Source organism: Serratia marcescens subsp. marcescens ATCC 13880, from assembly GCF_017299535.1.
Lineage (GTDB): Bacteria > Pseudomonadota > Gammaproteobacteria > Enterobacterales > Enterobacteriaceae > Serratia > Serratia marcescens.
Window position 1 is genome coordinate 4,027,965 of sequence record NZ_CP071238.1, and the last position, 57,671, is coordinate 4,085,635.

At 60.4% G+C, this 57,671-nt stretch carries 43 protein-coding genes and 3 tRNA genes (1 of these 46 only partly in view); 14 read left to right on the top strand and 32 right to left on the bottom strand.

Annotation, left to right across the window (positions count from 1 at the left end; all coding sequences use genetic code 11):
* From dnaE to rpsB, 16 genes are all read right to left on the bottom strand, one after another.
* A protein-coding gene (dnaE, locus tag J0F90_RS19305; protein ID WP_016929879.1) for a DNA polymerase III subunit alpha crosses the window boundary here: on the bottom strand, window positions 1–2,257 show its 5' portion. Its footprint begins 1,232 nt before the window's first position; only the first 2,257 of its 3,489 coding nucleotides appear in the window; it begins with the start codon at window positions 2,255–2,257; its stop codon lies beyond the left edge, outside the window.
* Window positions 2,258–2,335: 78 nt separating this feature from the next.
* Window positions 2,336–2,929, bottom strand: coding sequence for a ribonuclease HII (rnhB, locus tag J0F90_RS19310; RefSeq protein WP_016929880.1), 594 nt, complete (start codon window positions 2,927–2,929; stop codon window positions 2,336–2,338).
* Window positions 2,926–4,074, bottom strand: a complete 1,149-nt coding sequence (gene lpxB / locus J0F90_RS19315; RefSeq protein WP_028128317.1) for a lipid-A-disaccharide synthase — start codon at window positions 4,072–4,074, stop codon at window positions 2,926–2,928. Before lpxB ends, rnhB begins: the two co-directional genes overlap by 4 nt.
* Before the next feature lie 3 nt (window positions 4,075–4,077).
* On the bottom strand, window positions 4,078–4,866 hold the full coding sequence (gene lpxA, locus J0F90_RS19320) for an acyl-ACP--UDP-N-acetylglucosamine O-acyltransferase (RefSeq protein WP_033639523.1): 789 nt from the start codon (window positions 4,864–4,866) through the stop codon (window positions 4,078–4,080).
* A gap of 3 nt (window positions 4,867–4,869) precedes the next feature.
* A complete protein-coding gene (fabZ, locus tag J0F90_RS19325; protein ID WP_004931962.1) occupies window positions 4,870–5,325 on the bottom strand; it encodes a 3-hydroxyacyl-ACP dehydratase FabZ in 456 nt (151 codons plus the stop codon).
* Window positions 5,326–5,485: 160 nt separating this feature from the next.
* A complete protein-coding gene (lpxD, locus tag J0F90_RS19330; RefSeq protein WP_004931959.1) occupies window positions 5,486–6,508 on the bottom strand; it encodes a UDP-3-O-(3-hydroxymyristoyl)glucosamine N-acyltransferase in 1,023 nt (340 codons plus the stop codon).
* Between the two features lie 3 nt (window positions 6,509–6,511).
* Window positions 6,512–7,009, bottom strand: a complete 498-nt coding sequence (gene skp, locus J0F90_RS19335) for a molecular chaperone Skp (protein WP_004931958.1) — start codon at window positions 7,007–7,009, stop codon at window positions 6,512–6,514.
* A 156-nt stretch (window positions 7,010–7,165) separates the two neighbouring features.
* Window positions 7,166–9,592 carry an outer membrane protein assembly factor BamA gene (gene bamA, locus J0F90_RS19340; RefSeq protein ID WP_033639522.1) on the bottom strand — a complete coding sequence of 809 codons (2,427 nt, stop codon included), beginning with the start codon at window positions 9,590–9,592 and terminating at the stop codon, window positions 7,166–7,168.
* A 35-nt stretch (window positions 9,593–9,627) separates the two neighbouring features.
* A complete protein-coding gene (rseP, locus tag J0F90_RS19345; RefSeq protein ID WP_004931952.1) occupies window positions 9,628–10,983 on the bottom strand; it encodes a sigma E protease regulator RseP in 1,356 nt (451 codons plus the stop codon).
* Window positions 10,984–11,010: 27 nt separating this feature from the next.
* A complete protein-coding gene (gene cdsA, locus J0F90_RS19350; protein ID WP_004931949.1) occupies window positions 11,011–11,853 on the bottom strand; it encodes a phosphatidate cytidylyltransferase in 843 nt (280 codons plus the stop codon).
* Between the two features lie 9 nt (window positions 11,854–11,862).
* Window positions 11,863–12,621, bottom strand: a complete 759-nt coding sequence (gene ispU / locus J0F90_RS19355; RefSeq protein WP_004931947.1) for a (2E,6E)-farnesyl-diphosphate-specific ditrans,polycis-undecaprenyl-diphosphate synthase — start codon at window positions 12,619–12,621, stop codon at window positions 11,863–11,865.
* A gap of 277 nt (window positions 12,622–12,898) precedes the next feature.
* Window positions 12,899–14,095: a 1-deoxy-D-xylulose-5-phosphate reductoisomerase gene (gene ispC / locus J0F90_RS19360; protein ID WP_016929889.1), complete on the bottom strand. Its 1,197-nt coding sequence runs from the start codon at window positions 14,093–14,095 to the stop codon at window positions 12,899–12,901.
* A gap of 157 nt (window positions 14,096–14,252) precedes the next feature.
* Window positions 14,253–14,810: a ribosome recycling factor gene (gene frr / locus J0F90_RS19365; protein WP_004931943.1), complete on the bottom strand. Its 558-nt coding sequence runs from the start codon at window positions 14,808–14,810 to the stop codon at window positions 14,253–14,255.
* A gap of 119 nt (window positions 14,811–14,929) precedes the next feature.
* On the bottom strand, window positions 14,930–15,655 hold the full coding sequence (gene pyrH / locus J0F90_RS19370; RefSeq protein ID WP_004931940.1) for a UMP kinase: 726 nt from the start codon (window positions 15,653–15,655) through the stop codon (window positions 14,930–14,932).
* Between the two features lie 148 nt (window positions 15,656–15,803).
* A complete protein-coding gene (gene tsf / locus J0F90_RS19375) occupies window positions 15,804–16,655 on the bottom strand; it encodes a translation elongation factor Ts (protein ID WP_016929890.1) in 852 nt (283 codons plus the stop codon).
* Between the two features lie 129 nt (window positions 16,656–16,784).
* A complete protein-coding gene (gene rpsB / locus J0F90_RS19380; RefSeq protein WP_016929891.1) occupies window positions 16,785–17,510 on the bottom strand; it encodes a 30S ribosomal protein S2 in 726 nt (241 codons plus the stop codon).
* A gap of 345 nt (window positions 17,511–17,855) precedes the next feature.
* On the opposite strand from rpsB, the gene map reads away from it, so the two are divergent.
* From map to J0F90_RS19400, 4 genes are all read left to right on the top strand, one after another.
* Window positions 17,856–18,650: a type I methionyl aminopeptidase gene (gene map, locus J0F90_RS19385; RefSeq protein ID WP_028127527.1), complete on the top strand. Its 795-nt coding sequence runs from the start codon at window positions 17,856–17,858 to the stop codon at window positions 18,648–18,650.
* Between the two features lie 73 nt (window positions 18,651–18,723).
* Entirely contained in the window at window positions 18,724–21,378 is a 2,655-nt protein-coding gene (glnD, locus tag J0F90_RS19390) for a bifunctional uridylyltransferase/uridylyl-removing protein GlnD (protein ID WP_028128316.1), read from the top strand.
* A 42-nt stretch (window positions 21,379–21,420) separates the two neighbouring features.
* The gene (gene dapD, locus J0F90_RS19395) at window positions 21,421–22,245 is read left to right on the top strand and encodes a 2,3,4,5-tetrahydropyridine-2,6-dicarboxylate N-succinyltransferase (protein WP_004931932.1); all 825 of its coding nucleotides are present in this window, start codon (window positions 21,421–21,423) and stop codon (window positions 22,243–22,245) included.
* Window positions 22,246–22,374: 129 nt separating this feature from the next.
* Window positions 22,375–22,764, top strand: coding sequence for a DUF3461 family protein (locus tag J0F90_RS19400; RefSeq protein WP_004931929.1), 390 nt, complete (start codon window positions 22,375–22,377; stop codon window positions 22,762–22,764).
* Between the two features lie 57 nt (window positions 22,765–22,821).
* Here the strand turns inward: J0F90_RS19400 and J0F90_RS19405 are convergent, their stop codons facing one another.
* The 5 genes from J0F90_RS19405 to J0F90_RS19425 form a co-directional block, all read right to left on the bottom strand.
* Window positions 22,822–23,274 carry a flavodoxin gene (locus J0F90_RS19405; protein WP_016929894.1) on the bottom strand — a complete coding sequence of 151 codons (453 nt, stop codon included), beginning with the start codon at window positions 23,272–23,274 and terminating at the stop codon, window positions 22,822–22,824.
* A 33-nt stretch (window positions 23,275–23,307) separates the two neighbouring features.
* Window positions 23,308–24,078: a tRNA pseudouridine(65) synthase TruC gene (truC, locus tag J0F90_RS19410; protein ID WP_028127528.1), complete on the bottom strand. Its 771-nt coding sequence runs from the start codon at window positions 24,076–24,078 to the stop codon at window positions 23,308–23,310.
* Window positions 24,079–24,138: 60 nt separating this feature from the next.
* Window positions 24,139–26,487 (bottom strand): penicillin-binding protein 1C, encoded by a 2,349-nt coding sequence (gene pbpC / locus J0F90_RS19415; protein WP_033639521.1) that lies wholly within the window; start codon window positions 26,485–26,487, stop codon window positions 24,139–24,141.
* Window positions 26,488–26,536: 49 nt separating this feature from the next.
* Window positions 26,537–32,512 carry an alpha-2-macroglobulin gene (locus tag J0F90_RS19420; protein ID WP_033639520.1) on the bottom strand — a complete coding sequence of 1,992 codons (5,976 nt, stop codon included), beginning with the start codon at window positions 32,510–32,512 and terminating at the stop codon, window positions 26,537–26,539.
* A 146-nt stretch (window positions 32,513–32,658) separates the two neighbouring features.
* Window positions 32,659–32,985: a YqcC family protein gene (locus J0F90_RS19425; protein WP_028127529.1), complete on the bottom strand. Its 327-nt coding sequence runs from the start codon at window positions 32,983–32,985 to the stop codon at window positions 32,659–32,661.
* 178 nt (window positions 32,986–33,163) lie between these two features.
* Between J0F90_RS19425 and J0F90_RS19430 the strand changes: the two genes are divergently transcribed.
* A complete protein-coding gene (locus tag J0F90_RS19430; protein ID WP_033639519.1) occupies window positions 33,164–34,402 on the top strand; it encodes an MFS transporter in 1,239 nt (412 codons plus the stop codon).
* 612 nt (window positions 34,403–35,014) lie between these two features.
* Here the strand turns inward: J0F90_RS19430 and syd are convergent.
* Window positions 35,015–35,563, bottom strand: a complete 549-nt coding sequence (syd, locus tag J0F90_RS19435; protein ID WP_016929899.1) for a SecY-interacting protein — start codon at window positions 35,561–35,563, stop codon at window positions 35,015–35,017.
* A 63-nt stretch (window positions 35,564–35,626) separates the two neighbouring features.
* Here syd and queF point away from each other — a divergent pair, with 63 nt between their 5' ends.
* The 3 genes from queF (at window position 35,627) to xni (ending at window position 38,842) form a co-directional block, all read left to right on the top strand.
* On the top strand, window positions 35,627–36,472 hold the full coding sequence (gene queF, locus J0F90_RS19440; RefSeq protein ID WP_033639518.1) for an NADPH-dependent 7-cyano-7-deazaguanine reductase QueF: 846 nt from the start codon (window positions 35,627–35,629) through the stop codon (window positions 36,470–36,472).
* A gap of 192 nt (window positions 36,473–36,664) precedes the next feature.
* Window positions 36,665–38,029, top strand: coding sequence for a nucleotide 5'-monophosphate nucleosidase PpnN (gene ppnN / locus J0F90_RS19445; RefSeq protein ID WP_021505658.1), 1,365 nt, complete (start codon window positions 36,665–36,667; stop codon window positions 38,027–38,029).
* Window positions 38,030–38,083: 54 nt separating this feature from the next.
* Window positions 38,084–38,842, top strand: a complete 759-nt coding sequence (gene xni / locus J0F90_RS19450; RefSeq protein ID WP_033639517.1) for a flap endonuclease Xni — start codon at window positions 38,084–38,086, stop codon at window positions 38,840–38,842.
* Between the two features lie 39 nt (window positions 38,843–38,881).
* On the opposite strand, the gene rlmM is transcribed toward xni, so the two are convergent.
* The 4 genes from rlmM to J0F90_RS19470 all read right to left on the bottom strand — a co-directional run bounded on the left by rlmM (window position 38,882) and on the right by J0F90_RS19470 (window position 41,952).
* The gene (rlmM, locus tag J0F90_RS19455; protein WP_004931897.1) at window positions 38,882–39,985 is read right to left on the bottom strand and encodes a 23S rRNA (cytidine(2498)-2'-O)-methyltransferase RlmM; all 1,104 of its coding nucleotides are present in this window, start codon (window positions 39,983–39,985) and stop codon (window positions 38,882–38,884) included.
* Window positions 39,978–40,373 carry a DUF423 domain-containing protein gene (locus J0F90_RS19460; protein ID WP_004931896.1) on the bottom strand — a complete coding sequence of 132 codons (396 nt, stop codon included), beginning with the start codon at window positions 40,371–40,373 and terminating at the stop codon, window positions 39,978–39,980. Before J0F90_RS19460 ends, rlmM begins: the two co-directional genes overlap by 8 nt.
* A gap of 51 nt (window positions 40,374–40,424) precedes the next feature.
* Entirely contained in the window at window positions 40,425–41,342 is a 918-nt protein-coding gene (locus J0F90_RS19465; RefSeq protein WP_004931894.1) for a transcriptional regulator GcvA, read from the bottom strand.
* A 385-nt stretch (window positions 41,343–41,727) separates the two neighbouring features.
* Complete coding sequence (locus tag J0F90_RS19470; RefSeq protein ID WP_028127531.1) at window positions 41,728–41,952, bottom strand: YgdI/YgdR family lipoprotein; 225 nt, start codon at window positions 41,950–41,952, stop codon at window positions 41,728–41,730.
* Between the two features lie 196 nt (window positions 41,953–42,148).
* On the opposite strand from J0F90_RS19470, the gene csdA reads away from it, so the two are divergent.
* Together csdA and csdE are read left to right on the top strand one after the other, a co-directional pair.
* The gene (gene csdA / locus J0F90_RS19475) at window positions 42,149–43,354 is read left to right on the top strand and encodes a cysteine desulfurase CsdA (RefSeq protein WP_033639516.1); all 1,206 of its coding nucleotides are present in this window, start codon (window positions 42,149–42,151) and stop codon (window positions 43,352–43,354) included.
* Between the two features lie 19 nt (window positions 43,355–43,373).
* Entirely contained in the window at window positions 43,374–43,808 is a 435-nt protein-coding gene (gene csdE, locus J0F90_RS19480; protein WP_016929906.1) for a cysteine desulfurase sulfur acceptor subunit CsdE, read from the top strand.
* On the opposite strand, the gene tcdA is transcribed toward csdE, so the two are convergent.
* On the bottom strand, window positions 43,799–44,605 hold the full coding sequence (gene tcdA / locus J0F90_RS19485; RefSeq protein WP_033639514.1) for a tRNA cyclic N6-threonylcarbamoyladenosine(37) synthase TcdA: 807 nt from the start codon (window positions 44,603–44,605) through the stop codon (window positions 43,799–43,801). The genes csdE and tcdA overlap by 10 nt on opposite strands.
* Before the next feature lie 84 nt (window positions 44,606–44,689).
* Window positions 44,690–45,826 (bottom strand): murein transglycosylase A, encoded by a 1,137-nt coding sequence (gene mltA, locus J0F90_RS19490; protein WP_016929908.1) that lies wholly within the window; start codon window positions 45,824–45,826, stop codon window positions 44,690–44,692.
* Between the two features lie 216 nt (window positions 45,827–46,042).
* Here mltA and J0F90_RS19495 point away from each other — a divergent pair.
* The 3 genes from J0F90_RS19495 (at window position 46,043) to J0F90_RS19505 (ending at window position 46,395) form a co-directional block, all read left to right on the top strand.
* Window positions 46,043–46,119: transfer RNA gene (locus tag J0F90_RS19495), tRNA-Met, on the top strand.
* Between the two features lie 57 nt (window positions 46,120–46,176).
* Window positions 46,177–46,253: transfer RNA gene (locus tag J0F90_RS19500), tRNA-Met, on the top strand.
* 65 nt (window positions 46,254–46,318) lie between these two features.
* Window positions 46,319–46,395: transfer RNA gene (locus J0F90_RS19505), tRNA-Met, on the top strand.
* 90 nt (window positions 46,396–46,485) lie between these two features.
* On the opposite strand, the gene amiC is transcribed toward J0F90_RS19505, so the two are convergent.
* A complete protein-coding gene (gene amiC / locus J0F90_RS19510; RefSeq protein WP_033639513.1) occupies window positions 46,486–47,739 on the bottom strand; it encodes an N-acetylmuramoyl-L-alanine amidase AmiC in 1,254 nt (417 codons plus the stop codon).
* Between the two features lie 239 nt (window positions 47,740–47,978).
* On the opposite strand from amiC, the gene argA reads away from it, so the two are divergent.
* Entirely contained in the window at window positions 47,979–49,304 is a 1,326-nt protein-coding gene (gene argA, locus J0F90_RS19515; protein ID WP_033641363.1) for an amino-acid N-acetyltransferase, read from the top strand.
* Between the two features lie 38 nt (window positions 49,305–49,342).
* On the opposite strand, the gene recD is transcribed toward argA, so the two are convergent.
* Genes recD through ptrA form a run of 3 tightly spaced genes read right to left on the bottom strand, consistent with a single transcriptional unit; the run spans window position 49,343 to window position 57,626 of the window.
* Window positions 49,343–51,193 carry an exodeoxyribonuclease V subunit alpha gene (gene recD, locus J0F90_RS19520; protein ID WP_033639510.1) on the bottom strand — a complete coding sequence of 617 codons (1,851 nt, stop codon included), beginning with the start codon at window positions 51,191–51,193 and terminating at the stop codon, window positions 49,343–49,345.
* The gene (gene recB / locus J0F90_RS19525) at window positions 51,190–54,741 is read right to left on the bottom strand and encodes an exodeoxyribonuclease V subunit beta (protein ID WP_033639509.1); all 3,552 of its coding nucleotides are present in this window, start codon (window positions 54,739–54,741) and stop codon (window positions 51,190–51,192) included. The genes recD and recB overlap by 4 nt, the downstream gene beginning before the upstream one ends.
* On the bottom strand, window positions 54,738–57,626 hold the full coding sequence (ptrA, locus tag J0F90_RS19530; protein ID WP_033641361.1) for a pitrilysin: 2,889 nt from the start codon (window positions 57,624–57,626) through the stop codon (window positions 54,738–54,740). The genes recB and ptrA overlap by 4 nt, the downstream gene beginning before the upstream one ends.
* Window positions 57,627–57,671: the final 45 nt, after the last annotated feature.

Here is a 57,671-nt window from a genome sequence, read left to right on the forward strand (position 1 = left end):
CGGCGAATTTTTCCACCAGGTCGAAGATTTTCACCGACAGTTCGCCGTCGATGCCGCGCGCTTTGGCGCCGTCTTCAAAGCCGCCGCGCTGCTTGGCCATTTCGACCGGGTTCTTTTTACCCATCGCACGACGCAGCATGTCCGCGCCGCCCAGCGTATAGCCGGCCAGCACCTGGGCAATCTGCATCACCTGTTCCTGATACAGGATGATGCCGTAGGTCGGCTCCAGCACCGGCTTGAGCGACTCGTGCTGCCACTGAATGTCCGGGTAGGAGATCTCTTCACGGCCGTGTTTGCGGTCGATGAAGTTATCCACCATGCCCGACTGCAGCGGCCCCGGACGGAACAGCGCCACCAGTGCGATCATGTCTTCGAAGCAGTCGGGCTTCAGACGTTTGATCAAATCTTTCATGCCGCGCGATTCAAGCTGGAACACCGCCGTGGTTTCCGAGCGCTGCAGCATGTCGAAGCTTTTCTTGTCGTCGAGCGGGATGGCGGCGATGTCGATCGGTTCCAGCCCGGTCTTGGCGCGCCGGGCGTTGATCATCTCCAGCGCCCAATCGATGATGGTCAGGGTGCGCAGACCGAGGAAGTCGAACTTCACCAGCCCGGCGTATTCCACGTCGTTCTTGTCGAACTGGGTCACCGGGTGGTTCCCTTCGGCATCGCAGTACAGCGGCGCGAAGTCGGTGATCTTGGTCGGCGCGATCACCACGCCCCCGGCGTGTTTACCGGCGTTGCGCGTCACCCCTTCCAGCTTGCGCGCCATGTCGATCAGCGCCTTGACCTCTTCGTCGGCCTCGTAAATCTCCGGCAGCTGCGGTTCGGCGGCGAAGGCTTTCTCCAGCGTCATGCCCGGATCCGGCGGCACCAGCTTGGAAATGCGATCGACGAAACCGTACGGGTGCCCCAGCACGCGGCCCACGTCGCGGATAACCGCTTTCGCCGCCATGGTGCCGAAGGTGATGATCTGTGATACCGCTTCGCGGCCGTACATCTCCGCCACGTGCTCGATCACCTGGTCACGCTTCTCCATGCAGAAGTCGACGTCGAAGTCGGGCATTGAGACACGTTCCGGGTTCAGGAAGCGTTCGAACAGCAGATCGAACTCCAGCGGATCGAGATCGGTGATTTTCAACGCATAGGCCACCAGCGAACCGGCGCCGGAGCCGCGCCCCGGGCCCACCGGCACGTTGTTGTCCTTCGACCACTGGATAAACTCCATCACGATCAGGAAGTAGCCGGGGAAGCCCATCTGGTTGATCACCTTCAGCTCGACGTCCAGACGCTCATCGTATTCCGGGCGGCGCTGCGCGCGCACGTCAGGATCGGGGAACAGGAACTCCAGACGCTCTTCCAGCCCCTCTTTCGATTTGAGCACCAGGAAGTCCTCGGTGCTCATATCGCCGGTCGGGAACTGCGGCAGGAAGTATTCGCCGAGGCGAATGGTGACGTTACAGCGCTTGGCGATTTCGACGCTGTTCAGCAGCGCTTCCGGGATGTCGGCGAACAGCTCGCACATCTCGTCTTCGCTGCGCATGTACTGTTGCGGGCTGTAGTTGCGCGGCCGCTTGGGGTCGTCCAGCGTAAAGCCGTCGTGGATGGCGACGCGGATCTCATGAGCGTCGAAGTCATCTTCCACCAGGAAGCGCACGTCGTTGGTGGCCACCACCGGCAAGCCGCGCTCGGTGGCCAGCGCCACCGCCGCATGCAGGTAGTTCTCTTCGTCCTGGCGGCCGGTGCGGATCAGTTCCAGATAGTAACAGTCTGGGAAATACTGCTGATAGAAGTCCAGACACTGATCCACCTGCGTCTGGTTGCCGCGCAGCAGGAACTTGCCGACGTCGCCCTGACGCGCGCCGGAAAGCAGGATCAGCCCTTCGCGATGTTCAATCAGCCAGTCGCGATCGATAGTCGGGCCGGCGGCGCCGTAGCCGCGCTGATAGGCGCGGGAAATCAGCAGCGTCAGGTTCTGGTAGCCTTCGTTGTTGCTGGCCAGCACCGTCAACTGAGCCAGTTCATCGCCCAGCTCTTCACTTTGCACATGGAAATCCGCGCCGATGATCGGTTTGATCCCGGCACCGTGCGCGCTGCCATAGAATTTCACCAGCCCGCACAGGTTGGTGAAATCGGTGATTGCCAGTGCAGGCATGGCTAACGCGGCGGCTCTTTTCACCAGCGGCGCCGTCTTGGCCAATCCATCAATCATGGAGTAGTCACTGTGGACGCGCAGGTGAATAAAACGAGGTTCGGCCATCTCCAGATACCTGATTGAAGGGGCTCAGCAGGCTGAGCCCGGGTTAATGCTATCGTCGAGCCCGGTCAGGCCCGCAGACTACAGCGCCAGCGCTCTTTTCACCGGCGCGAAGCTGCGGCGATGATGCTCGGTGGCGCCCAGCGCGGCCAGCCGCTCCAGGTGGAAGGCGGTCGGGTAGCCTTTATGCTGCGCGAAACCGTAGTCCGGGTACTCGCTGTCCAGCTCGGCCATTTCGCGATCGCGCGTGACCTTCGCCAGAATGGACGCCGCGCTGATCTCCGCCACGCGGCTGTCGCCCTTCACCACCGCCTGCGAACGCATCGGCAGGTTCGGGCAACGGTTACCGTCGATTAAAACCATGTCCGGCGCGATATGCAACCCGGCCACCGCACGCTGCATCGCCAACATGGTGGCGTGCAAAATGTTCAATTGGTCGATTTCCGCCGGTTCGGCGCGCCCCAGGCTCCAGGAGAGCGCCTTGGCGACAATTTCGTCATAGAGCGCCAGGCGGCGTTTTTCACTGAGTTTCTTGGAATCCGCCAGACCGACGATCGGCTGCGCCGGATCGAGGATCACGGCGGCGGTGACCACCGCGCCGACCAACGGGCCGCGGCCCACTTCGTCCACACCGGCAATCAGCGTGGCAGCGGGATAGATAAAGGGTTCAATCATGCTTTCGCCAGCTCCAACACAGCCTGAGCGGCCTGTTCGTCCGCACCGCAACGGATGCTTTGGTGCAAGGTAAGGAAAGTGTGTTTCAACGCGTCGGTTTCCGGGCTCTCTTCCAGCAGCGGCATCACGGCGGCGGCCAGTTTGTCCGGCACGCAGTCATGCTGCAGCAGCTCGGTGACGATCTCGCGCCCCGCCAGCAGATTCGGCAGCGAAACGTAAGGCGTTTTCACCAGCTTCTGCGCCAGCCAGAAAGTGAACGGCTTCATGCGATAGCCCACCACCATCGGGCACTTGGCCAGCATGCACTCCAGCGCCGCCGTGCCGGAGGCCAGCAGCGCCGCGTCGCTGGCGATCATCGCTTCGCGCCCCTGCCCATTCAGCAGGTGTACGGTCAAATCCGGCGCAACCTCGGCCTTGATGCGCTCAAACTGCTCGCGCCGTTTGGCGTTGACCAGCGGCACCACCACTTCCAGCTCAGGATAACGGGTGCGCAGCAGCTGCGCGGTTTTGAGGAAATCGGCGCTCAGCATCTCGACTTCGGCGCCGCGGCTGCCCGGCAGCAAGGCCAAACAGCGCGCCTGCGGAGCGATGCCAAGCTGAGCACGCGCCGCCAGCCGGTCGGGCTGCAACGGCATGGCGTCCGCCATGGTGTGGCCAATAAACCGGCAAGGCACGTTGAAACGATCGTAAAACGCTTTTTCGAAAGGGAGAAAGGCCAGCACCAGATCGGTGGCTTTGCCTATTTTGAAAACGCGCTTTTGCCGCCAGGCCCATACGGAAGGGCTGACGTAGTGGATGGTGCGAATGCCGCGCTGTTTGAGGCGGCCTTCCAGCGTGATGTTGAAGTCCGGCGCGTCGATGCCGACAAACACGTCCGGCCGCAGCTCACCGAAGCGGCGGGTGAGATCCTTGCGGATCTTCAACAGGCGTGGCAAGCGCTCAAGCACTTCCACCACGCCCATGACCGCCAGCTCTTCCATTTCGTACCAGGCTTCGCAGCCTTCGGCCTGCATCAGCGGGCCGGCGACGCCAACAAAACGCGCGTCGGGGATCTGCGCCTTGAGCGCACGGATCAAGCCGGCGCCGAGAATGTCACCGGAGGTTTCTCCGGCGACCAGTCCGATAGTCAATGGACGATTCGACATAACTCAGCGAATGATGCCACGGGTGGAACGGGTGAAGAAATCGAGGTATTGCTGCACCACCGGCTGTTCTTTGGCCAGGGCTTCGATTTCCGCTTTCGCTTCATCCAGCGTTTTCTCGCTGCGATACAGGATTTTGTAGGCGTTGCGGATTGCCTGCATTTCATCCTTGTCAAAACCGCGGCGCTTCAGGCCGACCGCGTTGACGCCGAACGGCGTAGCGTGGTTGCCCTGAGCGATGACGAAAGGAGGCACGTCCTGAGCGACACCGGAACAACCGCCTACCATCACATGCGCGCCGATAATGCAGAACTGGTGGATCGCCGTCATGCCGCCGATGATGGCGTGATCGCCGATTTCCACATGCCCCGCCAGCGTGGCGTTGTTGGCCAGCACGCAAGCATTGCCGACCACGCAATCGTGGGCGATGTGCACGTTGACCATCAGCAGGTTGTCGTTGCCCACTTTGGTCAGGCCGGTGCCCTGCGCGGTGCCGCGATGAATGGTCACGCTTTCGCGGATGCGGTTGCGATCGCCCACTTCAACGCGCGTCGGTTCGCCCGCGTATTTCAGATCCTGATTCACTTCGCCGATAGAGGCGAATTGATAAATCTGATTATCGCAGCCAATCTTGGTAATGCCGTTCACCACCACGTGGGATTTCAGCACCGTGCCGGCGCCGATTTCCACCTGGGAGCCGACGTAGCAGAAAGGGCCGATATGCACGTTGGCGCCGATCACGGCGCCTTCTTCGACTATCGCGCTAGGATGGATAAAGGCGGTTTGGTCAATCACGGATTAAGCCTCCCGGCTGCGGGCACACATCATGGTTGCTTCGCAGACAATTTTACCGTCAACGGTCGCCACGCCTTTGAAGCGAGTCAGACCGCGGCGAGTTTTCTCGAAGGTGACTTCCATGACCATCTGATCGCCTGGCACCACAGGGCGCTTGAAGCGTGCTTCGTCGATACCGGCGAAGTAATACAGCTCGCCCGGCTCCAGTTTGCCGACGCTTTTAAACGCCAGGATACCGGTGGCCTGCGCCATGGCTTCCAGGATCAATACGCCTGGGAAAATCGGTTTGCCAGGGAAATGGCCCTGGAAAAACGGTTCATTCACCGATACGTTCTTCACCGCACGCAGATATTTGTGCTCTTCAAACTCGAGGACGCGGTCGACCAGCAAGAACGGGTAACGGTGAGGAAGCAGATCCAAAATTTCTGCAATATCCAGAGTATGAGTGTCAGTAGTCAAAATACTCTTCCTGTCTCTAAAAACTGATGGCATCAACAACACGGCCTGCGCTGACCCCAAAAGGAGATCATCATGCAGGCCGCAAATTAACATCTCTTTGCGCTTTTGGTCTCACGACCAACGCGTTTCGTTTTGTACCCGCCAGGGCGGGCGGCAATGATTAGTCTTTTCCGACTTTACGTTCGACAGCTTTCAAGCGTTTGCTGATCTCATCGATATTCATCACCAACGCAGCGGTTTTACGCCAAACCTTGTTAGGCTGCAACGGAATGCCCGAAGAGTATACCCCAGGTTCGGTGATTGGTCGCATAACCATTCCCATTCCGGTAACAACAACCTTGTCGGCAATCTCCATGTGACCGTTGATCACGCTGGCGCCGCCGATCTGGCAGTAGCGGCCGATTTTCAGGCTGCCGGCCATGATCACACCGCCGGCGACGGCGGTATTGTCGCCAATCACGACGTTATGTGCAATCTGGCATTGGTTGTCGATGATAACACCATTCCCGATTTGGGTGTTATCCAAAGCGCCGCGGTCAATGGTGGTGCAAGCGCCGATTTCGACGCGATCGCCGATAATCACCGTGCCCAACTGAGGGATCTTGATCCACTCGCCGCGCTCATTCGCATAGCCGAAACCGTCCGCGCCGATCACGGTGCCCGACTGAATCAGGCAGCGCTGGCCGATTTCGACCGCATGATAAATCGTTACGTTCGCCCACAGACGCGTACCCGCGCCGATGCGTGCGTGTTTGCCGATGAAGCAGCCCGGGCCGATAACCACGTTATCGCCAAGCACCGCACCTGACTCGATCACCGCGTTCGCCCCAATGGCGACGTTCTGCCCCAGCTGCGCTTCAGGCGAGATCACCGCGCTTGGCGCGATATCCTGCGCCGGCGCCGGCGTAGTGTCCATCAGTTGCGCCATGCGCGCGTAGGTCAGATAAGGGTTTTTAACCACCAGCGCCGCAGCACGGCAGTGTGGTAAATCCGCTTCGGTAAGCACCACGGCGCTTGCCTGGCAGGAAGACAGCTGCTCTTGATAGCGGCTGTTTGACAAAAACGTGATTTGGCCAGGCTGTGCCGAATGCATAGAAGCAATGCCGGTGATGACGAGATCGCCATCACCGTGCAATTGTGCATCCAACTGCTGCGCTAAATCAGCCAGTCGAATTGAAAGCATGTGTTATTTAACCTGTTTCAGCACGTCAGCAGTGATATCTTTGGAAGAGTCTGCATAGGCAACGGCGTTGGCGTCGATCACCACGTCATAACCGCCTTTGCTGGCGACAGATTTCACCGCGTCCTGAATGCGGCTCAGGATCTTGTTACGTTCTTCCATCTGGCGACGGCGGTTGTCCTGCTCGAAAGCCTGGGCTTTCTGAGAGAACTGCTCGCGTTGCGCCATCACGTCTTTTTCCAACTTGCTGCGGTCGCTGGCTTTCATGGTAGCGCCGTCACGCTGCAGACGTTGCATTTTGGTCTGCAGGCTACGTTCCATGTTCTGGAGTTCGCTTGCACGGCCTTTAAACTCGTTTTCCAGCTGTTTAGCGACCGCTTCGCGGGCCGGCAGCTGTTGGAAAATGCTGGAGACGTTAACGACAGCGATCTTATCTGCTGCCTGAACGCCAGCTGAAGCAGCCATTGCTAAACCGAGGCCTGCGGCACACAACCACTTTTTCACTATAAACTCCTTACCATCACCCATTTGTGTCATATGACACTGAAGTACACAATTTGCCAGACTTGTCCCACCAAACAATGAGAATCATCTCCCTCTGCCGGCGGGCGCCTGGCCATTGCGATTCTTAATAACTGTTATGCCCAGAGGCGAGACCCGTTACCAGGTCTTACCGATGTTAAACTGGAACTGTTCGGACTTGTCGCCTTCGTATTTCTTGATCGGGTTGGCGTAAGAGAACACCAACGGCCCCAGTGGCGACATCCACTGCAGCGCGATACCGGCGGAAGAACGAATATTGCTGGCTTTGCTGTAGTCCGGCACGCCGTACATCAGCGTTTCGTTGGTATTCTTCCACTTGGTGTCCCACACGGTACCGGCATCGATGAACAGCGACGTCCGCACCGAGTTGGCGTATTTCTCGCTGATGAACGGCGTCGGGGTGATCAGCTCCAGGCTGGCGACCGCCATGGCGTTACCGCCCACCGCGTCATCCGAGCTACAGATGCTCTGACGATCGGTCGTGCTGCCGGCGTTGAACTGACACTGGTACGAGTTGGAGTTGTAGTACACCGCCTTCGGACCAATGGTGTTGGACTGGAAGCCGCGCACGGTGCTCGAACCACCGGCGTAGAAGTTCTCGTAGAACGGCATTTCCTTGCCGCCCAGCCCATCCGCGTAACCCAGACGGCCACGGCCCAACAGCACCCAGGTGCGATCGTCGTTGATCGGCACGTACTGTACGCTGTCCAGCGTCACCTTGTAGTATTCGTTGTCCGAGCCCGGAATGGTGACCTTGCCGTTCAACGTGGTGCGGTTACCCGAGGTCGGGAAGTAGCCGCGGTCCAGGTTGTTGTAGGTCCAGCCCAGGTTCAGCGTAAAGTCGTCGGTCGAGTAGCTGGCGCGGTCGGTCTTGTTCGCATCCACGCCCATCGAGTCGAGGTAACGCCACATGGCGATCTGCGGCTGCATGTTCGACAGGCCGTTGTGGACGTAGCCCAGGCCGGTACGCAACGAGTTGTTTTCGTTGATCGGGAAGCCCAGCGTACCGTCGATACCGTAACTCTTGTTGGTATAGTCCGACAGATCCGCGTCATCCGCCTTAAAGTCGTTGTAGAAGATGCGGCCGCCCAGGCTCACACCGTCAACGGTGAAGTACGGGTTGGTGACCGACAGTTCGGTATAGGTCTGGTAGTCGTTCTTGGTGCCGCTGATGCCGACCGAGTAGCCGGTACCCAACCAGTTATCCTGCTGCACGCCGGCCTGGAAGCTGACGCCGCTCTCGGTGCCGTAACCGACGCCGAAGTTGAAGGTACCGGTGTTGCGTTCTTTCACCTTGTAGGTCACATCGACCTGATCGGCGGTGCCCGGCACGCGCTGGGTTTCCACGTCAACCGTTTCGAAGTAGCCCAGACGGTTCAGACGCTCTTTGCCCTGCTCGACCTGCTCGTTGCCGAGCCAGGCGCCTTCCATCTGGCGCATTTCGCGACGCAGTACGGAATCCTTGCTGGTGTCGTTGCCTTCGAACTTGATGCGACGCACGTAGAAGCGGTTGCCCGCGTCAACGTTGACGTGCAGTTTGACGGTTTTATCCGCGTCGTTGATCTCAGGCTGAGTGCCGACGCGCGGGTAGGCGTAACCATAACGGCCCAACATCGTTTTGATGTTGTCTTCCATTTTGGTCACCTTGCTGCCGTTGTACAGCTCGCCTGGCTCAATTTTGGTGATCTGAGCGACTTCCGCCGAGTGGCCGGCCAGATTGCCGTTCACGACAACATCGGAAAGTTTGTACTGCTCGCCTTCGGTGATGTTGATGGTGATGTAGATGCCTTTTTTATCCGGCGTCAGGCTCACCTGGGTAGAATCGATGTTAAAGCGGGCATAGCCGCGATCCAGATAGAAGCTGCGCAGGGTTTCGAGATCGCCCGCCAGTTTTTGCTTCTGGTATTTGCGATCGCCGACCAGGTTCCACCACGGCACTTCATCACGCAGTTGGAAGCGTGAGATCAGTTCGTCGTTGGTGAAGGCATGGTTGCCGACGATGTTGATTTGTTGAATCTTGGCGGAGACCCCTTCCGTGAACACCAGTTTCAGGTCGACACGGTTACGCGGCAACGGCGTGACTACGGCTTTCACCGAGGCGCTGTATTTACCGACGCTGTAGTAGAAGTCTTCCAGCCCTTTTTCAATGCTGGAGATCGTGGTGCGGTCGAGCGCCTCGCCCACCCGGACGCCGGAGGCTTCCAGGTTCTGCTTGAGCATGTCATCCTTCACCGACTTGTTGCCGGAGAAAGTGATGCTGGCGATGGTAGGACGTTCCTTCACCTGCACGATCAAGGTATTACCATCGCGCAGCACGCGCACGTCCTCGAAGTTGCCGGTGGCAAACAAGGCACGGATGGTATTACTGATGTCATCGTCAGTGACGGTATCGCCGACGCGAACCGGCATGTTGAGTAACGCCGCACCGACGGCGACTCGCTGCAGGCCTTCGAAATGAATGTCTTTCACTACGAACCCGTCTGCACCGTATACGGTGGCGCTGCCAAACAGCAGCGACGCTATGAGCAACTTTTTCATCGCCATCGTTGTTATGCGTTCTTCCTAACCTATCCCCGCCCCTAAAGGCGGGAAAAATCATTGAAAAGTGCAAGACCCATCAACAACACCAGCACGATCGAACCTATGCGGTAGCTGTAGTCCTGTACTCGCTCGGAAACCGGCCCACCCTTCAGCTTTTCTATCGCCAGGAAGAGGAGATGCCCACCATCTAACACCGGTAATGGGAACAGGTTGATGATCCCCAGGTTGACGCTAATCAACGCCAGGAACATCAGATAATACACGAACCCGACTCCGGCTGACGCCCCAGCTCCCTGTGCAATCGAGATCGGGCCACTCAGGTTGTTCAGCTTTACATCACCGGTTATTAATTTGCCCAGCATGTTGACCGTCAGCCGCATCAGCTGCCAGGTCTTGTCACCGGCCTGATACAGCGCCGGGAACGGTCCATACTGGCGAATCGTTTTATACTCGTCCGGCAGCGGCAGCACTTTTGGAATGATGCCTGCAAACCCCACCGATTTGTCTTTTCCCACCGGCTTTGTATCCGGTATCAGCGTCAAAGACAAGGGGGCGCCGTTTCTTTCAATCTCCAAAGCCAGCGGTTGCCCCGGGCCATCGTGGATACGCTTCACCAGCGTCTGCCAACGACCCAACGGCTGACCATCGACTTTAACGATCCTGTCCCCCGCTTGTAAACCCGCCTTTTGCGCCGCCGAGTTAGGCTGCACTTCCGCCAACACGGATTCGATCTGCGGGCCGCGCGGCATAATGCCCAGCGCGACAACGGGATCCTGCTTGTCCGGTTCAAAGTTCCACTGGCGCAAATCCAGGGTTTTGGTCACGACCTGCGAAGAGCCGAACGGCGCGACGCCGACTTCGGTTTGCGCATCGCCGATCTTCGCCACCAGCGCCAGACGAACTGACTCCCAATCAGGCGTTTCGATGCCGTCAACCGACTTTAGTTCCATGCCAGACGAAATTTCAGCCTTGGCGGCGATGGATTGCGGCGCGATTTCGCCGATCACCGGGCGGAAACTCGGCACGCCGATGATGAACACCAGCCAATAGGCAAGGATAGCAAACAGGAAGTTGGCGATGGGGCCGGCGCTGATGATGGCCGCGCGCTGCCAGACGGTTTTGTTGTTGAAGGCCTGATGGCGCATTTCCGGCGCCACCGACTCCACGCGCTCGTCCAGCATCTTCACGTAGCCGCCAAGCGGAATCAAAGCGATGACGTACTCGGTGCCCTGGCGATCGGTGCGGCGCCACAGCGCCCGGCCAAAGCCGATGGAGAAACGTTCAACGCGCACGCCGCAACGACGGGCAACCCAAAAGTGTCCGAACTCGTGCACGGTAATCAAAATACCGAGCGCAATCAGAAACGCCACCAGGTTCCAAAGCACGCTGACCATCATCCCTCACTTTCCGTCATTGACGGATTAAAACACCAACAGCATCAGGCAGGCAAACACCGGCACCGCCGCGGTCAGGCTGTCGATACGATCCAGTATGCCGCCGTGACCGGGAATCAAATGACCGCTGTCCTTGATGCCCGCTTCGCGTTTGAACATGCTTTCGGTCAAATCGCCCAGCACCGAAGCCAGCGCGGCGATCACCGAACAGGCCAACAGCGTGGTCGGCACCACGTTCAGCGGCGCGTAGCGGCCGAACAGCCAGGAAATGACCGCCGATGTCAGCAGCCCGCCGATCAACCCTTCCCAGGTTTTACCCGGCGAGACCTTCGGCGCCAGCTTATGCTTGCCGAACAGCTTGCCGAACATATAGGCGCCGGAATCCGCGCCCCACACCAGCAGCATCACGTACAGCAGCCACCAGGCACCGGTAAACGGGTTTTGCTCATAGCCGAACTGGCGCAGCGCCAGCATGCCCCAAAAAAACGGCACGATGGTCAGCAGGCCGAACAGCAGGCGCAGCGGGCGCGAATTGCGCCAGATGGCGGCCGAGCCGGGGTAAAACAGCACCAGCAGCAGCGCCGCCAGCCACCAGGCCAGCGACAGCCACAGCGAGCCGCTTACCTGCGGCACGGATTGATGGTAGGCGGGAACGCTGAGCATCATCAGCGCCAGTAGAAAACCGCACAGTATCGCCAGCCAGATGCGCTGCGAACGGGAGGTAAAACCGGCCAATTGGCCCCACTCCCAGGCTGCTAACATGCACACGACGAGCGTTACCAGAGCAAAGGCCAGCGGCGGCAACAGGAACAGCGCCGCGATAACGATCGGGATTAAAATCAGAGCAGTTATGAGGCGATACTTCAGCAAAAGTTCTCCCTAGGACGCATCGGCGCCGATAGGTGTTGTTCCCCCGAAGCGGCGCTCACGTTGTGCAAATGCATTCAGCGCACCTTCAAAGACAAGTTCATCGAAATCAGGCCAGAGCACATCAGTAAAGTAAAGTTCAGCATAGGCGATTTGCCACAGCAGGAAGTTACTGATGCGATGCTCGCCACCGGTGCGGATAACCAGATCCACCGGCGCCAGGTCGCTCATGCAAACCCGTTCGCTCAATAATTCCTCGCTGATCTGATCCGGGTGCAGCTCACCGCCCCGTACCTGTTCGGCCAGCTCCCTTACTCCCTGAATGATATCCCAACGGCCGCCATAGTTGGCAGCGATATTGAGCGTCAGGCCATCGTTATTTTCCGTCAGTGCTTCAGAGCGGCGGATCCGCTCCTGCAAACGCGCGCTGAACCGGCTAATATCGCCGATCACCCGCAGCCTGACGTTATGTTTATGCAGGCTTTTTACTTCACTATCCAAAGCGCGGACAAAAAGCTCCATCAGGGCGGAGACTTCCTGCACCGGACGGTTCCAGTTTTCGCTGCTGAAGGCATAAAGCGTGAGTGCATCTAAATGGTGGCTGGCGGCAAAACTGACCGCGCGGCGAACCGATTTCACCCCTGCTTTATGACCGAAGACACGTAACTTGCCCTGACGTTTGGCCCAGCGTCCGTTACCGTCCATGATAATGGCGACATGGCGCGGCCCCGGGGAAGATGGATTAGCCTCTTGTTGGTTTGCGGACGACATAACTCGTACTTATTTCCTCAATAGAAATATAACTGCCTTTCCGGAACATCAGGCCCTTACGCGCAAAAAAAGCCGTGTGCCCGACACGGCTTTCAGCCTGCCCTCGCGATACCCGATGCAGCCGGGTCGCCATTGGCGCACAAGGCGCCAATCGGGCCATAATTCAACGGTATAACCGCTGACAGGTGGCGCAGACTATACCACCTCAGCGGAGCATGAACAAACGGCCCCGCGGCGGCACGCGCGAATTACGAGCAAAATCGGATAATCGCCGTGATCAGCCGCACAACGCGCGAACGCGTTCCTCGGCGGCGGCGCGCGCCTGGCGGTCAATGTCTAAGACCGCGTCGATGCAGGTCGGTTCCTGCAGCGCGAGACGCTCCACCACCTGGCGGTTGACCGCCGCAATGTCGGTAAAGCGGATCTGCTGCTGCAAAAATGCCGCCACGGCGATTTCGTTGGCCGCGTTCAGCGCGGTGGTCGCCGCCTGGCCGGCCTCGAACGCGTCGATCGCCAAATACAGGCAAGGATAACGCTCGCGTTCCGGTTCAGCGAAGGTCAGCGAACCGATGCGGCAGAAGTCCAGCGCTTCCACGCCGGAGTTCACGCGCTGCGGATACGCCATCGCGTGGGCGATCGGCGTGCGCATATCCGGCGTACCCAGCTGCGCCAGCACGCTGCCGTCGGCATAGCGCACCATCGAGTGAATCACCGACTGCGGGTGCAGGATCACTTCCATTTGCTCGGCCGAGGCGTTAAACAGCCAGCGGGCCTCAATGTATTCCAGACCTTTGTTCATCATGGTGGCGGAGTCCACCGAGATCTTGCGGCCCATCGACCAGTTCGGGTGGGCGCAGGCTTGATCCGGCGTCATCGCGGCGAACTGGTCCAGCGGCGTGGTGCGGAACGGACCGCCAGAGCCGGTAAGCACGATGCGCGAAACACCATGACTGTCCAGTGAAGAGTATCCCAACTGGCGCTGAATACTCTCAGGCAAACTCTGAAAAATCGCGTTGTGCTCGCTGTCGAGCGGCAGCAGTTGCGCCTGGCTTTGCCGCACCGCGTCCATAAACAGGCGGCCGCAGGTGACCAGCGACTCTTTGTTGGCCAGCAGCACCTGCTTGCCTGCGCGGATCGCCGCCAGCGTCGGCAACAGCCCCGCAGCGCCGACGATGGCCGCCGTCACTTGATCGACGTCGTCCAAAGCCGCCAGTTCGCAGGCCGCTTGCTCCCCGGCCAATACCTCGGTAGCGACGCCGTTTTCCGCCAGAATGGCGCGCAGCTCGCGGGCGGCGCTTTCATCCGCCATCGCGGCGAAGGCGGGCCGGAATTCGATGCATTGCTGCGCCATGACCGCGACGTTGCGGCCGGCCACCAGCGCTTTGATCGCAAAACGCTCGGGATTCGCCCTGACCACGGCCAGGGTGCTGGTCCCTACCGAGCCGGTCGAGCCAAGAATGGTCAGTTGCTTCATGAGTTCACTCTGAATAACTGTCTGATGAGATCGGAGGTGCTCCAGTGTGGAACCTTGGACACCGCTTGTCCATGATCTTTCAGTACGATGAAACGGGATCTGCGCCACAAAAAACAAAGCGCCGCCCAGGCGACGCTTTTTTTCTGCACGATGCTGATTAGAAATCCATCAGCTCTTTTTCTTTCTCCGCCAACGCGGCGTCGACCAGCTTGATGTAAGCGTCGGTCATTTTCTGAATCTCGTCTTGTGAACGACGTTCTTCGTCTTCGCTGATCTCTTTGTCTTTCAGCAGCGCCTTGACCTTGTCGTTGGCGTCGCGACGCACGTTACGCACCGCTACGCGGCCCTGCTCGGCTTCGCCGCGCACGATCTTGATCAGATCCTTACGGCGTTCTTCGGTCAGCGGAGGCAGCGGAACGCGAATGTCAGAACCGGCGGAAGACGGGTTGAGGCCCAGATCGGAGCTCATGATCGCTTTCTCAACGGCCTGGCTCAGGCTGCGGTCGAACACGTTGATTTTCAGCGTGCGGGAGTCTTCCACGGTCACGTTGGCCAGTTGACGCAGCGGCGTAGCGGCGCCGTAATATTCCACCATGATGCCGTCCAGAATGCTTGGCGAAGCGCGGCCGGTGCGGATCTTGCTGATTTGGTTTTTGAATGCTTCTACGCTTTTTTCCATGCGTGAATCAGCATCTTTTCTGATTTCATTAGTCACGTTGCAAACCCTTGGAAGCTGGTTACTTGGCAGGCGATACTCAAGTATAGCCCGTAATCGTACTCGAAGAGCGCGCGGCGCCTGGCGTCACGCGCTCCGAAAAAGGGGTGTGAACAGCCTTATTTGCTGATCAGCGTACCTTCGTTCTCACCCATCACCACGCGGCGCAGCGCGCCAGGCTTATTCATATTGAACACGCGGATCGGCAGACCGTGATCGCGAGCCAGCGTAAACGCAGCCAGATCCATCACTTTCAGCTCGCGCTCCAGCACGTCCTGATAGGTTAATTGTTCATACAGCGTTGCATCCGGGTTTTTCACCGGATCGGCGGAGTAGACCCCATCCACTTTGGTGGCTTTCAGCACCACATCCGCTTCGATCTCAATGCCGCGCAGGCAAGCGGCGGAATCGGTGGTGAAGAACGGGTTGCCGGTACCGGCGGAGAAGATCACCACGCGGTTGTTGCGCAGCAGGCTGATCGCCTCTGCCCAGCTGTAATTGTCACACACGCCGTTCAGCGGGATCGCCGACATCAGGCGGGCGTTCACATAGGCACGGTGCAGTGCATCACGCATAGCCAGGCCGTTCATCACGGTAGCCAGCATTCCCATGTGGTCGCCCACTACGCGGTTCATGCCGGCTTGCGCCAGGCCCGCGCCGCGGAACAGGTTCCCGCCGCCAATAACTACACCGACCTGAATTCCCAGTTCGACCAGCTCTTTCACTTCCTGAGCCATGCGATCCAAAACGCTGGCGTCGATACCAAAACCTTCTGCACCTTGCAGGGCTTCGCCACTCAGTTTAAGCAGAATACGCTGATATACGGGTTTTGCATTGGTTGCCATGGTGTTCTGTCCTAAGAAGCAGTATTAGTAGTGGGGATTTCAGCCGATGAAACGCGCCTGAGGTGAGTATCACGCTGCAGGGCCTGCCACCGGTGTAATTCTGGCTGGATAGTATGGAACCGCCAGACGGCGGTTCCATCGACAGTCATTAAGACTGTTTGCTCATCGCGGCAACTTCAGCAGCGAAGTCGGTTTCGACTTTCTCGATGCCTTCGCCCACTTCGAAGCGAATGAAGTTGGTCACGTCAGCGTTGTGCTCTTTCAGCACCTGAGCAACGGATTTGCTCGGATCCATAACGAAAGGCTGACCGGTCAGAGAAACTTCGCCGGTGAATTTCTTCATGCGGCCTTCAACCATTTTCTCTGCGATTTCTTTCGGCTTGCCGGACTGCATGGCGATGTCCAGCTGAACCTGGTACTCTTTTTCTACCACTTCAGCAGACACGTCTTCTGGCTTCACGAACTCTGGCTTGCTCGCCGCAACGTGCATTGCGATTTGCTTAACCAGTTCTTCGTCCGCGCCTTTAGCCGCAACCAGAACGCCGATACGCGCGCCGTGCAGGTAGCTGCCCAGCACGTCGCCTTCCAGGGAAGCAACGCGACGAATGTTGATGTTTTCGCCGATTTTTGCCACCAGCGCTACGCGCTCTTCTTCGAACTGTGCTTTCAGCACGTCAACGTCAGTGATTTTGCCAGCCATAGCGGCATCCAGCACTTTGTCGGCGAACGCCTGGAAACCGGCGTCTTTTGCTACGAAGTCAGTCTGGCAGTTAACTTCCAGAATGATGCCGTAGTTGCCTTCGATCTTGGTTTTGATCACGCCGTCAGCAGCCACGTTGCCTGCTTTTTTAGCGGCTTTGATCGCACCGGACTTACGCATGTTTTCGATTGCCAGTTCGATGTCGCCGTTGGATTCAACCAGCGCCTTCTTGCAATCCATCATGCCAGCGCCGGTACGCTCGCGCAGTTCTTTTACCAGGGCAGCGGTAATATCAGCCATTTCTTTTTCCTCGGTTATCTCGCGTGGAGACAGTTCTCATTCAGATAAGCAAAGGGGGCCTTAACAGGCCCCCCTAACCAACATATGTCAATACCTGGTTAATAAGGGCTCAGTGACGAGCTTGCCTTATTATTCAGCTTCTACGAAGCCTTCTTCCGCCTGAACGGCCAGATCTTGAGAACGACCTTCACGCACAGCGGCAGCAACAGCAGTCAGGTACAGGTTTACTGCACGGATTGCGTCGTCGTTACCAGGGATGATGAAGTCAACGCCGTCTGGGTTGGAGTTGGTATCAACGATAGAGAATACCGGGATACCCAGGTTGTTGGCTTCTTTGATCGCGATGTGCTCGTGATCGGCATCGATAACGAACAGTGCGTCTGGCAGACCGCCCATATCTTTGATACCGCCCAGGGAGTTTTCCAGCTTGGCCAGTTCACGAGTGCGCATCAGCGCTTCTTTCTTGGTCAGCTTGTCCAGGGTGCCGTCTTGAGACTGGATTTCCAGATCTTTCAAACGCTTGATGGACTGACGAACGGTTTTCCAGTTAGTCAGCATGCCACCCAACCAGCGGTGGTTCACGAAGAACTGGTCACAGCTGTTCGCAGCGTCTTTTACCGCTTCGCTTGCTGCGCGTTTGGTACCAACGAACAGGATCTTGCCTTTACGGGAAGAGATCTTGCTCAGTTCAGCCAGAGCGGCGTTGAACATTGGTACGGTCTGCTCCAGGTTGATGATGTGAACCTTGTTACGAGCGCCGAAGATGAAAGGCTTCATTTTCGGGTTCCAGTAACGGGTCTGGTGACCAAAGTGAACACCAGCCTTGAGCATGTCGCGCATGGAAACAGTTGCCATGATTAAACCTCTATAGATTAATTGGGGTTATGCCTCCACGTATCCCATAACGCCGACCCTGGCGGCGACAAGTCACCTCAGGGCACCCCGGCGGATGTGCCGATACGTGTGTGTTATTTACACAAAATGAGTGCAGTTAAAGTATTTTCGGCCGATTCCCGCCAGGTCACAAGAACCAAGTCGCGGATCGCCGGCGCGCTTTATACCATAAACCCGCCGCAGACACCAACTTTTGTTGCGTTTCGCCGGGCGTCAGGAAATGAAATTTGGCAGCCCCCGGCCGGGCTGATACCATAAGTCACTGCTTCTTATTGTCGACGATAACGACACCTGCGGACGAATTTCATGGCAATCTCAATTAAAACACCTGATGACATCCAAAAAATGCGCGTGGCCGGCCGCCTGGCCGCCGAAGTGCTGGAGATCATCGAGCCGCACGTCAAACCTGGCGTGACCACCGGCGAGCTGGACCGTATCTGTCACGAGTACATCACCAACGAGCAGCAGGCCATTTCCGCCTGCCTCGGCTACCACGGCTTCCCGAAATCCGTGTGCATCTCGGTGAACGAAGTGGTGTGCCACGGCATCCCGAGCGATGACAAAACGCTGAAAGACGGCGACATCGTCAACATCGACGTGACCGTGATTAAAGACGGTTTCCACGGCGACACCTCGAAGATGTTCATCGTCGGCAAACCGACCATTCTGGGCGAGCGCCTGTGCCGCGTCACTCAGGAAAGCCTGTATCTGGCGCTAAAGATGGTCAAACCGGGCATCCGTCTGCGCACCCTGGGCAAGGCCATCCAGCAATTCGTCGAAGCCGAGAAGTTCTCCGTGGTGCGCGAGTACTGCGGCCACGGCATCGGCGAAGTGTTCCACGAAGAGCCGCAGGTGCTGCACTATGACGCGGACGACGGCGGCGTGGTGCTGCAGCCGGGCATGGCCTTCACCATCGAACCGATGGTCAACGCCGGCGACTACCGCATCCGCACCATGAAAGACGGCTGGACGGTAAAAACCAAAGATCGCAGCTTGTCGGCGCAGTATGAGCATACTATTGTGGTCACTGATAACGGCTGCGAGATAATGACGTTGCGCAAGGATGACACCATCCCCAACATCATTACGCACGAGATGTAAGCACTGCGGCGCACGCCGCGTGCAGAATGTCACCAGGCCGGCTTATGCCGGCCTTTTTTATGGGCTGCGCACTATGTCTGACAATCTCCTTCAACCGGCCGTGCCGATGCCGCCCGCCTCTCCCAGCGTCTACGGCGACGACGAGCTCACCTGCCCGCTGCTGAAACAGCGGCTGGAGCAGTTCCAGCTGTGGCTGGCGGCGGCGTTCGACGCCGGCTCCAGCGCCGAAAGCCTGGTGGCAGCGCGCAGCGACTTCATCGATCGCCTGCTGCGCCGGCTGTGGACGTTCTACGGCTTTGAAGATATCCCGGAAACCGCGCTGGTGGCGGTCGGCGGTTATGGCCGCGGCGAGCTGCATCCGCTGTCGGATATCGACGTGCTGGTGCTCAGCCAGCGCCGGCTGACGGAGCAACAGTCGCAGCGGGTCGGCGAGTTCATCACCCTGCTGTGGGATCTCAAGCTGGAAGTGGGCCACAGCGTGCGCACCCTGGAAGAGTGCCTGCTGGAAGGGCTGGCGGATCTGACCGTGGCCACCAACCTGATCGAATCGCGCATGATTTGCGGCGACGTCGCGCTGTTCCTGCAGATGCAAAAGCATATCTTCAGCGACGGCTTTTGGCCCTCGCCGCAGTTCTTCCACGCCAAGATCAGCGAGCAGCAGGAGCGTCATCAGCGCTACCACGGCACCAGCTATAACCTGGAACCGGATATCAAAAGCAGCCCCGGTGGCCTGCGTGACATCCACACGCTGCTGTGGGTGGCGCGCCGCCACTTCGGCGCCACCTCGCTGGACGAAATGGTCGGTTTCGGTTTCCTCACCCAGGCCGAGCGCAACGAGCTGAACGAATGCCAGAGCTTCCTGTGGCGCATCCGCTTTGCGCTGCATCTGGTGCTGCCGCGTTACGACAACCGTCTGCTGTTCGATCGTCAGCTCAGCGTGGCGCAGCTGCTGCGCTATGAAGGCGAAGGCAACGAGCCGGTCGAGCGCATGATGAAAGACTTCTACCGCATGACGCGCCGCGTCGGCGAGCTGAACCACATGCTGCTGCAGCTGTTCGACGAAGCCATCCTGGCGCTGGACGCCACCGAAAAGCCGCGTCCGCTGAACGACGATTTCCAGCTGCGCGGCGATCTGATCGATCTGCGTGACGAAACGCTGTTTATCCGCGAGCCGCAAGCCATCATGCGCATGTTCTACCTGATGGTGCGCAACCGCGAGATCAAGGGCATTTACTCCACCACCGTGCGCCAGCTGCGCCACGCGCGCCGCCACCTGAAACAGCCGCTGTGCACCATCCCGGAAGCGCGCGATCTGTTTATGGCCATCCTGCGTCACCCCGGCGCGGTGTCGCGCGCGCTGGTGCCGATGCACCGTCACAGCGTGCTGTGGGCCTATATGCCGCAGTGGGGCAAGATCGTCGGGCAGATGCAGTTCGATCTGTTCCACGCCTATACCGTCGACGAACACACTATCCGCGTGCTGCAGAAGCTGGAGAGCTTCGCCGATGCGCAAACCCGGCCGCGCCATCCGCTGTGCGTGGAGCTGTATCCGCGCCTGCCGCACCCGGAACTGCTGCTGCTGGCGGCCTTGTTCCACGATATCGCCAAAGGGCGCGGCGGCGATCACTCGATCCTCGGCGCGGAAGACGTGGTGGAGTTCGCCGAACTGCACGGCCTCAACTCGCGAGAAACCCAGCTGGTGGCCTGGCTGGTGCGCTGCCACCTGCTGATGTCGGTCACCGCGCAGCGCCGCGATATCCAGGATCCGACGGTGATCCAGCAGTTCAGCAGCGAAGTGCAGAGCGAAACCCGCCTGCGCTATCTGGTGTGCCTGACGGTGGCGGATATCTGCGCCACCAACGAAACCCTGTGGAACAGCTGGAAGCAGAGCCTGTTGCGCGAGCTGTATTTCGCCACCGAAAAACAGCTGCGCCGCGGCATGCAAAACAGCCCGGATCTGCGCGAACGCGTACGCCACCATCGCCTGCAGGCGCTGGCGCTGCTGCGCATGGACAACATCGACGAAGAGGCGCTGCACCGCATCTGGAGCCGCTGCCGCGCCGATTACTTCCTGCGCCACTCGCCGAATCAGCTGGCCTGGCACGCCCGCCACCTGCTGGCCCACGACTCCACCCAGCCGCTGGTGCTGGTCAGCCGCCAGGCGACGCGCGGCGGCACCGAGATCTTCATCTGGAGCCCGGATCGCCCTTACCTGTTCGCCGCCGTCGCCGGAGAGATGGATCGCCGCAACCTGAGCGTGCACGACGCCCAGATCTTCACCAACCGCGACGGTATGGCGATGGACACCTTTATCGTGCTGGAGCCGGACGGCAGCCCGCTGGCGCAGGATCGCCACGCGGCGATCCGCCAGGCGCTGCTGCAGGCCATCACCCAGCGGGAGTACCAGCCGCCGCGCGTGCGCCGCCCCTCTTCCAAGCTGCGCCACTTCAGCGTGCCGACCGAGGTCACTTTCCTGCCGACCCACACCGATCGCCGCAGCTACCTGGAGCTGACCGCGCTCGACCAACCCGGCCTGCTGGCGCGGGTGGGCGAAGTGTTCGCCGATCTGGGGCTGTCGCTGCACGGCGCGCGCATTTCCACCATCGGCGAGCGGGTCGAGGATTTGTTTATCCTGGCCGACGGCGAGCGGCGCGCGCTCGACCAAGAAACGCGCAGAAAGTTGGAGCAACGGTTGACAGAGGCCCTCACCCCAAACGATAAAATGTGATACAAGTAACTTTTTACCGACAACATCAGGAAAGAGAACAGCATGCAGCAATTACAGAACGTTATTGAAAGCGCCTTCGAACGCCGTGCGGACATCACTCCGGCGAACGTAGACACCGTAACGCGCGAAGCGGTAAACCAGGTGATCGGCCTGTTGGACAGCGGCGCCCTGCGCGTCGCCGAGAAGATCGACGGTCAATGGGTCACCCACCAGTGGCTGAAGAAAGCCGTGCTGCTCTCTTTCCGCATCAACGACAACAAGGTGATGGACGGCGCGGAAACCCGCTACTACGACAAAGTGCCGATGAAATTCGCCGACTACGACGAAGCGCGCTTCCAGAAGGAAGGTTTCCGCGTCGTGCCGCCGGCCACCGTGCGCCAGGGCGCGTTCATCGCTCGCAACACCGTGCTGATGCCGTCTTACGTTAACATCGGCGCCTACGTCGACGAAGGCACCATGGTCGACACCTGGGCCACCGTCGGTTCTTGCGCGCAGATCGGCAAAAACGTTCACCTGTCCGGCGGCGTCGGCATCGGCGGCGTGCTGGAGCCGCTGCAGGCCAACCCGACCATCATCGAAGACAACTGCTTCATCGGCGCGCGCTCCGAAGTGGTGGAAGGCGTGATCGTGGAAGAAGGCTCGGTGATTTCGATGGGCGTTTACCTCGGCCAGAGCACCCGCATCTATGACCGCGAGACCGGCGAAATCCATTACGGCCGCGTGCCGGCGGGTTCGGTGGTGGTTTCCGGCAACCTGCCGTCGAAAGACGGTTCTTACAGCCTGTACTGCGCGGTGATCGTCAAGAAAGTCGACGCCAAAACCCGCGGTAAAGTCGGCATTAATGAGTTATTGCGCACTATCGACTAAATTGAAATAGCGGGTGATTCACCCGCTATTTTTTTGTCTGCGTTTCGCTGGCAGTCACAGTCGCAGATCTCGCTTTCCGCCATAATTGCAGTCGTGGAATATAACGATCACATCTAAAGAGGGCGCAGTATGTACGATAACTTGAAGAGTTTGGGCATCAATCAACCGGAAGACGTCGATCGCTATAGCCTGCGTCAAGAGGCCAACAACGACATCCTCAAGATCTATTTCCGCAAGGACAAAGGCGAGTTCTTCGCCAAGAGCGTGAAGTTCAAGTACCCGCGCCAGCGTAAAACCGTGGTGGCGGACAACGCCGGCCAGGGCTACAAGGAAATTCACGAGATCAACCCGAACCTGCGTTACGTGATCGACGAGCTGGATCAGCTGTGCCAGCGCGATCAGGTGGAAGTGGATCTGAAGCGTAAAATCCTCGACGACCTGCGCCATCTCGAAGGCGTGGTGTCGCACAAGATTGCCGAGATCGAAGCCGATCTGGAAAAACTCACCCGCGGCAAATAATGCGGATCGGTTAACCCGCATCATCGTTAAGGCGCCCTTTTGCGGCGCCTTTTTACGTTATGACTGCAGCAGCGTGCCCCACTGCTCGACCCACGGGCAGGCGGCCACTTCCGGCTCCGGCTGTTCCATCGCATCGATCTCCAGCACTTCGCCAACGCGGGTGGCGCCCTGCTCCTGCAGCAGCGCGTCGAACGCGCGCCCGGCGCCGCAGAAGTTGTCATAGCTGCTGTCGCCGAGGGCGATCAGCCCATAGCGCAGCTCCGGCTGATAGCCAACCTGATCGCGGATAGCGTGGAACAACGGCGCGATGCTGTCCGGCAAATCGCCCTGCCCGGTGGTGGAGGTGATCACCAGCGCGTAGTGCTGACGATAATACTGCCAGGCCTCCAGCGTGCCCTCTTCGAACAGTTTGACCTCATGGCCCTGCTCGCTGAGGATGTTTTGCGCCTCTTCCGCCACCAGCAGCGAATTGCCGTAGACCGTTCCCACGAAGATACCAACCTGAGCCATGGCTCCTACTCCCTTCATTACCTTTAAAAATTGTCAGCTATCCTGACCGTTAGCCGCGCTAAACTCAACCCCGGCAAGTTCAGGGAATACCCCCGCCCAGCCGAACTGCGCCATCACCCCTTGCCAGGCTTCGTCCCAGCGCGCCGTTACCTGCAGCGGCTCGCCGGTCACCGGGTGCGTCAGTTGCAGGTGGCTGGCGTGCAGCATCAGGCGCGGGCAGCCGAAATGCTGCGCCATCCCGCGGTTCTGCCGCAGATCGCCGTGCTTGCTGTCGCCGATGATCGGATGGCGAAGATGCGCCATGTGGCGCCGCAGTTGGTGCTTGCGGCCGGTTTCCGGCTGCAGTTCCACCAGACTGTACCGCGCGCTGTCGTAGCGGCCGACGGCCACCGGCATCTCTACCTGCGCCAACGGCCGGTAGTGCGTCACCGCCGGCTGCGGCCCCTTGTCGGCATCGGCATGTTTATCGGCGATTTTATCCAGCTCCGCCGTCAGCGGGTAGTCGAGGGTCGCCTCCTCCTGCACGTAACCGCGCACCACCGCATGATAGGTTTTCTGCACCTGGTGCTGCTCGAATTGCTGCGACAGCAGGCGCGCCACCTCGCTGGAGAGCGCCATCAGCAATACCCCGGACGTCGGGCGATCGAGACGGTGCACGGTAAAGACATGCTGCCCGAGCTGATCGCGCACCGTCTGCATCATAAAGCGAGTTTCATGACGGTCCAGCCAACTGCGGTGCACCAACCAGCCCGACGGTTTGTTCACCGCCACCAGGTGTTCATCCTGATACAAAATCTCAATCACATCGCGTTCCCAGGTCAATAGCCGTTTCGGGCGCGAGTATAACAGGCATGAGACGCAACGCTAGTTCACCCATTCGATGGTCACCAGGCGCGTATCGGCGCGGCCGCGATCGTCCACCGCCCGAATGCGGTAGCGCCCATTGTTGATCGGCCGCCAGTCGATCGGTTTTTTACTGGCGCTGCTGCCGAGATAGATATCGTCGACGAACCAGTACACCGTCTTGCTGTCGGCGTCCGTCACCGCATTGAAGGCGATGTTGTCCCGCCCCTGCTGCGACTGGCGCAGGGTATAAGTGGTGTTTTTTAACGGCGAGGTGATGCGCGGCGCGTTGCCGCCGACGGCGATGCCGTTGTCCTTGCAGCGATTGACCGGCGGCGCCCGCTTCGGCAGCCCGGCCTGGGCGAACACGTTGGCCAAATCGGAAGGCCAGAATTCAAAAATTTCGGTGCGAGTCTGCGCCGCGTCATACGGCGGGCAAACGACCTCGCCGCTGTGAATATCCAGCACCACCGGCCGGTAGACGCTGTCCACCTTGATCGGCGACTTGCCGGGAATGAACCAGGTCTTGCCCTTTTGCTGGCACCACGGCGTCGGCAGATCGCCGCTGGCGAGACAAATGTCTACCCGCCGCAGCCGTTGGGGGAACGGATGTTTCGGCTCCCGCAGGGCGGGATAGCTGGCGTTGACGCTGTCGATGATATTGAAAAACAGCGGCGCGGCCGCCTCGGCGCCGACCAACGCATTGTTGCCGCGCCCGTCGAAATTGCCTTCCCACACCACCAGCACGTAAGGACCGAAAATCCCGACGCTCCAGGCGTCGCGAAAGCCCCAGGAGGTGCCGGTCTTCCAGTACACCGGCAGCGACGAAGAACGCTGCGCCAGCGTATCGCCCGGCCGCCGGTGCTGGCGCAGCATATCCAGCGTGATGAAACTGGCCTCCTCGCTCAGCAGCCGCACCGGCGTCGATTCGGCCTGGTTCAACTGCATGCGAAGCGGCCGCAGCTCACCGCGATTCGCCAGCAGCGCATACAGCTTCGCCAATTCCTGCGCCGTTACCTCGCCGCCGCCCAATACCAGCGACAGCCCGTAGTGGCTCTCATTGGCCATATTGGCGACGCCGGTCAGGCGTAAGAACTGATAAAAAGTCGGCTGACGCAGCTGCGAGGCAACATATACCGCCGGAATATTGCGGCTGAAATTTAGCGCGTCGGTGGCGGTCACCGGGCCGAGGAAGCGCCGGTCGAAATTTTCCGGCGCATAGGCGCCGAACGACGAAGGCACGTCTTTCAGGATGGTCATCGGATGCAGCACGCCCTGCTCCATGCCCAGCGCGTAGATGAACGGCTTCAGCGTCGATCCCGGCGAACGCTTGGCGTTGGTGCCGTTCACCTGCCCCTGAATCGGACGGCTGTAATAGTCCGCCGATCCCACCAGCGCGCGCACCCCCATATCGCGGCTGTCCACCAGCAGCACCGCGGCGTTTTGAATGCCGCGGCTGCGGTTGCGGGCGATAAAGGCGTTAACCTGCCGCTCGACCAGCCGCTGCAACCCGGCGTCCAGCGTCGTGTCGACGCGAGTGTCGCGCTGCACCAGTTGCTGCGTCTGCAGGCGCAGCTGTTCGATAAAGTGCGGCGCAATATAGGGTACTTGCTCAGGTTGCCGCAGCGCCAGCGGCAGGCGGAACAGCGTTTGCTGGCTGGCGTCGGTCGGGTAAACCTGCTGCCAACGCTGGAACAGACGATTGCGCGCCTGCGTCAACGCCGCGCCGAGCACGCCGGTTTTCGGCTCCAGACGGTAGCTGGGCGACTGCGGCAACACCGCCAGCGTCAGCGCCTCCGGCAGGGTCAACGCCTTCGGCGACTTGGCGAAATAGATCAGGCTGGCGGCGCCGATGCTTTCGATATTGCGGCCGTAGGGCGCGTAATTCAGGTAGGCTTCCAGGATATCGCGCTTGGAGTAGCTCAATTCCAGCTGCACCGCACGCAGCACCTGCAGCAGCTTGCCGCCTGGCGAGCGGGTATTGAGATGCCAGCGCATCCGCGCCAGCTGCATGCTGATGGTCGATCCGCCCTGCATTTTGCCGCCGGCGACATAGCTGCGCCAGAAGCCGCGCATCAGGCTGACGGGGTTAAATCCGGGGTTGTAGTAGAACCAACGATCTTCGTGCAGCAGCAACCCGCGCACCGCCAGCGGCGACACCTGTTCCAGCGGGGTCCACAATCGGTAGCGATCGTCGTTGGCCAGCGTGATGCGCAACAGCGCGCCGTGCCTGTCGTAATAAACGGAAGACTGCGGCAGCCCCTGCCACAGGGGCGGATGCGGCCACAGCCGAATCGCGGCCAACAGCAGCGCCAGTAAAAACGCCGCCATCAAGCCGTTTTGCAGCACGCGCCCGGTCAGGATCTTCATACGTTCTCAGCATTCCGGCGCCAGACGCTGGCCTGGCACCGGATATGGCCTAGTCGTTGCCCGCCGGCACCACCACCAGCTTGCCGCCGCCGGCCGACATGGCCTGCACTTCACGGTCATACATGGCTTCGCCGTAGGCCGGTGGAACAATAAAGCTGCCGGTATTGGTGGCCTTGATCTGATAAACAAACTCCTGCACCTCGGTGCCGGCGCTGCCGTAGATAATCACCCGATCTTCGCGGATATCGCTGTAGTCCGGCGCCCAGGTGGAGCCGGAGGCGGCCAGCGGCGACTGCCAGCCGCCGCGATCGTCGCTCTCCTCGCCGGCGTCGGCCGGCTCCGGCGGCGTCTGCTGCACCACTTCGAACCCGCCCGGCAGCAGATCGACGATCGCCAGGTTGCTCTGCCCCTCTTTCGAGTTGGCGCGCACCTTCAGATGGACATTGATCTTCTGCCCCAACGTCACCTGCGTCACCGGCTTGCCCTGTTCGTCGGTGTAATCGCGGACGATCTCAATCCCGCGCGACAGCGCTTTTTGCGGCGCATTCAGATCGTAACCGGCCTGCGTCACCACATACCAGGCCGGCGCGCTGCCGCCGTTGGTGAAGCGCACCGCAGTGGCGTCAGCGTTAAATTGCCCCTGAACGAACAGCCCTTGCAGCTCGCTGATGCGCTGCGGCTCGCCGCCGGCTTTGCCCACCTGCGCGATGCCCAATGCATCCGCATTGGCGGACTGCGCCGCCACCTGGGCCGAGTAGCTTTCCAACGCCAGAATGCTCATCGCGGAAGAGTAGGTGGTGTAGCGCTCTTCTTTCAGCGCCTTGACCATATTCTCCAGCACCTGTGGCGGGATCGACGCCACCTTCTCCGGGAAGTGGCGGGTAATCAGATACAGCCGCGTCGCATCCTGCACCAGCGGATCGAAATAGTTCTGCGTCCACCAGGCGCTGTCATACGCCTTGCTCAGTTGCTGCCAGCTCGGTTGCAGCAGCGCGGCGGCTTCGTCGTCCATCTTCAACAGGCGATAGGAAGAGGCCAGATACAGCGCGCTCAGATCGGTTTTCCACTCCTCGCCATAGCGTTTTTGCAGCGTATCCTGCACCGCCGCCAGCGAGTTGGTGGTCACTTCGCCCTGCAGCGTCAGCAGGTAAACCGCCCAGCTGCGCAGGCGCAGCAGATACAGATCGTCGAAACCGCTGGCCGCCAGCTCGCGCAACGCGCCGTTGGCTTCATCCAGCATGCCTTCCGGCAGGGCGTAGCCCGCCGCTTTGGCCTCGAGCAGATATTGCACCACATAAGGCGTGACGAAAGGATCGGCATCCGGCGACGAACGCCAGGCGCCGATCGCCCCGCTGTCGTTCTGACGGGCGCGCAGCACGCCCAGCAGATTGCGCAGCTGCTTGCTGACTTCCGCCTGGCTCAGGCTGCTTTTCATCTCCGGATGACGGCTCTGCAGCATCAGCGGAATGGAGCGGCTGACGATCTGCTCGGAACAGTAATACGGGTAATCCGCCAGGTATTGCGCCAGCCCGCTGGTCAGCACCAGCGGCGAATTCGACACCGCCGCCCGGCGCTGCGCGAAAGCGTCGAACATCTGGCGCAGGCCATCGACGTTCTGGCTGCCGCCGCTCATGCGCCCCATCACCGACTGGGTGCGGTACGGCGCCGCCGGCCGCACCGAGGTGCTGACGGTGCGGCGGCTGGCCTGGTCGCCGTAACGGGCGTCGAACACCAGCGGCGCATCGCCCAGCACGGCTTTGGCGCGCAGACGGAAGGTGATCACGCCTTCGCGTTTTTCCGCCAGCCTCAGGCTTTGCGTCGCGTTGCCCACCACCTCCAACTGCGGCGGCGGCGTCAACAGGACGTTAATGGCCACCGACTGGCCGTTCAGCCCTTCGAGGTTGTTGCTGACGCCCACGCTGACGTCGAACTCGTCGCCCGGCGCCACCATCGCCGGCACGTTCGGCGTCATGATGAAGCTGTCGCGTACCGTGGCGGCGGTTTGCGCCTTGCCGATTTTCTCCGGCGTCACCGAAATCGCCATGACGCGGATCTTGCCGTTGAAGTAATCCGGCACCGGATAGACGAACTGTTTCTCGCCGCTGACCTCGGTAATGCCGGACCAATAGGCCACCGGCTTATCGCGCTTGCGCTTGAACGGGTTGAGGTTGAGATCCAGCCCTTCGCCCGCATCGCCGCCCGGCGCCGCGGTCAGCGCCATCAGCTTGCTGAACTCCGGCAGGATCAGATCGAGGATCTGCGAGCTGCTCACGTTCAGTTCGCGCTTGCTGAAGAAGAACTCCAGCGGATCCTTCAGACGGTAACGCGCCACCTGCAGAATGCCCTCATCGACGGCGAACAGCGCCACCTGCTGCGGCGCATAGGTCTTGACCGTCATCGTCAGGTTTTCACCCGGCTTGATGACCTCCGGCGCCGTCACCTCGAGGCTGTTTTGGCGCGCCTTGGTGCTGATCTTGAACGGCATCACGCCGTAGCTCAGCGGGCTCATGAAGATTTCGCTGGAGTTGATGTCGCGCACGAACTGCACGTTGATGTAGCCGTTGCCCTCCATGCCGGCCGGCACGCGGATCGTCTGCACCGAGCTGGTGGTGTCGGTGTGGAACCACTGCCAGGCGTAAACCTTGTCCTTTTCAATGGTGATCAAGCCACTGCCGGTATAAGGCGCGTTGATCGCCACCTCGATCTCCTCACCGGGCTGGTATTCCGCCTGGTTGAGTTTCAGCTTCAGTTCGGCGTTGCGATCCAGCGAACGGCTCAGGTTGGCGTTGCCGGCCACGCTGTAGGCGACGCGGTTGAGCGTCTTGCCCTGCGCATCTTCAATCACCAGCACGAAGTCGCCCGGCTTATCGGTCGCCAGCCGCAGATCCGCGCCCTGCTCGCCCAGCGCCAGCGGCTGTTCCGACAACTGCACTTCCTTCATCTTCGACTGGTATTTGTAAACGCCCGAATCCTGTTTGGTCAGCACCGAAATGTATTTCTGCTCGATCAACACCTGCTTCAGGTTCGGCATGGCGATCTGTTTCAGGGCCGGATCGATGGCGATCACGTTCAGATGCCGCTCCGCGTCGCGGTTGATGTAGCCCAGATCGCCGTCCGCCTTCACGCCGATCAGGTAATCGTAAGGGGAAACCAGCGTGCGGGCGGTAGCCGCCACCGAGCGCCCGCCGCCGGCGACGAACGCCTCCGACAGCAATTGCAGCTGATAGGTGGCGTCGGCGTAGGATTTCAGATCGAGCGGAATATCGGCCGCGCCGTGCTCATCGGTGGTGCGATCTTCCAGCTCGGTCTCGAACCCGTCGCTGTTTTGTCGGTTTTCATAGAACGCATAATCCGGGAAACGATCGAAGCTCGGATACATCGGCCGCAGCGTCAGCCTGGTGGTCACGCGGCGATCCTGCGCCGGGGTGCCGAACAGGTTCTGCACATCGATGCTGGCCTTCAGCTCAGACGGTTTTACCCAGCCTTGCTGGCGGTCCGGCGTCAACGCCAGTTTCACTTTCAGCTGATCCGGTTCGAACTCCTTCACATTGACTGCGGTATGGCCGAGCAGCGTGGAGGTGTCGTTGTTTTTGCCGATCAGATACAGATAGACGTTCCACTCGCCGGTCGGTGAGTTTTCATCGGTGGTATAGCTCAGCTCGTTGAAACCGCTGGCGCCCAGCGTCAGCGGCACGGTGGACATCAGCTTGTCGCGCGGATCGCGGATTTCGGCGCGCACCGGCACGCCGGCCAGACCAACGCCCCAGTCGGCGGCGCGGGTGATCAGGCCAATATTGAAAGTATCCCCCGGCCGATAAACGCCGCGATCGGAGAACAGGTAGCTGCTGAGCGTGCGCGGATCGGTCGGCGTTTGTTCACCGGCGACGTCGAAGCGCGAGAAGTCCAGCCCGCGATCGTTATAGCTGCCGGTCGGCAGGAAGGAGACATCCCCCTCTTTTTCCACCAGGAACATCACCGGCTGGCGCTCGTTGGTGTACACATCCAGCGCCGGGAAACGCACGTGGCCATCGGCGCCGGTGGTTTGGCTGAGCAGCGTCACGCCGTTTTTGGCCACCACCGACACGGTGGCGCCGCTGACCGGCGCGCCGCTTTGAATCGACTGCACAAAGACGTCGCGCGTCTTGTCCTGCGAGCTCTTGGCGACGATACCCAGATCGGTCACCACCACAAAGCGCGAATCGCCGACGTCGGGCTGCTCTTCCCCTTCGCTCTCATCCTGTTCCTGATCCTGCTCGGCGCCCGCCTCTTCCGCCGCCGGTTTTCGGTTCGGCTGCCATTCAGACAGCGTCAGCAGGAACACCCCGCGATGGGAACTGGCGTTGGTGGAGAGATAGCGGGAGAGATCGATGCCCTGATAGTTCACTTCCCCCGGCCGCTCGTTGTTGAGCGCCGTCTGGTATTTGAAATGCTCGGTGAAATATTCGTCGTTGAGCCGGTTGAATTCCGTGGACGAGTATTCCCGGCTTTTGAAGGAGACGATGTGCTGCAGCTGGCTCGGGATCACCCGCTTGATGTCCAGCCGCAGGCCCGCCACGTTGCGTGCCGCCACGCTGATCTGCTTGTCGCCGTTGACCGACAGCAGCGAGCCCTGCGACATGAACTGCAGCGATTTCGGGAACTCCGGCACTTCGACCACGCGGTAAACCTTCTTCGGCATTTTGTAACCGCCGGCGGAAACCAGCTGGTTATCGATCTCGAGCAGCACAAAGCGGTGCGCCGGGGCGTCGAAACGGAAGCTGAACTGCGGTTGGTAGGCCTCTTCCGCCTCGTTAAGCGCCAACGGCAGTGCCGTCGCCTGCGCCAGCACGTTTTTGCCGACGCTGTCGACCGTCCATTGATAGAAATCTTCAGCATCGTTGGCAGCCTCGGCATCGCTCGGATCGTGCTGCGGCAGCAGCCAGGCTTTCGCGGCCCGCGCCAGCTCTTTATCCTTCACCGCATCGCTGAAACCGACCACCAGCGCACGCTGCCCTTGGCCGGCGTCGGTGTCCACCACCTGAGCGCTGGCGTCGCTCAGCGCCAGGCTGTACAGCGTCGGTACCTTGACCCAGTTGCTTTTCGCCTCTTCGACCGCGTTGCCGGCCGCCGTTGATTTAACGCCCTTGCCGACGGTCAGATGTACCGCGCCGCCCTGATCCAGCGCCTGCAGCGGCTCGGAATGCACCCAGGCGTTCAGTTTTTTCTCGTCATAGACCAGAGAGAAATTCAGCTTTTTCTCGGAGGACGTGCTGCCTTCCTTCAATCCCAGCGAAATCTGTTTTTCAAAGCTGGCGACATCGACCGGCGCGTTGAACTGCAGATTGAAAATCGCGCTGCGTTTCTGCGCATTCTGCGGATCGCGGTAGTACTCGGCCTGCCCCAGACGGTAATCGAACGCGGGCACGGTGAAGGCATAGCGGGTTTTGGCGAGCTTGACCTGCGGCGCCAGCAAGGTGGCGGGCTCAAGGGTCACATCATATTTCGCGCCCATCGGCAGCGGTTTTTTCGGCGTGAACACCAGCGTTGATTCATTACTCCACGCCCACTGCCCTTCCGCCGTCGGTTTGAGGGTGATGCCGGCGCTCACGGTTTTGCCCGCCGCGGTTATCGGCGCAGCCGAGCCGCTGAAGGTCAGGCTCACCGTTTGCGGCGCCTGCCGGGCGGCGGTGTAGTCTATCGGCTCGGGGTTGGCCACCTCGGCGTTGATCTCCTGAACCACCATCGGCGCCGGTTCAATCGGTTGGGGCCGGTTTTGCCACCAGTGCCAACCGTAAAATGCGCCGCCCGCAGCGCCTGCCAACAGCAGCAGGCCCAGACCGATCGCTTTCGGGTGTTTATCCACGCCGCTTTCCAGCCGCAAAAAACCGCGCGGCAGCGCAGCCCACCAGGCCGGCGCGCGCCAGCTGAGGTTGCCGACCAGCGGTCTCAGCAACCGCCCCAACAGCGACAACGCCCCGCCCAGCAGGCGACAAACGCCCTTAACCAGGGTAAAAGGCAAACGCAGGATAAACCTTAATAAATCCATTATTGCAGCACCTCATCATCCTAATGCAGCCCCCGGTCAACCGCTGCGGTTAAACCGAGCCGAAAGACGCCGTCGGCTCTCCTGCCCGGCATCCGCGCGAGTACTCTACACTGCCGGGCGGCAAAAATCTGCGCGCCGCCGGCGCATTACGGCTCTTTATTCAACATCAAATCCAGCTGTTGCAGCAGCACCAGCAGCGGCAGACTGCTCGGTTCACGATCTTTCAACGCCTCTTCGAAATAAGGCGTGATGGCGAAGCGCGTCGGCAACGGCGCTTCGGCGTCCAACAACGCATACATGCGCGGCAAGAACACCCACTGCAGCCAGGCTTCGGCCGACATGCTGTCGATGCAGAACGGCTCGGTGCTGGAGAAAGCCTCATGCTCAGGCGGCGCGGCCTGCCACAGCGCCAGATCGCGCATGGATTGTTCAATCGCCTGCAAACTGCGGCGCACCTGGTTATGTATACTCATCTGCATTCCCGATCTCTTTTCATCATGGTATTCAGCGCTCTGGCTGAAAGGCGGCAAAGCATAGCATTTTTATAGCCCAAATTCGGCGCGCCTGAGACAGCTCACCGTTTTTATCTGGTGACGTTCACCATCGCGCGGCACAATAGGGCCACCGAATTCACCACACAGATAAAGATTCATGTCCGTAATAACAGAGAAAAAAAACCACGCGACGCCCGGTAAGGCCATGTTGGCCTCGGTCACCGGTTATGCCATGGACGGGTTTGACCTGCTGATCCTCGGTTTTATGCTGCCGGCCATCAGCATCGAATTGGGATTAACCTCATCGGCCGCCGGTTCGCTGGTCACCTGGACGCTGATCGGCGCAGTGCTGGGCGGCGTGATCTTCGGCCACCTCAGCGATCGTTTCGGCCGTATCCGGGTGCTGACCATCACCATTCTGATGTTTTCCCTGTTCACCGGCCTGTGCGCCGTGGCGCAAGGCTATTGGGATCTGCTGGCCTATCGCACCCTGGCGGGCATCGGGTTGGGTGGCGAGTTCGGCATCGGCATGGCGCTGATCGCCGAAGCCTGGCCGGCGGAGAAGCGCAACCGCGCTTCGGCTTATGTCGGCATGGGCTGGCAGTTGGGGGTGCTGGCGGCCGCTTTCCTGACGCCGCTGCTGCTGGAACACATCGGCTGGCGCGGCATGTTCCTGGTCGGCCTGCTGCCGGCGCTGGCGTCATTCCTGATCCGCCGCACGCTGGGCGAACCGGAGGAATTCGTGCGGCAGAAAGACGCCGGACAGCCGCTCTCCTTCCTCCAGCGTTTGCGCCTGCTGTTTAAGGATCGCGCCACCGGCAAGGCCAGCATCGGCATCTTCATTCTCTGTTCGGTGCAGAACTTCGGTTACTACGGGCTGATGATCTGGATGCCGACTTACCTGGCGAAAAACTTCGGCTTCTCGCTCACCAAGTCCGGCCTGTGGACGGCGGTGACGGTGGTCGGCATGACGTTCGGCATCTGGCTGTTTGGCATGCTGGCCGATCGCTTCGCCCGCTGGAAGATTTTCGTGTTGTATCAGATAGGCGCGGTGGTGATGGTGATTGGCTACGCCCAGTTGAGCGATCCGATGCTGATGCTGTTCGCCGGCGCCGTGATGGGCATGTTTGTTAACGGCATGATCGGCGGCTACGGCGCATTGATTTCCGATACCTACCCGGTGCAGGCGCGCGCCACCGCGCAAAACATCCTGTTCAATCTGGGGCGCGGCGTCGGCGGCCTGGGGCCATTGGTGATCGGTGCGCTGGTGACGCAGGTGTCGTTTACCGCCGCGATCAGCCTGCTGGCGGCGATTTACCTGCTGGATATCTACGCCACGCTGTTCCTGCTGCCGAAAAAACAGGGCGCAGGCGATACGCTGGGCGCCATTGGTTAACGCTGACGATGGATTAAGCAGCAGAGGAGCACGCACGGCGGGAGAGAACAAAAAGTTGGGGGCACTGCGTTAACAGTGCCCCCGGTTCGTTTTATAGCCATCCCGCTACACAGTGTGCTCCCTGCTCAATCCTTGAAAACTTTTCCTGCGGCCATCCTGACCAAGTGATCCTTGCATCATCCTGCAGCATCGTCCTGACGCGGTTCCTCAGCCTTCCTGACCCGCCGACAGTCCTGTGTCGGCTCTCAATCTCCGTCCTGGAGGTGTCCCTGGTTTCTATCCTGAAACATCCTGGGCATCTCCTGACGCCATCCTTCGCTCTTGCCTGAGCGCATCCCTTTCTTCGTCCTGAAGCTGCATCATCCTGATGCTTTCCTGCTCCGCCGGTTCCGTTCCGGTAACGATAAGATCGCTTAAATTCCCCGGAATCACAAGGGTTTGGGAGGCGTCTCACACTAAATTAAGCCTAAGAGTTATCCTAAAGAAATTCTAACCAATTGATCTGGATAACAATAATCTCATAGTCTGGAAAAAGGTGGGAAAAATTAAGAGCGATATCTCACAGCCCGTGTGAGAGATCTCTCACACGGGCGACGGCGAATCCGCCGCGCTTCAGTCCAGCACCGGGCGCAACGCATCGAGGAAATTCCCCAGCGTCGCCGCCAACAAGGTGCGCTTATCGCTGCCGAATTGTTCCAGCACCACGTTGCCGCTGACGTTGCACAGCGACACCATCGTCATCTCGGATTCGGTGGTCGCCAGGAACAGCGTTGGCGACAGCTTGAGACGTTTTTGCGTCACCAGATGACCGATCAGGTTCTCCTGCAGGCGGATAAAATCCTCCTCGCTCCAGACCTGCAGCAGGCTCAGGCGATGCTCCCCAAATTGCGCGCTCATGTCACCCGCGTATTGCTGCGTGTAGAAACGGTGCGCATCCGGCTGCAAACGCAACTCCAGCGCGGCTTCTACCTTCTCCAGCGTCGCCGCAGGTTCAAAAGGCTGCGGCAACCACAGCACGTCATCCTCGCGATTCTCCACGATGCAGGGCGACGGCACGCCGTACAGCGCCTGGCTGGCCGGCGCGTGGCCGCGCGCTTGCTGCCACAACTCGACATAGCGTTGAGTGAATTCACGCAGAGCGTGCGATACATCATGGTCCATATTCTTTCTCGCATACGTTAAACTGACGGCCATTGTACCTATCTCTGACCGAGGTGACAGCAGATGTCCTCCTATCAAGACCACCAGGCCCTGTCAGGGCTGACGCTGGGCAAACCCACCGCTTACCGCGATCGCTACGACGCCACGTTGCTGCAGGCGGTGCCGCGCAGCATGAACCGCGAGCCGCTGGGGCTGTATCCCGACAACCTGCCCTTCCACGGCGCGGACATCTGGACGCTGTACGAACTCTCCTGGCTGAACGCCAACGGGCTGCCGCAGGTAGCGGTCGGCGAGATCAGTCTCAACGCCGACAGCCTGAACCTGATCGAATCGAAAAGCTTCAAGCTGTATCTCAACAGCTTCAATCAAACGCCGTTCGCCGACTGGGAAACGGTGCGCAGCACCCTGCAGCGCGATCTGTCCGCCTGCGCCCAGGGCGAGGTCAGCGTCACCCTGTTCAGCGTCGAGCAGCTGGAAGACACGCCGATCGCCCGTCTGGCCGGCGACTGCATCGACCAGCAGGATATCCGCATCGACAATTATGAGTTCAGCGCCGACTACCTGCTGAACGCCGCCGGTGAAGAGGTGGTGGAAGAGCAATTGGTCAGCCACCTGCTGAAGTCCAACTGCCTGATCACCCATCAGCCGGATTGGGGCTCGGTGCAGATAAGCTATCGCGGCGGCAAGATCGATCGCGAAGCGCTGCTGCGCTATCTGGTTTCCTTCCGCCACCACAACGAATTCCACGAGCAGTGCGTCGAGCGCATCTTCAACGATCTGATGCGCTACTGCCGGCCGCAAAGCCTGACGGTTTACGCCCGCTACACCCGCCGCGGCGGTCTGGATATCAACCCGTGGCGCAGCAACGTCGCATTCGCTCCCGCGCACGGCCGCCTGGCGCGCCAATAAGTGCGAAACATTGCTCAACAACTGAGCTAACGAGCGGTTTATGTTGGTAAAAGCCCAGGGACGGCGGTAAGGTTAAAACGAGGCTGCGGCCGGGCAGAGCGCCCGCTGCGCCGCAGCACGCCAACCATAACGAGATGCTGTTTTGCTGCGTATGGATTACTACCGCCCCGCACCGGGTGCAAAGGAGTTACCTTGATTACACACATCAGCCCGCTTGGCTCTATGGATTTATTGTCGCAGCTGGAAGTAGACATGCTGAAGCGCACCGCCAGCAGCGACCTGTACCGCCTGTTCCGCAACTGTTCGCTGGCCGTGTTGAACTCCGGCAGCCAAACCGACAACAGCAAACAGCTGCTGTCGCGCTATGAAACCTTCGACATCAACGTGCTGCGCCGCGAGCGCGGGGTGAAGCTGGAGCTGGTCAACCCGCCGGAAGAGGCGTTCGTCGACGGCCGCATCATCCGTTCGCTGCAGGCCAACCTGTTCGCCGTGCTGCGCGACATCCTGTTCGTGCACGGCCAAATCGCCAGCGCCGGCCGTTTCCAGCACCTGAATCTGGAAAACTCGGCCCACATCACCAACCTGGTATTTTCCATCCTGCGCAATGCACGCACGCTGCATCTGGATGAAGATCCCAACATGGTGGTGTGCTGGGGCGGCCACTCGATCAACGAGAACGAATATCTGTACGCGCGCAAGGTCGGCAGCCAGCTGGGCCTGCGCGAGCTGAACATCTGCACCGGCTGCGGGCCGGGCGCGATGGAAGCGCCGATGAAAGGCGCGGCGGTCGGTCACGCGCAGCAGCGTTACCGCAACAGCCGCTTCATCGGCATGACCGAGCCTTCGATCATCGCCGCCGAGCCGCCTAACCCGCTGGTGAACGAGCTGGTGATCATGCCGGACATCGAAAAACGCCTGGAAGCCTTCGTGCGCATCGCGCATGGCATCATTATCTTCCCGGGCGGCGTCGGCACCGCCGAAGAGCTGCTGTACCTGTTGGGTATCCTGATGAACCCGGAGAACAGTGAACAGGTGCTGCCGCTGATCCTGACCGGGCCAAAAGAGAGCGCCGACTACTTCCGCGTGCTGGACGAGTTCATCATGAACACGCTGGGCGACGAAGCGCGCCGCCATTACACCATCATCATCGACGATCCGGCGGAAGTGGCGCGGCAGATGAAAAAAGCCATGCCGCTGGTGAAGGAAAACCGCCGCAACACCGGCGACGCCTACAGCTTTAACTGGTCGATCCGCATCGCGCCGGATCTGCAGCTGCCGTTCGAGCCGACCCATGAGAACATGGCGAACCTCAATCTTTATCCGAACCAGCCGCCGGAGCAATTGGCCGCCGCGCTGCGCCGCGCTTTCTCCGGCATCGTGGCCGGTAACGTGAAGGAAAACGGCATCCACGCCATTGAGCAGTTCGGCCCGTACAAGCTGCACGGCGAACCGCAAATGATGAAGCAGATGGACAGCCTGCTGCAGGGCTTTGTTGCCCAGCACCGCATGAAGCTGCCGGGCAGCGCCTATGTGCCCTGCTACGAAATCGTCGCCTGACCCTCAATCCCGGGCGGCGTAACGGCCGCCCTGTTTTTTCTGACCTAACCGCCCATGATGATACACCTACTGATTGTCGACGCCCTGAACCTCATCCGCCGCATTCACGCCGTGCAGGGCTCCCCTTGCGTCAACGCCTGCCGCCACGCGCTGCAGCAGTTGCTCCAGCACAGCCGCCCAACTCACGCGGTGGCGGTATTCGACGAGGACGATCGCAGCGACAGCTGGCGCCACCAAATTCTGCCGGACTACAAGGCCGGGCGCTCGCCGATGCCGGAAAACCTGCAGCAGGAGATGCCGCAGCTGCGCGAAGCCTTTGCCGAACTGGGCGTCGCCAGCTGGCATTCGCCCGGCAACGAAGCGGACGATCTGGCGGCCACGCTGGCGGCGAAGGTCGCCGGCGGCGGCCACCAGGTGACCATCGTCTCCACCGACAAAGGCTATTGCCAACTGCTGGCGCCGAACGTACAAATTCGCGATTACTTCCAGAAACGTTGGCTGGATATGCCTTTCGTGCAACAGGAGTTTGGCGTGCAGCCGCAGCAGTTGCCGGACTACTGGGGGTTGGCGGGGATCGGCAGCAGCAAGATCCCCGGCGTGGCCGGCATCGGGCCGAAGACCGCCGTGCTGCTGCTGCAGCAATCGGGTAATCTGGACGGGCTTTATCAGCACCTGGAGCAAGTGCCGGAGAAATGGCGCGGTAAGCTGGAGCAGCACCGCGAGCTGGCCTACATCAGCAAACGGGTCGCCACGCTGCGCACCGATCTGTCGCTGGACGGCAACCTGCAGCAGCTGCGCCTGCCGATACAATAAGGGCGCTGCAAGCAGCGCCCTCATTAAGGCTTCACGCGGTTAATCGCGCTCATCGCGGCGGCCCGGCACCGCCGACCACATGCGGCGCACGTGTACGGTGATCTCTTCGCGATCGTGATACAGCTGCTTGGCGTGCACTTCAGCGCTGATGCCGGCGGCGCCCAGCGCTTCGCGGATGCTCATCAGGTTTTGCGACACTTCCTCGTAGCGCTTTTTCATCGGCAGCTTGAGGTTAAAGATCGCTTCACGGCACCAGCCTTTCACCAGCCACTGAATCATCAGGCTGGTCACCTTCGCCGGTTTCTCCACCATGTCGCACACCAGCCAATAGATCTTGCTGCTGTTCGGCTCGAACTTGAAGCCGTCGGCGCGGTGGTGCGTCACCTGGCCGGTTTCCATCAGGCTTGGCGCCATCGGGCCGTTATCCACCGAATGCACCATCATGCTGCGTTTCACCAACTGATAGGTCCAGCCGCCCGGGCAAGCGCCCAGATCGACCGCGTGCATGCCGCTGGCCAGGCGCTCGTCCCACTCGTCGGCGGGGATGAACACGTGGAACGCTTCTTCCAGCTTCAGCGTCGAGCGGCTCGGCGCATCGGCCGGGAAGCGCAGACGCGGAATGCCCATGTAGAACGGTGAGTTGTTGTTGCTGTAGGAGTAACCGACATAGCAGCAGCCCGGCGCGATGAAAAACACATGCACCACCGGGCGAGTCGGGTTCTCGCGCGCCATCAGCACCTTCTGCTCGCGCATCGCGGCGCGCAGCGGCACCGTGAGCTTGCGGCAGAACTTCATCAGCTCTTTGCTTTCGTTGGTGTCCGGCACTTCCACCCGCAGTTCGCCGCCGCGATCGACTACGCCGATCAGCATGCCGACGATCGGCGATACCCGATCTTCCGGCGGCAGATCGCGCAGCAGCTCACCCACCACGATCATCTGGCGGGCGAAAATCAGTTCGCGGAACGGAATCTCCCGCGCCAGGCGATCGGCATCGTCCGGCTGGTAGCATTCGAACAGCACGTAACCGCTGTGCTCTTTTACCCGCGCAAAGCCGTAAATCTCCAGCTGGGCGGCTTTATCGGTGATTTCCGCCGCACACTCTTTTTCGAAGCCGGGGCGGCAATACAACGCAATCTTATTCATGGCGCTCGGCCTTTTTCCTCAGACGCAAAGCGCCAATCAACATCAATATCCAGCCGATCAAGAAGCACACGCCGCCAACCGGCGTGATATATACCCAGACCTTCAGGTGCGACAGCGCCAGGCAATAGAGGCTGCCGCTGAACAACACGGTGCCGAACGCCAACAGCGCTCCGCTCCAGTAAAACCACAGGCTCACGCGGCGCTGCATCGCGACCGCCAGCGCCAGGATGGCCAGGGTGTGGAACCCCTGATATTCCAGCCCGGTGCGGATCCAGGCCATTTCGTTGGCGCCTAGCGTGCCGCTTAACACATGCGCGCCGAATGCGCCCAACGCGACAAACACAAAGCCGCTGATAGCGGCGAAAACCAGCATGGAACGGCTGCTCATCGTGATCTATCCCATTAAAAATCACCGGCCGCGGCAAGGCGGCGGCCGGCCTTATTGTTCGTAGCGGAAGCGGAACTTCTCTTGTTCGCTGGCGGCGCGCGCCAGGATCCACTGCCGGAAGGCGGCTATTTTACCCAGTTCTGCCTGGCTGTCATGACATACCAGATAAAAAGCGTTTTTACTGACCAGCACATCGTTGAACGGGCATACCAGGCGACCGGCTTCGATCTCGGTTTGCGCCATCACGTTATTCACTAGCGCCACGCCCTGGCCGTGCACCGCCGCCTGCACCACCATGGCGCTGTGGCTGAAGATCGGCCCCTGCTGCACATTGATGTGTTGCAACCCCAGCTGGCGCGTATAAGCCAGCCAGTCGCGGCGTGAAACGTCATGCAGCAACGTATGATAAGCCAGATCGTCTGCGGTTTTCAGCGGATGATCGCCGGTCAGCAGGCTCGGCGAACAAACCGGCAGCAGATATTCCGCATACAGGCGCTCGGCGCGCAGCCCCGGCCAATTGCCGCGGCCGTAGAAAATCGCCACATCGACGTCGTCCGCCAGCTTGTCTTCTTCGCGGTCCACCGCCTGGATGCGCACATCGATCCCCGGATAAGCTGAGTTAAAGCCGGAAAGGCGCGGCACCAACCACTGAATGGCGAAGCTCGGCGGCAGACTGACGGTTAATGCCCCCTTGGCGCTGCGCGCCTGCAGCTTGCGCGTCGCCTCGTTGATCGAAGAGAAGATCTCCTTGATATCGAGGTAGTAACTTTGCCCCTCTTCGGTCAGCAGCAGCGAGCGGTTGCGCCGACGAAACAGCTTCAGCCCGAGGAAGTCCTCCAGCGACTTGATCTGGTGGCTCACCGCGGCCTGGGTCACGAACAGCTCTTCCGCCGCCTTGGTGAAACTCAGGTGGCGAGCGGCCGCATCGAACACGCGCAGCGCATTGAGGGGAGGTAAGCGTTTAGACATTAAATTAGCTACTTTTGTGTAACATTAATCCGAATGATTCGGCGCCGAAAATCGGGCGGCTTTGCGTGGCAAGCCATCGGTAAACGCTAACGGCGTATTGCCATTAGTTTTTTTTATCCGAGCCATTATAATTTGTCCGTTGAGGATGCGCCAGCAAATACCTATAGTGGCGGCACTTCCCGGGCCGGAACGAAAAGGGAGTGGGTGTCGAGGACGCCGATGAACTTTTGGCTTGTGGTTGTGATGTTGTGTTTGCAAATTGTCCGGCGATTCCGGACATGGTAGCTAGGCTACTGTTTTTTCACTTCCTGTACATTTACCCTGTCTGTCCATAGTGATTTTATGCAGCACCGCAAAACTTGCGGTGCTTTTTTTTGCCTGACGCTTATTGGTCGCTTTCAACCATCTCTTTCACATCGGCGCGGTTGATCTGTTGCTCGACGCCGTTGGCGTCTTTATAGCTGATCATGCCGGTATCGTTATCCACTTTAGGCTTGCCGTCAGCAACAATGGTGCGTCCGTCATTGGTATGCATCACGTAGTTGCTGGAACAGGCGGCCAGGGTGAACGTAAGCATCAGGGCAGAGAGAACTGCGGCTGTTTTCTTCATTGAGGACTCCTTTGTAGTTTTAAATGCTGATAAATACCTTTTGTGTGTATAAATGCGATTAATAAGCGCACATTTAATAGCATAACAAACTTTCTCAGTTTTGCCAGGCGATAAGTCCTAATAGGCAGGATCGCTTGTCTCCGGCGGCAAAATAGGACAGGATCACCCATCGACTCAAGCCAGTGACAATCAGGGTATGACGCCTTTTAATCCCAGCCTTTTTCGCCAACAGTTTCCCGCGCTCGCGCAGGACGGTATCTATCTGGACAGCGCCGCCACCGCATTGAAACCGCAGGCGGTGATCGACGCCACGCAGCAATTTTATCGCGATGACGCCGCCACCGTGCACCGCAGCCAGCATCGGGCGGCGCAGGATCTGACCGCCCGCTTCGAGCAGGCGCGCGGCCAGGTGGCGCAACTGATCCATGCGCCGTCGGCCGACGACATCGTCTGGACGCGCGGCACCACCGAGGCGATCAACCTGGTGGCGCAGAGCTACCTGCGCCCGCGTCTGCAGCCAGGCGACGAAATTCTGGTGAGCGAAGCGGAACACCACGCCAACCTGATCCCCTGGCTGATGGTGGCGGAACAAACCGGCGCGCGGGTGGTGAAACTGCCGATCGGCGCCGATCGGTTGCCGGATTTGACGCAGCTGCCCGCCCTGCTCAACGACAAAACCCGCCTGTTGGCGCTGGGGCAAATGTCCAACGTCACCGGCGGTTGCCCGGATCTGGCGCCGGCTATCGCGCTGGCCCATGCCGCCGGCGCGCGCGTGATGATCGACGGCGCCCAGGGCGTGGTTCACGGCCCGGCCGACGTACAGCGACTCGACATCGATTTCTACGCCTTCTCCGGCCACAAGCTGTATGGCCCGACCGGCATCGGCGCGCTGTACGGCAAAGCCGAGCTGCTGGCGCAGATGGCCCCGTGGCAAGGCGGCGGCAAGATGCTGACCCAGGCATCGTTCGACGGCTTTACCCCGCAAAAGCCGCCGCACTGCTTCGAAGCCGGCACGCCAAACATCGCCGGCGTGCTGGGGCTGGCCGCCGCGCTCACCTGGCTCAGCGAACAGGACATGGCGGCGGCGGAGCGCTACAGCCGCGAGCTGGCGGACCAGGCGGAACAGCAGTTGGCGCAGTTGCCGGGCTTTCGCAGCTTCCGCAGCTCCGGCTCCAGCCTGCTGGCGTTCGACATCGCCGGCGTACACCACAGCGACATCGTCACGCTGCTGGCGGAGCAAGGCATTGCGCTGCGCGCCGGCCAGCACTGCGCGCAACCGCTGATGACGGCGTTAGGCGTCAGCGGCACGCTGCGCGCGTCGTTCGCCCCCTACAATACGCAACAGGACGTCGATACGCTGGTCAGCGCGTTGACTCACGCCCTCGATCTGCTGGCCGACTGACTTGACTCCCGGAGACGCTATGCTCGCCCCCCATCCTTTTGGCCGAGAGATCACCGCCGAAGCCTTGATCGCCACCTTCAGCGCGCTGAAACAGTGGGAAGACCGCTACCGCCAGCTGATTATGCTCGCAAAACGGCTGCCGCCGCTGCCGGAGGCCTTGCGCAGTGAAGAAATGGAATTGAGCGGTTGTGAAAACCGCGTCTGGCTGGGGCACCAGTTACTGGAAGACGGCACGCTGCATTTCTATGGCGACAGCGAAGGCCGCATCGTGCGCGGCCTGCTGGCGGTGCTGCTGACCGAAGTGGAAGGGAAAACGCCGCCGCAGATCGCCGCATTGGATCCGCTGGCGTTGTTCGACCGCCTGGCATTGCGCGCGCAGCTGAGCGCCACCCGCGCCAGCGGCCTGGCGGCGTTGGCCGCCGCAGTGCAGGCGATCGCCGCCCGTTACGCCTGACGCGCCGCCTTCGCCAGCATCTTTTTCAGCGCGTGCGACACGGCGACGAAGCCGAAGGTGGCGGTGACCATGGTCGCTGCGCCGAACCCCGCGCTGCAATCCATTCTTTTTGGCCCTTCCGCCGTGCTGCGCGAAGCGCATACCGAGCCGTCCGGCTGCGGATAAACCAGCGGCTCGCTGGAGAAGACGCAGTCGATGCCCAGCTTGCCCTTGCCGTTTTTCACCACGTTGAAATCGTGCTTCAGCCGCTCGCGCAGCTTGGCGGCCAACGGATCCTGGATGGTTTTGGCCAGATCGGCCACTTCAATTTTGGTCGGGTCAATCTGCCCGCCGGCGCCGCCGGTGGTCACCACAGGGATCTTGAATCGGCGGCAGTATGACAGCAGCGCCGCCTTCGGCCGCACGCTGTCGATCGCGTCGATGACGTAGCTGAAGTTATGGTCCAGCAGCTCGGCGACATTGTCCGGGGTGATGAAATCGTCGATGCAGGTCACCCGGCATTCCGGATTAATCGCCAGGATACGCTCCGCCATCACCTCGGTTTTCGATTGCCCGACGTGCTGGCGCAGCGCGTGGATCTGGCGGTTGGTATTGGTGACGCAAACATCATCCATGTCGATCAGGGTAATGGCGCCGATGCCGGTGCGCGCCAGCGCCTCAGCCGCCCAGGAACCCACGCCGCCGATGCCGATCACGCAGACGTGCGCCTGCGCGAACACCGCCAGCGCCTGCTGGCCGTACAACCGCGCCGTGCCGCCGAAACGCTGCAGATAGGCTTCCGAATAAGCTGTGCTCATAACGCTTTAATTACCTTCATAATGCAAATGATAAGGGCCGGAAAATCCGGCCCTTGCGGGTCAATCTTTTCACGCCGTATGCGTTTAGCGGGTGGCCAGCAACGAACCGCCGCGGTTTGACTGATTGGCGCTGAACAGCTGGCCACCGCCGTTGTTCTTCAGCACCCAGACGCGGCCGTAGTGGTTGTAGTACCCCGCCGAGTGGCCAGCTTCCGGCCCGATGCCCTGATACATGTCAAAATGCTGGCCCTTGATGGCGCCGCCCACGTCGAGCGCGACCATCAGACGCATCTCGTATTTTCCCGTGAATTTACCCTTGTTGTCCAGCAGCGGCACTTCGGCCAGCAGCGTAGTGCCAGCCGGGATCAGCGAACGGTCGGAAGCCACCGAAGCTTTGGCGATCAGCGGCACCGCGCTGGCGCCCTTCACCGGCGCAAAAGCTTCCGGACGGAAGAACACGAACGACGGGTTCTGCTCCAGCAGCTCACGCACCTCTGCGGCGCTGTGGGTATCCGCCCACTGACGGATCGCCTGCATCGACATGTCCGCCTTGGCCACTTCGCCACGATCGATCAGCACCTTGCCGATGCTGCGATAGGCATGGCCGTTCTTGCCGCCGTAGCCGAAGAACACCAGCGGCTGGCCGTTGCCGTAGTCGACATAGCCGCTGCCCTGGACTTCCATCATGAAGTTGTCCATCAGCGAGTTGGTGTAAGCGATGATATAGCGATCGTCGAGCGCGCCGGAATAGATGCCCGCGCGATCCGGCAAGCGCCCCCTGCCCTTCGGCGGCATGCGGTACAGCGGATAGCGGAACTCGCCCTGTTGGGTATAGCGCGCCTGCACCACCGGCGTATAGTAGCCGGTAAACTGCACGTTGCCGTAATTGTCGACGCCTTCCATCTGGTAAGCGCTGAGGCCGTACTGGCTCAGCATGCGCGTGTCGGCGCCAGACGCCATCCAGCTTTGCACCGCCTGATAGGTGCTGTTGTTGCGGTTAAACAGCGAAGGCGACGCGTACTTGATCTCCATCAGCTGATCCGAGTAATCCTTGGCGTTGACCGGCGAACCTTTGGCGTTGGGCTGATTGACCAGCTCCAGCGATTGATCCAGACGGCCGTCCTTATATTGCTGACCCCGATCGGTCGGCTTGGACGAACAGCCCGCCAACACCGCCACCATCAACCCGCCCAGCAGGTATTTGCCCCAACGTCCTTTCATCGCGCACACTCTCAAACTGATATGATCTACCGGCTGAACGATAACAAACGCTCATTGATAAAGGAATCGCTGCAAATAAAAAAAGCCGCCCGGAGGATGGTGATGAAAAAGAAGGCAAATTGCGGGCAAATCCAGCAGAAAAACGGGTTTAGGCCAATAAAATGCAAAAAGGGTTTGCAACAAAACGCATGGAGAGTATAGTGCGCATCCATCGGACGCGGGGTGGAGCAGCCTGGTAGCTCGTCGGGCTCATAACCCGAAGGTCGTCGGTTCAAATCCGGCCCCCGCAACCAACCGATGCCGCATTGGCGGTATTTGCGTTTGGCTTCGATAACAAAGTATTATACGGACGCGGGGTGGAGCAGCCTGGTAGCTCGTCGGGCTCATAACCCGAAGGTCGTCGGTTCAAATCCGGCCCCCGCAACCAACCGAATGTCGTACCAGCGGCATAGCATGAACGGTGGTTTCGTAGTAATACAGCATCAAGACGGACGCGGGGTGGAGCAGCCTGGTAGCTCGTCGGGCTCATAACCCGAAGGTCGTCGGTTCAAATCCGGCCTCCGCAACCAACTCTTGATGACAACAGATAAGCACCCTTCCGGGTGTTTTTTTGTATCTGCAATCCGCAAAAATAGCCGGACTCGCGCCCGGCCCTGCTTTTATCGGCTCGCCAGCGCGCCGCCGTTGGCGAAATAAGCCTTGATGCCCGCCAGAATCGACTCCGCCACCTGCTGCTGGAAGTGGCTGGTGCGCAGCTTGCGCTCCTCTTCAATGTTGCTGATAAACGCCGTTTCCACCAGGATCGACGGGATATCCGGCGCCTTCAACACCGCAAAACCGGCCTGATCGACACGATTCTTGTGCAACCGGTTGATTTTCCCTATCCGATTCAACACTTCCTTGCCAAACTTCAGGCTGTCGTTGATGGTCGCGGTTTGGATCAGATCGAACATGGTGTGATCGAGATAACGGTCGCCACTCTTGCTGACACCGCCGATTTGGTCCGACGCGTTCTGCGTCTGCGCCAGGAACTTGGCCGCCGAGCTGGTGGCGCCCTTGGTGGACAACGCGAACACCGATGAACCGCGCGCGGCGCGGCTGGTGAAGGCGTCGGCGTGAATCGAAACGAACAGATCGGCGCGCTGCTTGCGCGCCTTGGCGACGCGCACCTTGAGCGGAATAAACACGTCTTCATTGCGCGTCATGAACACTTTCATGTTTGGCTCGCGCTTGATCATGGCGCTCAGCTTGCGGGCAATCTGCAGCACGATGTCTTTCTCGCGCGTCTTGTACTTGCCGATAGCGCCGGGATCTTCGCCGCCGTGGCCGGGATCCAGCATGATGACGATCGGCCGATCGCGCCCCGCCTTGCCGGCCTGCGGCGCTTCCGGCGGCAGCGTGCGCTCCAGATCGCCCTTGTTGTAATCTTCCAGTAACGCCAGTAGCGGATCATACTCCTCACCCCCGCTGCCGCCCTTGGTCGGATAGAGATCCATCACCAGACGGTTGCGATACTCCGGCACCGGCGCCAGCGTGAAAATATGCGGGCTGACGCTTTGTTTGAGCTCCAGCACCAGCCGCACGGTATTCTGATCAAACTGGCCGACGCGCGCCTGCTTGAGATAAGGATCGTCGGCGCGCACCTGCCCGGCGATGCCTTTCAGCACGCTGTTGAGGTGAACACCTTCGATGTCCACCACCACGCGATCGGGATTGGTCAGGGCGAACTGCTTGTATTTCAGTTCGACGTTGGATTCCAGCGTGACGCGGGTATAGGTGGAGGATGGCCAGACGCGCACGGCGATCACGTGCGATGATGCGGCGAAGCCCGTACGACTCACACTCAGCAACCAGCTGGCGGCAACGCCCTGTAATAAACGACGGCGGCCCAGATTGTGATTAGCGTTTGGCATGCGGCTCCGGCAGTAATAGCTGTTTACAACAGATGAAAAAAACACCAATGAAATGGGGATGCCGAAAACTTTAACCAATCATTCCAGCCCTGTCATCAGAAAATCTTTTTATGGTTTTTCAATTTATTAACGATTTAGCGCCCTTAGCGCACGCTTCATGACGATTTCCCACTTGCCATCGGCGCAATAAAAGAATAAAAATACAAAAATATCGTATAAATATGCAAAGAGGTTTGGCCGTGAAGGAACGTAGTACAGAGCTGGTGCAAGGATTCCGTCACTCAGTCCCCTATATAAACGCCCACCGCGGCAAGACGTTCGTCATCATGCTCGGCGGGGAAGCCATCGAACACGAGAATTTCTCCAACATCGTCAACGATATCGGGCTACTGCATAGCCTGGGTATTCGCCTGGTGGTGGTTTACGGCGCACGGCCGCAGATCGACGCCAATCTGGCGCAGCACAATTATGAGCCGATCTACCACAAACACACTCGCGTGACCGACGCCCATACGCTCGAGCTGGTTAAGCAGGCCGCCGGCCTACTGCAGCTCGACATCACCGCTCGGCTGTCGATGAGCCTCAACAACACGCCACTGCAAGGCGCGCACATTAACGTGGTCAGCGGCAACTTCATCATCGCGCAACCGCTGGGCGTCGATGACGGCATCGACTACTGCCACAGCGGCCGCATTCGCCGCATCGATGAAGAAGCGATCCACCGTCAGCTCGACAGCAACGCCATCGTGCTGATTGGCCCGGTCGCGGTTTCGGTCACCGGCGAGAGCTTCAACCTGACCTCGGAAGAAGTGGCCACCCAGTTGGCGATCAAACTGAAAGCGGAAAAAATGATCGGTTTCTGCTCCTCACAGGGCGTGACCGACGCGGAAGGCAACATCCTTTCCGAACTGTTCCCCAACGACGCGCAAAAGCGCCTTGAAGAGCTGGAGGAAAGCGGCGATTACCATTCCGGCACCGTGCGTTTCCTGCGCGGCGCGGTGAAAGGCTGCCGCAGCGGCGTGCGTCGCAGCCACCTGATCAGCTACCAGGAAGACGGTGCGCTGGTGCAGGAACTGTTCTCGCGCGACGGCATCGGCACCCAAATCGTGATGGAGAGCGCCGAACAGGTGCGCCGGGCGACAATCAACGACATCGGCGGCATCCTGGAGCTGATCCGGCCGCTCGAGCAGCAGGGTATTCTGGTGCGCCGTTCGCGTGAACAGCTGGAGATGGAGATCGACAAATTCACCATCATCGAACGCGATAACCTGACCATCGCCTGTGCGGCGCTGTACCCGTTCCTGGAGGAAAAAATCGGTGAGATGGCCTGCGTGGCGGTACATCCCGATTACCGCAGCTCTTCGCGCGGCGAGATGCTGCTGCAGCGGGTAGAAAACCAGGCGCGACAGATGGGGCTGAAGAAGCTGTTCGTGCTGACCACCCGCAGCATCCACTGGTTCCAGGAACGTGGCTTTACCCCGGCGGAGGTCGACGTGCTGCCGATGCAGAAACAGGCGTTGTACAACTACCAGCGCCGCTCCAAAATTCTGCTGGCGGATCTGTAATCCCAGTGGGCGCGGCCGTTGCCGCGCCCGTTCATCGTTTATTCCGTTGCCTGCAGCCGTTCAGCCAATCCGCTGCGGCGCTGGGTCGGCGTGCGAATGGCCCGCAGCAACACCGCCTCCGTGGCATACAGCGAGAGCTGCTGACGCGCGCGAGTGATCGCGGTATAGACCAATTCACGCGTCAGCACCGGCAGGAAGTGATTCGGCAACACCAGAACCGTATGGTCAAATTCCGATCCCTGAGATTTGTGCACCGTCATGGCATAGGCGGTTTCATGCGCCGGCAAACGGCTCGGCTGCACCGACTTGATGCTTCCATCCGGCAATTGGAAATGCACGCGCAGATCGCCGTGCTCATCCGGCAGCGTAATGCCGATATCCCCATTGAATAGCCCCAGCGCGCTGTCGTTGCGGCCGATCATCACCGGCCGCCCCCGATACCAACGGCCGAGCACGCCCGGTTTGCGGTCGATCAGACCGGCGCGCTGCAACCCGATCTCAATGCGCTCGTTCAGGCCGGCGACGCCGAACGGCCCTTCACGCAGCGCGCACAGCACCTGGAAGCGGCCAAAGGCCGCCAGCACCGCCGCCGCCTCCGCCCCTTCGGCGGTCAGCCGCAAATAGTCGCGATAGCCCGCCACGCAGGCATCCAACAGCGTCTGATACTCTTCGCTCGTCGCCAGCGCATAACCCATGACATCGCCGAAACTGCCGTTTAGTGCCGCCAGCGCACGATCCCCCGCTCCGGCGTTGACCGCCAACGCCAGTTGACCGATGCCGGAACGGGCGTCGAAGCGATAGCTCTTGCGCAGCAGGCACAGGCTGTCGCGCACCGCCGCTTCCGCAACGGCCTGCTGTCCTTCGATCGAACAGCCGGTCAGGCGGCTCAGCTCTGCAGCGCGCGCATCGCTGTATCCCTGCTCGGCAAAACGGCAAATATCCCCCAGCACCGCGCCGGCCTCCACCGAGGCCAGCTGATCGCGGTCGCCAAGGAAAATCACCCGGGCCCGATCGGGCAACGCGGCAATCAGGCGCGCCATCATCGGCAGATCGACCATCGAGGCCTCATCCACCACCAGCACATCCAAATGCAGCCGGTTGCCGCGGTGATAGCGCATGCGCTGACTGTTCGGTTGCGCCCCCAACAGGCGGTGCAACGTCGCCGCCTCCGTCGGGAACAGCGCCTGCTGCGCCGGGGTCAACGCCAGCTGACGGCTGGCGCTGCCAAGCGACTCCGTCAGGCGCGCCGCCGCCTTCCCAGTCGGCGCCGCCAGCTGAATGCGCAAGCGCGCGCTTTCATCCAACTGCACCAGCGCCGCCAACAGCTTGGCGACGGTGGTGGTTTTACCGGTGCCCGGCCCGCCGGAAATGACCGCAATGCGCCGCGTGGCGGCCACCGCGGCGGCGATCTTCTGCCAATCGGGTTCGTCGCTCGCCGAGCCGAACAAACGGTCAAGAATAGTGCGCAGTTCAGCCTCCGGCACCGCCAGCGACTCGCCTTCGCCGCCGATAAACGCCGCCACTTCACCTTCGTTTTGCCACATGCGCTGCAGATACAAGCGCGGCCCGCGCAGCACCAGCGGCGTAGCCTCGCTGCCGTCCCCGACCGCCGCGCTGGCCGCCAGGCGCTGCTGCCAACGCACGCCATCCGGCCGCCCGGCCGCCTCCCACACCGCCAGCGCCAGCGCCGGTTGGCGCCCTTCAAACAGCGTATCCACCTGCAGCTGCTCCAGCAACAGGCAGACGTGACCGGCCCCCGCCTCTGCGCTCAGGCAGGCGGCGGCCAGCAAAATATCGGGCTCGTCTTCGTTCGCCACCACGCGGGCGAACTGCACGTCCAGTGGGCGCAACACGCCAAGCGCCACCGCCTGCTCCAGCAGTGCGATCATGATCCATCCTCCGTCGCAGCAGCCTCGCCGCTGAACAAGCGATCCATTCCCGCCACCAGCTCAAACTCGGGAAGACAGGTGAAAATGCCGTTGCCCGGGTGCGCCGCATCCACGCCGCGCAGGAACAGATAAATCACCCCGCCGAAATGGCGCCGGTAATCGTAATCCGGCAGCCGATGACGCAGATAACGGTGCAGCGCCAGCGTATACAGCTGATATTGCAGATCGTAACGATGCTCCGCCATCGCCTGCTCCATCGCCGGCCGGGTATAGGCGCTGCTGTCTTCCCCCAACCAGTTGGACTTGTAGTCCAGCAGGTAGTATTTGCCCTGCCAACAGAACACCAGGTCGATAAAGCCTTTCAGCATGCCTTGCACCTGATGGAAATCCAGCGCCGGACAGCGGGCGGAAAGCGGATCGTAACGCTTCACCAGGGCATCGAGCTCCTTCGCCTGCAACAGCCGGTTGATCGGCAAATAGAACTGCAGCTCGGCCTGCTTGTGCTGCGGCGTCAGCGCCGCCAGCGTCATGCCGCTGTCGTCGAGCGACGTATTGAGCAGCACCTGCATCCACGCCAGCAGAATCGGTTGCCAGTGTTCGGCAAATCCTTGCTGTTGCAGCTGTGCCAGCAGCCACTGTTCATCCAACGGCTGGGTGAAGTCCAGCGTTTCGAACAGGCTGTGCAGGAAGGTGCCGGGCGCCGCGCCGCGCGGGAAGGTATGCGGTGTAAGCGCTGGCTCACTCTCCTCACTCCGCTCGCCCGCCGCGTCGACATCCAGACGCGGCAGCAGATCCTGCATCAAGCTCGCGCCGTGCTGTTGCAAACCGGTATAGCTGGTCACCCGCCAAAAATCCTGGATCCGCCGGGTAAAGCTTTTCGCCGCCAGCGCTTCGGCCAGTGACGCCTGGGGTTGCCAGGGTTCTTCGTCCGGCGGTTCAACCAGCGACAGCGCGATACCCCCGCCCGCCAATTGCTGCAGACGTTCCTGCAGATACACGGCGTCGCCGGCCTGCCCGCCCTGCACCAGATAACCCAATGCGCTGCGGTGCAGATCGGTATCGCCCTGTTTCTTGCGCGTGCCCTGGAACAGCGGCGCGATGCCGATGCTGCAGTGGTACACCGAGCGGGTCAGCGCCACGTACAGCAGACGCAGATCTTCCGCCAAGCGCTCCTCCTCCGCCCAGGCCTGGCTCTCTTCATTAGCGTCGAGATCCAGCAACGCCTGGAAACTGTGGCGATCGTGATACAGCGCCTGTTGCTGCTGGCGGAAGTTGCCGACGAACGGCAGCCACACCAGATCGAACTCCAGCCCCTTGGATTTGTGGATCGTGATCACCTGCACCAGATGCCGGTCGCTCTCCAGCCGCAGCTGCTGATTATCGGACTGACGATTAGGCTGGGCGATCTGCTGCGCCAGCCAGCGCACCAGCGCATGCTCGCTGTCGAGCTGCGCCGCCGCCTCTTGCAACAGTTCCCCCAGATGCAGCACGTCGGTCAAGCGACGCTCGCCGCCGGCGCTGGCCAACAGGTTCTCCGCCAGCTGGCGCGCTTTCATCACCTCGCTCAGCATCGGCAACACGCCGCGGCGCAGCCAGAGCGTGCGGTAATTGTCGAACTCGTTAACCAGCGCGTCCCAGGCGCGCTCATCGCGGCTCAGGCCGTCCAGCGTCGGCGCGTCCAACCCCATCAGCCCGGTGGCCATGGCGCTGCGCAGCGTGCGCTCCTGCTCCGGCGCCAACACCGCCTGCAGCAACCACAGCAGGTCTTTGGCCTCCGGGGTGTCAAACACGCTGTCGCGGTTGGACAGATAGACCGACGGAATAGACAGCGCGCTCAGCGCATCGCGCACCAACGCCGCCTCATTGCGGCTGCGCACCAGCACCGTGATATCGGAGGCTTGTACCGGCCGTGACGCCTTGCCGCTCTGCAGCCGCGCCTGGCCCTGCTGCCCGGCGCTGAGCCAGTCGCGAATTTGCGTGGCGCACAGGCGCGCCATCAGCTGTTGGTAATCACTTACACCCGCGCCTTCCCCCTGCTGCAGCCAGAACTGCATCGCCGGCTGCGGCTTGCCGTGCAATTCAAACGCCAGCCCTTGGTTCTTTTCCGCCGCGTTAACTTCAATAAAGGGGATTTGGCCGAACAGGAAAGGCTTTTCTACCTGAGAAAACAGGTGATTGACGCTGGCGACCATCGACGGCGACGAGCGCCAGTTGGTCTCCAGCGTATAGTGGGCGCTCACCTCTGAACGCGCGCGCATGTAGGTAAAGATGTCGGCGCCGCGAAAGGCGTAAATCGCCTGCTTGGGATCGCCGATCAACAGCAGGCCGCAATCAGGCCGGCCGACGTAAAGTTTTTGGAAAATACGGTATTGCTGCGGATCGGTATCCTGGAATTCATCGATCATCGCCACCGGGTATCGCTGGCGGATCGCCTGCGCCAGCTGTTCGCCGCCGCCGCTTTGCAGGGCGCCGTCCAGCCGGCTGAGCAGGTCATCAAATCCCAGTTCGGCGCGCTGGCGCTTTTCCTGCTGAATGGAGGTGCGGATCTCGCTGAGCGCGCGCGCCATGATCAGGTCGCGCAGCGTCAAGGGTTCATCGAACAACTCATCTATCGCCGTGAACAGCGTATGCCGCGGCGGCTCACCTTTCTTGGTCTTCTCCAGCAGCACCGACTGGCGAAATTTATCCAGTTCCTTCGGCAACTGGTAGTCCTGAGTCTCCTGCCCGCTCCATTCGCCGACCTTGTTCAGCCAGTTCGGCAGGTGTTTACTGCTGTAGCTGCGCTTATCGACGCCGGACTGGGCGATCAACGCTTCCAGATCGCCCGCCTCCGCCCGCCATTGCGCCTTGATGGCGTCGATGCGCGCGACGATCTGCTCGTGGCGCATCAGGACGGTTTCTTCATCCTTCGGCGGCCGACGCAGCGCCGGCGCTTCACCGTGCAGATAGCCGGAGAGATCGGCCAGCAACGCTTCCGGGCCGCTCCACTCCTGGCTGACCGCACGCGCCACGCCCAGCGGCAACGGATAGCAGTGGCGACGCCAGAAATCGGCGCAGGCCTGCCGCCGCAGCGGCAGCTCGTCCTGCACCAGCGTTTGTTCAAACAGCATGCCGGACTCGAAGGCGTTGTGCGTCAGCATTCGTTGGCAAAAGCCGTGAATGGTGTAGATCGCCGCTTCGTCCATCTGCCGCTCCGCCGCCAGCAGCTGCGAGGCGGCGTCGGTCAAATCGTCAATTTCAGCCATCAGCGCCGAAAACAGCGGGTTGGCGCTGACACCGCGCACGCAGGCGATGCGTAATCCGTGAATATTGTCGCGGATGCGCCCGCGCAGCTCCTCGGTGGCGGCCTCGGTAAAGGTCACCACCAGGATTTCTTCGACCGTCAGCGGGCGGGGAAACGCTGCTTCACCGCCCAACCCCAGCAGCAAACGCAGGTACAGCGCGCCGATGGTAAAAGTTTTGCCGGTGCCCGCCGACGCTTCTATCAGGCGTTCGCCGAACAGCGGCAGCGACAGAGGCTCCAACCTCTGCGGGGCAATTTCCGTCATGGCGTCGCCACTTTACGCGGCAAAATCTGCTGCAATGCCGACGCGTTCGGATAGGTGACCCAGTCCTTAGGCGCCGCGTAATCCGCCTTGTCTTGCCCGCTGCCGCTGACCTGCGACAGCACCGCCAGCCCTTGCGGCTGGATCACCGCCTGGTGGAAATAATCCGCCAGTTTGGCCGGCGTCAGCTGTTGCACCTGCGCGATCAGCTTCTGACGGGTATCAAAGGCGAAGTTGCCGCGATCGAAATCGTTGGCGAACCGGCTGGCCTCCTCGCTGAGGGTTTGCGGCCGCTGTTTCAGCTCATTGATCAGTGCCTGTTTGTACTGTTCAAAGTCCGCCTCGCTCATGTCACGCAGGCGTTTCTCGGTTTTCGGGTAGAAATCCTGATAGCGCTGGTACAGGTAGGCCGGCTGTTTGCTGTTGCTCTGCAACAGGAAGCCCACGCCCCACTGGCGCCCTACCGACATCGGGAAGGCGAAGACCGCGTACCCCAATTGCTCCTGCGTGCGCAGCTGGCTGTAAAACCACGGCTGAATAATCTGCCCCAGCAGCGAACTGTAGGCCATGCCGGTCACTTCGTCGTAGCCGGTCGGCACATAAACCGCCGCCAGCGCCGAGTCAGTACTGCTGCCCACCTGTTGCAGGTTGGCCAGATGGTTCTTGTCCACCACCACGTCTTCGCCGTGCCACCATTCGCTACCGGTACAGCCCAGACGATGTTTTAACGTCGACGCCAACGTGTCGACCTGCTGCTTGCTCATGTTGCCCACTACCAGCAGCTCCGGCGTGGCCTCGGCCAGCAGGCTGTCGCGATAGGCCAGCACGTCTTTCAGCGTTAACGTCTTCAGCACCTCGCGGCGCTCGCTGCGTTCGGAATACGGCACGCGGGAAACCATCTGCACCGGCTGAATGGCCAGCTCAAACGCCTTGCCCTTCTCGGCGGCGTCCAACTGCTCCAGATACCAGGATTTGGCTTGCGCCAACTGATCTTCCGTCGGCGTGAAGCTGGAATAACCCTCGATCAGCGCCGTCAGCAACTGCGGCAAACGCTGGGTGAAGCCGTTGGCGTTAAACATCAGACCGTTGTTCGGCGAGGTCGAGAAGCTCAACCCGCCGACCGACGCCTGATAGCTCAACTGATCCAGCGCGAGGCCGGCCAGATAATCCGTCAGCGAGAACAGCACCTGATTGCGCGCGGAATCCATGGTTTTGGCGTTGCGGAAAGCGACGGTGACGTCGGCCTTCGGTTCGTCGGCGAAGTAACGACTCGGCATGTACAGCACGCGCAGGCCGGGTTTATCCACCACCTTTTCCGGTTTTTTGAACTCGTGCGATGGCTTGGTCAGGGTAAAGTCATCCGGGATGTACGGGTTGAGCGCCGGCAGCGACAGGGAAATGCCGCTCTCCAACTGCTGCCACTGCGTAAAGCGCTGCGGCGTGATTTTGTCGACCTGGTAAGGCGCGTTGACGAAATAGGCCGTCTTGTTGTGCGGTTCATCCGGGCTGACGAACCAGATGCGCGCGTTTTGCGGCGTCATGGCGTCCAGGCGTTCGGCGATCGCCTTAGGATCATAACGGTCGGCCAGATAAGGCGCGTCCAGCGCATGCTCAACCGGAACGCGCAGCATGGTGTCCACCAGCCATTCGATATAGTCCATGTCGCGCGTGATCGACGGATAACGGAAGTCCAGGTTCAGAACATGCGAGATTTCATCGAAGTAGCTCTGCTTGATGCCTTCGCTGCGCAGCATTTTCAGGTAGTTGAAAATAGCGGCGACGACTTGGTCGCGCTGGGCCAGGCCTTTGTCGGTCAGCGAGACGCTGATAGCGAAGACGCCGCCGTTGCGATCCACCATCGGATCGGCGCCGGCATTGATGGCGTCCGCCAGCCCCTGCTTCTGCAACCAGTCAGACAAGGTATTTTTGCTGCGGTTGCCGATCAGGTAGCTGATGTAGGTATCGGTTTTGCTGCGAAACGCGGCGCTGTTGTTATCGATGCGGAACTCGACCTTCAGCTGCTTGCGCGGCTGCGCCGGCACATAGTGAATGATGATGCCCTGCTGTTCCGGCGTCACGGCCGGCACGGTGATCGGCGGCACGCTGGCGTCATGATTCGGCACGCGGCCAAAGGTTTTCGCCGCAATGTCAGCCAGCTGCGGCAGCGGCTGATTGCCGTACAAAACGCCCATCATCAGATTGGCGGAATAGTAGCGCTTATAGAAGCCGGTCAGTTCATCGTGCAACTTGCTGTCCGGCTTGTCTTTCAACGTATCGAGATTGCCGCCGGAGAAGCGCGCGCTCGGGTGCGCCGGGTTAAGGGTTTCCGCGCCGACCTGCGCCATGCGCATGCCGTCGCGCGAACGCGCCATCGTCAACTCGGCGTTCACCGCATTGCGCTCGCGATCGGCATTGCCCGGATCCAGCAGCGGCTCGGCAATAGCGTCGGCCATGCGGTCGACCGCCGGCTCCAGCGCATCATTTTCCACTTCCAGATAGAAGGCGGTGCGATAAGAGGCCGTGCTGGCGTTGTGGCTGCCGCCGTGCTTTTTCAGGAATTCGGACAGGTTTTCCGGCTCTGGATAGCGTTTGGAGCCCATCAGCACCATATGTTCCAGATAGTGCGCCAATCCCAGTTGGCTGTTCGGATCTTCGAGCGATCCAACCGGCAATGCCAGCGCCGCCAGCGATTTCGGCGCCTGGGCATCAGACACCAGCAACACCGTCATGCCGTTAGCCAACTTGATCGCTTCATACTGACGCGGATCGTGTTCGCTCTTGTTGATCTTCTCCGTCAGCGGTTGCCATCCTTGCGCGGCCCAACTCAACGGTGCCCAACACATAGCCAATAGTACCAGCCCGGTGATACGGACCAACTGTCTGCGCATATCCAAAATAAACCCCTATTCTGACGTCGCTACGCCCACTCCCTG

Coding starts and splice junctions, on each gene's coding strand:
- rnhB (WP_016929880.1), bottom strand. CDS start 2,929: ATGATTGAACCCTTTATCTATCCCGCTGCCACGCTGATTGCCGGTGTG.
- lpxB (WP_028128317.1), bottom strand. CDS start 4,074: ATGTCGAATCGTCCATTGACTATCGGACTGGTCGCCGGAGAAACCTCC.
- lpxD (WP_004931959.1), bottom strand. CDS start 6,508: ATGCTTTCAATTCGACTGGCTGATTTAGCGCAGCAGTTGGATGCACAA.
- bamA (WP_033639522.1), bottom strand. CDS start 9,592: ATGGCGATGAAAAAGTTGCTCATAGCGTCGCTGCTGTTTGGCAGCGCC.
- rseP (WP_004931952.1), bottom strand. CDS start 10,983: ATGGTCAGCGTGCTTTGGAACCTGGTGGCGTTTCTGATTGCGCTCGGT.
- ispU (WP_004931947.1), bottom strand. CDS start 12,621: ATGTCGTCCGCAAACCAACAAGAGGCTAATCCATCTTCCCCGGGGCCG.
- ispC (WP_016929889.1), bottom strand. CDS start 14,095: ATGAAGCAACTGACCATTCTTGGCTCGACCGGCTCGGTAGGGACCAGC.
- pyrH (WP_004931940.1), bottom strand. CDS start 15,655: ATGGCAACCAATGCAAAACCCGTATATCAGCGTATTCTGCTTAAACTG.
- tsf (WP_016929890.1), bottom strand. CDS start 16,655: ATGGCTGATATTACCGCTGCCCTGGTAAAAGAACTGCGCGAGCGTACC.
- rpsB (WP_016929891.1), bottom strand. CDS start 17,510: ATGGCAACTGTTTCCATGCGCGACATGCTCAAGGCTGGTGTTCACTTT.
- map (WP_028127527.1), top strand. CDS start 17,856: ATGGCAATCTCAATTAAAACACCTGATGACATCCAAAAAATGCGCGTG.
- glnD (WP_028128316.1), top strand. CDS start 18,724: ATGTCTGACAATCTCCTTCAACCGGCCGTGCCGATGCCGCCCGCCTCT.
- dapD (WP_004931932.1), top strand. CDS start 21,421: ATGCAGCAATTACAGAACGTTATTGAAAGCGCCTTCGAACGCCGTGCG.
- J0F90_RS19400 (WP_004931929.1), top strand. CDS start 22,375: ATGTACGATAACTTGAAGAGTTTGGGCATCAATCAACCGGAAGACGTC.
- J0F90_RS19405 (WP_016929894.1), bottom strand. CDS start 23,274: ATGGCTCAGGTTGGTATCTTCGTGGGAACGGTCTACGGCAATTCGCTG.
- pbpC (WP_033639521.1), bottom strand. CDS start 26,487: ATGAAGATCCTGACCGGGCGCGTGCTGCAAAACGGCTTGATGGCGGCG.
- J0F90_RS19420 (WP_033639520.1), bottom strand. CDS start 32,512: ATGGATTTATTAAGGTTTATCCTGCGTTTGCCTTTTACCCTGGTTAAG.
- J0F90_RS19425 (WP_028127529.1), bottom strand. CDS start 32,985: ATGAGTATACATAACCAGGTGCGCCGCAGTTTGCAGGCGATTGAACAA.
- J0F90_RS19430 (WP_033639519.1), top strand. CDS start 33,164: ATGTCCGTAATAACAGAGAAAAAAAACCACGCGACGCCCGGTAAGGCC.
- syd (WP_016929899.1), bottom strand. CDS start 35,563: ATGGACCATGATGTATCGCACGCTCTGCGTGAATTCACTCAACGCTAT.
- queF (WP_033639518.1), top strand. CDS start 35,627: ATGTCCTCCTATCAAGACCACCAGGCCCTGTCAGGGCTGACGCTGGGC.
- xni (WP_033639517.1), top strand. CDS start 38,084: ATGATGATACACCTACTGATTGTCGACGCCCTGAACCTCATCCGCCGC.
- rlmM (WP_004931897.1), bottom strand. CDS start 39,985: ATGAATAAGATTGCGTTGTATTGCCGCCCCGGCTTCGAAAAAGAGTGT.
- J0F90_RS19460 (WP_004931896.1), bottom strand. CDS start 40,373: ATGAGCAGCCGTTCCATGCTGGTTTTCGCCGCTATCAGCGGCTTTGTG.
- J0F90_RS19465 (WP_004931894.1), bottom strand. CDS start 41,342: ATGTCTAAACGCTTACCTCCCCTCAATGCGCTGCGCGTGTTCGATGCG.
- J0F90_RS19470 (WP_028127531.1), bottom strand. CDS start 41,952: ATGAAGAAAACAGCCGCAGTTCTCTCTGCCCTGATGCTTACGTTCACC.
- csdA (WP_033639516.1), top strand. CDS start 42,149: ATGACGCCTTTTAATCCCAGCCTTTTTCGCCAACAGTTTCCCGCGCTC.
- csdE (WP_016929906.1), top strand. CDS start 43,374: ATGCTCGCCCCCCATCCTTTTGGCCGAGAGATCACCGCCGAAGCCTTG.
- tcdA (WP_033639514.1), bottom strand. CDS start 44,605: ATGAGCACAGCTTATTCGGAAGCCTATCTGCAGCGTTTCGGCGGCACG.
- mltA (WP_016929908.1), bottom strand. CDS start 45,826: ATGAAAGGACGTTGGGGCAAATACCTGCTGGGCGGGTTGATGGTGGCG.
- amiC (WP_033639513.1), bottom strand. CDS start 47,739: ATGCCAAACGCTAATCACAATCTGGGCCGCCGTCGTTTATTACAGGGC.
- recD (WP_033639510.1), bottom strand. CDS start 51,193: ATGATCGCACTGCTGGAGCAGGCGGTGGCGCTTGGCGTGTTGCGCCCA.
- recB (WP_033639509.1), bottom strand. CDS start 54,741: ATGACGGAAATTGCCCCGCAGAGGTTGGAGCCTCTGTCGCTGCCGCTG.
- ptrA (WP_033641361.1), bottom strand. CDS start 57,626: ATGCGCAGACAGTTGGTCCGTATCACCGGGCTGGTACTATTGGCTATG.